This window comes from Roseateles sp., from assembly GCF_052436255.1.
Lineage (GTDB): Bacteria > Pseudomonadota > Gammaproteobacteria > Burkholderiales > Burkholderiaceae_C > Pelomonas.
This window is the reverse complement of record NZ_JBQVNP010000012.1, coordinates 1-57,671: the sequence shown is the minus strand read 5'-3', so window position 1 is coordinate 57,671 and position 57,671 is coordinate 1. Positions and strand designations below refer to the sequence as shown.

The 57,671-nt window shown below is 67.7% G+C and carries 47 protein-coding genes and 1 other RNA gene (1 of these 48 running past the window's edge); 29 read left to right on the top strand and 19 right to left on the bottom strand.

Annotated elements, in window-relative coordinates:
- Positions 1-1,688, bottom strand: the 5' portion of a protein-coding gene (gene ligA / locus ACT6S0_RS05285; RefSeq protein ID WP_444762845.1) for an NAD-dependent DNA ligase LigA. Its footprint begins 355 nt before the window's first position; only the first 1,688 of its 2,043 coding nucleotides appear in the window; its start codon is at positions 1,686-1,688; the stop codon falls past the left edge of the window.
- Between the two features lie 34 nt (positions 1,689-1,722).
- On the opposite strand from ligA, the gene ACT6S0_RS05280 reads away from it, so the two are divergent.
- A complete protein-coding gene (locus ACT6S0_RS05280) occupies positions 1,723-2,244 on the top strand; it encodes a hemerythrin domain-containing protein (protein ID WP_444762844.1) in 522 nt (173 codons plus the stop codon).
- A gap of 25 nt (positions 2,245-2,269) precedes the next feature.
- Here ACT6S0_RS05280 and ACT6S0_RS05275 read toward each other — a convergent pair whose 3' ends face one another.
- The 3 genes from ACT6S0_RS05275 to smc all read right to left on the bottom strand — a co-directional run bounded on the left by ACT6S0_RS05275 (position 2,270) and on the right by smc (position 8,222).
- Positions 2,270-3,571 carry a hemolysin family protein gene (locus ACT6S0_RS05275; RefSeq protein WP_444762843.1) on the bottom strand — a complete coding sequence of 434 codons (1,302 nt, stop codon included), beginning with the start codon at positions 3,569-3,571 and terminating at the stop codon, positions 2,270-2,272.
- A 98-nt stretch (positions 3,572-3,669) separates the two neighbouring features.
- Positions 3,670-4,713, bottom strand: coding sequence for a cell division protein ZipA C-terminal FtsZ-binding domain-containing protein (locus ACT6S0_RS05270; protein ID WP_444762842.1), 1,044 nt, complete (start codon positions 4,711-4,713; stop codon positions 3,670-3,672).
- Entirely contained in the window at positions 4,710-8,222 is a 3,513-nt protein-coding gene (gene smc, locus ACT6S0_RS05265; protein ID WP_444762841.1) for a chromosome segregation protein SMC, read from the bottom strand. Before smc ends, ACT6S0_RS05270 begins: the two co-directional genes overlap by 4 nt.
- Before the next feature lie 159 nt (positions 8,223-8,381).
- On the opposite strand from smc, the gene queF reads away from it, so the two are divergent.
- From queF to ACT6S0_RS05235, 6 genes are read left to right on the top strand one after another with little or no spacing between them, the layout of a single operon-like run.
- A complete protein-coding gene (gene queF / locus ACT6S0_RS05260) occupies positions 8,382-8,822 on the top strand; it encodes a preQ(1) synthase (RefSeq protein WP_444762854.1) in 441 nt (146 codons plus the stop codon).
- Positions 8,822-10,021 carry a succinyldiaminopimelate transaminase gene (gene dapC, locus ACT6S0_RS05255; RefSeq protein ID WP_444762840.1) on the top strand — a complete coding sequence of 400 codons (1,200 nt, stop codon included), beginning with the start codon at positions 8,822-8,824 and terminating at the stop codon, positions 10,019-10,021. Before queF ends, dapC begins: the two co-directional genes overlap by 1 nt.
- A complete protein-coding gene (dapD, locus tag ACT6S0_RS05250) occupies positions 10,018-10,842 on the top strand; it encodes a 2,3,4,5-tetrahydropyridine-2,6-dicarboxylate N-succinyltransferase (RefSeq protein WP_444762839.1) in 825 nt (274 codons plus the stop codon). Before dapC ends, dapD begins: the two co-directional genes overlap by 4 nt.
- 31 nt (positions 10,843-10,873) lie before the next feature.
- The gene (locus ACT6S0_RS05245) at positions 10,874-12,043 is read left to right on the top strand and encodes a PilT/PilU family type 4a pilus ATPase (RefSeq protein WP_444762838.1); all 1,170 of its coding nucleotides are present in this window, start codon (positions 10,874-10,876) and stop codon (positions 12,041-12,043) included.
- Entirely contained in the window at positions 12,040-12,900 is an 861-nt protein-coding gene (gene prmB / locus ACT6S0_RS05240; protein ID WP_444762837.1) for a 50S ribosomal protein L3 N(5)-glutamine methyltransferase, read from the top strand. The genes ACT6S0_RS05245 and prmB overlap by 4 nt, the downstream gene beginning before the upstream one ends.
- Entirely contained in the window at positions 12,897-14,828 is a 1,932-nt protein-coding gene (locus ACT6S0_RS05235) for an ATP-binding cassette domain-containing protein (protein WP_444762836.1), read from the top strand. Before prmB ends, ACT6S0_RS05235 begins: the two co-directional genes overlap by 4 nt.
- Here the strand turns inward: ACT6S0_RS05235 and ACT6S0_RS05230 are convergent.
- Positions 14,821-15,183 (bottom strand): DUF1304 domain-containing protein, encoded by a 363-nt coding sequence (locus ACT6S0_RS05230; protein ID WP_444762835.1) that lies wholly within the window; start codon positions 15,181-15,183, stop codon positions 14,821-14,823. The genes ACT6S0_RS05235 and ACT6S0_RS05230 overlap by 8 nt on opposite strands.
- A 138-nt stretch (positions 15,184-15,321) precedes the next feature.
- Here ACT6S0_RS05230 and ACT6S0_RS05225 point away from each other — a divergent pair, with 138 nt between their 5' ends.
- Both ACT6S0_RS05225 and ACT6S0_RS05220 read left to right on the top strand, forming a co-directional pair.
- Positions 15,322-15,798 carry a MarR family winged helix-turn-helix transcriptional regulator gene (locus tag ACT6S0_RS05225; RefSeq protein ID WP_444762834.1) on the top strand — a complete coding sequence of 159 codons (477 nt, stop codon included), beginning with the start codon at positions 15,322-15,324 and terminating at the stop codon, positions 15,796-15,798.
- 36 nt (positions 15,799-15,834) lie between these two features.
- Positions 15,835-16,269, top strand: a complete 435-nt coding sequence (locus ACT6S0_RS05220) for an organic hydroperoxide resistance protein (protein ID WP_444762833.1) — start codon at positions 15,835-15,837, stop codon at positions 16,267-16,269.
- A 55-nt stretch (positions 16,270-16,324) separates the two neighbouring features.
- On the opposite strand, the gene ACT6S0_RS05215 is transcribed toward ACT6S0_RS05220, so the two are convergent.
- A complete protein-coding gene (locus ACT6S0_RS05215) occupies positions 16,325-17,260 on the bottom strand; it encodes an asparaginase (RefSeq protein WP_444762832.1) in 936 nt (311 codons plus the stop codon).
- Positions 17,261-17,325: 65 nt separating this feature from the next.
- On the opposite strand from ACT6S0_RS05215, the gene lexA reads away from it, so the two are divergent.
- Positions 17,326-17,997 carry a transcriptional repressor LexA gene (gene lexA / locus ACT6S0_RS05210; RefSeq protein WP_444762831.1) on the top strand — a complete coding sequence of 224 codons (672 nt, stop codon included), beginning with the start codon at positions 17,326-17,328 and terminating at the stop codon, positions 17,995-17,997.
- Between the two features lie 260 nt (positions 17,998-18,257).
- Here the strand turns inward: lexA and ssrA are convergent.
- From ssrA to ompA, 4 genes are all read right to left on the bottom strand, one after another.
- Positions 18,258-18,630: a transfer-messenger RNA gene (gene ssrA, locus ACT6S0_RS05205) on the bottom strand.
- A gap of 32 nt (positions 18,631-18,662) precedes the next feature.
- Complete coding sequence (locus ACT6S0_RS05200) at positions 18,663-19,280, bottom strand: HAD family hydrolase (protein ID WP_444762830.1); 618 nt, start codon at positions 19,278-19,280, stop codon at positions 18,663-18,665.
- Between the two features lie 35 nt (positions 19,281-19,315).
- Complete coding sequence (ubiG, locus tag ACT6S0_RS05195; protein ID WP_444762829.1) at positions 19,316-20,017, bottom strand: bifunctional 2-polyprenyl-6-hydroxyphenol methylase/3-demethylubiquinol 3-O-methyltransferase UbiG; 702 nt, start codon at positions 20,015-20,017, stop codon at positions 19,316-19,318.
- A 77-nt stretch (positions 20,018-20,094) separates the two neighbouring features.
- On the bottom strand, positions 20,095-20,754 hold the full coding sequence (ompA, locus tag ACT6S0_RS05190) for an outer membrane protein OmpA (RefSeq protein WP_444762828.1): 660 nt from the start codon (positions 20,752-20,754) through the stop codon (positions 20,095-20,097).
- Positions 20,755-21,019: 265 nt separating this feature from the next.
- On the opposite strand from ompA, the gene gyrA reads away from it, so the two are divergent.
- From gyrA to ACT6S0_RS05125, 13 genes are all read left to right on the top strand, one after another.
- Entirely contained in the window at positions 21,020-23,674 is a 2,655-nt protein-coding gene (gyrA, locus tag ACT6S0_RS05185) for a DNA gyrase subunit A (protein ID WP_444762827.1), read from the top strand.
- Position 23,675: 1 nt separating this feature from the next.
- Complete coding sequence (locus ACT6S0_RS05180; RefSeq protein WP_444762826.1) at positions 23,676-24,254, top strand: DUF2059 domain-containing protein; 579 nt, start codon at positions 23,676-23,678, stop codon at positions 24,252-24,254.
- A 12-nt stretch (positions 24,255-24,266) separates the two neighbouring features.
- On the top strand, positions 24,267-25,361 hold the full coding sequence (gene serC / locus ACT6S0_RS05175; RefSeq protein ID WP_444762825.1) for a 3-phosphoserine/phosphohydroxythreonine transaminase: 1,095 nt from the start codon (positions 24,267-24,269) through the stop codon (positions 25,359-25,361).
- Positions 25,354-26,451, top strand: a complete 1,098-nt coding sequence (gene pheA, locus ACT6S0_RS05170; RefSeq protein ID WP_444762824.1) for a prephenate dehydratase — start codon at positions 25,354-25,356, stop codon at positions 26,449-26,451. The genes serC and pheA overlap by 8 nt, the downstream gene beginning before the upstream one ends.
- Positions 26,452-26,534: 83 nt before the next feature.
- A complete protein-coding gene (locus tag ACT6S0_RS05165; RefSeq protein WP_444762823.1) occupies positions 26,535-27,431 on the top strand; it encodes a prephenate dehydrogenase in 897 nt (298 codons plus the stop codon).
- The gene (locus ACT6S0_RS05160; RefSeq protein WP_444762822.1) at positions 27,431-29,431 is read left to right on the top strand and encodes a bifunctional 3-phosphoshikimate 1-carboxyvinyltransferase/cytidylate kinase; all 2,001 of its coding nucleotides are present in this window, start codon (positions 27,431-27,433) and stop codon (positions 29,429-29,431) included. The genes ACT6S0_RS05165 and ACT6S0_RS05160 overlap by 1 nt, the downstream gene beginning before the upstream one ends.
- A gap of 151 nt (positions 29,432-29,582) precedes the next feature.
- Complete coding sequence (gene rpsA, locus ACT6S0_RS05155) at positions 29,583-31,298, top strand: 30S ribosomal protein S1 (protein ID WP_082536668.1); 1,716 nt, start codon at positions 29,583-29,585, stop codon at positions 31,296-31,298.
- A gap of 116 nt (positions 31,299-31,414) precedes the next feature.
- Positions 31,415-31,714 carry an integration host factor subunit beta gene (locus ACT6S0_RS05150; protein ID WP_056202110.1) on the top strand — a complete coding sequence of 100 codons (300 nt, stop codon included), beginning with the start codon at positions 31,415-31,417 and terminating at the stop codon, positions 31,712-31,714.
- A 26-nt stretch (positions 31,715-31,740) separates the two neighbouring features.
- A complete protein-coding gene (locus ACT6S0_RS05145; protein ID WP_444762821.1) occupies positions 31,741-32,049 on the top strand; it encodes a LapA family protein in 309 nt (102 codons plus the stop codon).
- Entirely contained in the window at positions 32,039-33,181 is a 1,143-nt protein-coding gene (lapB, locus tag ACT6S0_RS05140) for a lipopolysaccharide assembly protein LapB (protein WP_444762853.1), read from the top strand. The genes ACT6S0_RS05145 and lapB overlap by 11 nt, the downstream gene beginning before the upstream one ends.
- A gap of 4 nt (positions 33,182-33,185) precedes the next feature.
- Positions 33,186-33,917 (top strand): glycosyltransferase, encoded by a 732-nt coding sequence (locus ACT6S0_RS05135; RefSeq protein ID WP_444762820.1) that lies wholly within the window; start codon positions 33,186-33,188, stop codon positions 33,915-33,917.
- Positions 33,914-34,864: a glycosyltransferase family 32 protein gene (locus tag ACT6S0_RS05130; protein WP_444762819.1), complete on the top strand. Its 951-nt coding sequence runs from the start codon at positions 33,914-33,916 to the stop codon at positions 34,862-34,864. The genes ACT6S0_RS05135 and ACT6S0_RS05130 overlap by 4 nt, the downstream gene beginning before the upstream one ends.
- Entirely contained in the window at positions 34,861-35,814 is a 954-nt protein-coding gene (locus tag ACT6S0_RS05125) for a glycosyltransferase family 2 protein (protein WP_444762818.1), read from the top strand. The genes ACT6S0_RS05130 and ACT6S0_RS05125 overlap by 4 nt, the downstream gene beginning before the upstream one ends.
- Here ACT6S0_RS05125 and ACT6S0_RS05120 read toward each other — a convergent pair.
- A complete protein-coding gene (locus ACT6S0_RS05120; RefSeq protein ID WP_444762817.1) occupies positions 35,765-36,895 on the bottom strand; it encodes a glycosyltransferase in 1,131 nt (376 codons plus the stop codon). The two genes, ACT6S0_RS05125 and ACT6S0_RS05120, sit on opposite strands and share 50 nt — an antisense overlap.
- A 33-nt stretch (positions 36,896-36,928) precedes the next feature.
- Here ACT6S0_RS05120 and ACT6S0_RS05115 point away from each other — a divergent pair, with 33 nt between their 5' ends.
- The gene (locus tag ACT6S0_RS05115; protein ID WP_444762816.1) at positions 36,929-38,665 is read left to right on the top strand and encodes an ABC transporter ATP-binding protein; all 1,737 of its coding nucleotides are present in this window, start codon (positions 36,929-36,931) and stop codon (positions 38,663-38,665) included.
- The gene (locus tag ACT6S0_RS05110) at positions 38,662-38,943 is read left to right on the top strand and encodes a ComEA family DNA-binding protein (protein WP_444762815.1); all 282 of its coding nucleotides are present in this window, start codon (positions 38,662-38,664) and stop codon (positions 38,941-38,943) included. The genes ACT6S0_RS05115 and ACT6S0_RS05110 overlap by 4 nt, the downstream gene beginning before the upstream one ends.
- Here ACT6S0_RS05110 and ACT6S0_RS05105 read toward each other — a convergent pair.
- From ACT6S0_RS05105 to dnaE, 3 genes are read right to left on the bottom strand one after another with little or no spacing between them, the layout of a single operon-like run.
- Positions 38,924-40,099, bottom strand: a complete 1,176-nt coding sequence (locus ACT6S0_RS05105; RefSeq protein ID WP_444762814.1) for a glycoside hydrolase family 5 protein — start codon at positions 40,097-40,099, stop codon at positions 38,924-38,926. The genes ACT6S0_RS05110 and ACT6S0_RS05105 overlap by 20 nt on opposite strands.
- Positions 40,099-41,385 carry a patatin-like phospholipase family protein gene (locus tag ACT6S0_RS05100; RefSeq protein ID WP_444762813.1) on the bottom strand — a complete coding sequence of 429 codons (1,287 nt, stop codon included), beginning with the start codon at positions 41,383-41,385 and terminating at the stop codon, positions 40,099-40,101. The genes ACT6S0_RS05105 and ACT6S0_RS05100 overlap by 1 nt, the downstream gene beginning before the upstream one ends.
- 28 nt (positions 41,386-41,413) lie before the next feature.
- Positions 41,414-44,992 (bottom strand): DNA polymerase III subunit alpha, encoded by a 3,579-nt coding sequence (dnaE, locus tag ACT6S0_RS05095; RefSeq protein WP_444762812.1) that lies wholly within the window; start codon positions 44,990-44,992, stop codon positions 41,414-41,416.
- A 208-nt stretch (positions 44,993-45,200) separates the two neighbouring features.
- On the opposite strand from dnaE, the gene ACT6S0_RS05090 reads away from it, so the two are divergent.
- From ACT6S0_RS05090 to ACT6S0_RS05080, 3 genes are read left to right on the top strand one after another with little or no spacing between them, the layout of a single operon-like run.
- Complete coding sequence (locus ACT6S0_RS05090) at positions 45,201-46,166, top strand: glycoside hydrolase family 43 protein (protein ID WP_444762811.1); 966 nt, start codon at positions 45,201-45,203, stop codon at positions 46,164-46,166.
- On the top strand, positions 46,163-47,032 hold the full coding sequence (locus ACT6S0_RS05085) for a hypothetical protein (protein ID WP_444762810.1): 870 nt from the start codon (positions 46,163-46,165) through the stop codon (positions 47,030-47,032). Before ACT6S0_RS05090 ends, ACT6S0_RS05085 begins: the two co-directional genes overlap by 4 nt.
- A 36-nt stretch (positions 47,033-47,068) precedes the next feature.
- A complete protein-coding gene (locus ACT6S0_RS05080) occupies positions 47,069-48,016 on the top strand; it encodes a peptidylprolyl isomerase (protein WP_444762809.1) in 948 nt (315 codons plus the stop codon).
- Here the strand turns inward: ACT6S0_RS05080 and feoB are convergent.
- The 5 genes from feoB to ACT6S0_RS05055 form a co-directional block, all read right to left on the bottom strand.
- Positions 48,001-49,872: a ferrous iron transporter B gene (gene feoB / locus ACT6S0_RS05075; protein ID WP_444762808.1), complete on the bottom strand. Its 1,872-nt coding sequence runs from the start codon at positions 49,870-49,872 to the stop codon at positions 48,001-48,003. The genes ACT6S0_RS05080 and feoB overlap by 16 nt on opposite strands.
- Complete coding sequence (locus ACT6S0_RS05070) at positions 49,865-50,125, bottom strand: FeoA family protein (protein ID WP_444762807.1); 261 nt, start codon at positions 50,123-50,125, stop codon at positions 49,865-49,867. Before ACT6S0_RS05070 ends, feoB begins: the two co-directional genes overlap by 8 nt.
- Positions 50,126-50,207: 82 nt before the next feature.
- Entirely contained in the window at positions 50,208-53,984 is a 3,777-nt protein-coding gene (locus tag ACT6S0_RS05065) for a response regulator (protein ID WP_444762806.1), read from the bottom strand.
- Between the two features lie 28 nt (positions 53,985-54,012).
- A complete protein-coding gene (locus ACT6S0_RS05060; RefSeq protein WP_444762805.1) occupies positions 54,013-55,257 on the bottom strand; it encodes an urea ABC transporter substrate-binding protein in 1,245 nt (414 codons plus the stop codon).
- On the bottom strand, positions 55,257-56,423 hold the full coding sequence (locus ACT6S0_RS05055; protein WP_444762804.1) for a response regulator: 1,167 nt from the start codon (positions 56,421-56,423) through the stop codon (positions 55,257-55,259). The genes ACT6S0_RS05060 and ACT6S0_RS05055 overlap by 1 nt, the downstream gene beginning before the upstream one ends.
- 139 nt (positions 56,424-56,562) lie before the next feature.
- On the opposite strand from ACT6S0_RS05055, the gene ACT6S0_RS05050 reads away from it, so the two are divergent.
- On the top strand, positions 56,563-57,671 hold a 1,109-nt coding region (locus tag ACT6S0_RS05050; protein WP_444762803.1), incomplete at its 3' end, for an ATP-binding protein.

The window sequence follows — 57,671 nt, the reverse complement described above, 5'->3', positions numbered from 1 at the left end:
GGGCCGACGTCGGCCACTTCCAGCAGTTGCTCGACGCTGGCGCTCATGAGCTTGTCCAGCGTGCCGAAGTGGCGTGCCAGTTCCTTGGCCGTCGTCTCACCGACCTGGCGGATGCCGAGCGAGAACAGGAAGCGCGCCAGCGTCGGCTGCTTGCTCTTCTCCAGCGCGTCGACGATGTTTTGCGCGCTCTTGACGGCCATGCGGTCCAGCGCGGCCAGCTTGGCCACGCCCAGCTTGTAGAGCCCGGGCAGGCTCTGCACGATGCCGGCGTCCACCAACTGCTCGACCAGCTTGTCGCCCAGGCCCTCGATGTCCATCGCGCGGCGGCCGGCAAAGTGCAGCATGGCCTGCTTGCGCTGGGCCGGGCAGAAGACGCCGCCCGAGCAGCGGTGGTCCATGCCGCCGCGCTCGCGCACGACCTCGCTCTTGCAGACGGGACAGTCGGGCGGCATGCGGAAGTTGGGCACGTAGCGCGGCCGCTCGCCTGGAACCCGGCCAACGACTTCCGGGATCACATCTCCAGCACGGCGGATGATGACCTTGTCGCCCACACGCACGCCCTTGCGGCGCATCTCGAAGACGTTGTGCAGCGTCGCATTGCTGACCGTCGTGCCGCCGACGAACACCGGTTCCAGCCGCGCCACGGGCGTGAGCTTGCCGGTGCGGCCGACCTGCACGTCGATGGCCAGCAGCGTCGTCACCTGCTCCTGCGCCGGGTACTTGTGGGCCACGGCCCAGCGCGGCTCGCGGGTCTTGAAGCCGAGCTTGAGCTGCAGCTCGCGGGAGTCGACCTTGTAGACGACACCGTCGATGTCGAAAGGCAGGCCGTCGCGCGCCTCGGCCACGCGCTGGTGGAAGGCGACGAGGCCGGCCGGGCCTGCGGCCACGGTGCGCAGCTCGTTGACCGGCACGCCCAACGCGGCAAGCGCGTCGAGCAGTCCCGACTGCGTCGCCGGCATGGCCCAGCCCTGCACCTCGCCGAGGCCATAGGCATAGAAGCTCAAGGGCTTGTCGCGGGCCTGGCGCGAGTCGAGCTGGCGGATGGCGCCGGCGGCCGTGTTGCGCGGGTTGACGAAGGCCCGCTCGCCCCTGGCGCGCTGGCGTTCGTTGAGCGCGTCGAAGGCGTCGCGCCGCATATAGACCTCGCCGCGCACCTCCAGCACCGGCGGGGCGTCACCTTTCAACCGCAGCGGGATCTGGCCGATGGTGCGTACGTTGTGGGTGACGTCCTCGCCCGTCTCGCCATCACCGCGCGTGGCGGCCTGCACCAGCACGCCATCCTCGTAGCGCAGGTTGATGGCCAGGCCGTCGAACTTCAGCTCGGCGTTGTAGTCGATGGCCGGGTCGCTCGCCGCAAAGCCGAGCTCGCGGCGCACCCGGGCGTCGAAGGCGATGGCACCGGCCTCGGTCGTGTCGGTCTCCGTCGTGATCGACAGCATGGGCACGGCATGGCGCACCGGCGTGAGCCCCGGCAGCACGGCGCCGATGACGCGCTGTGTCGGCGAGTCCGGCGTCAGCAGCTCGGGGTGGGCGGCCTCGAGGGCCTGCAGCTCCGCAAAAAGCTTGTCGTACTCGGCGTCCGGCAGCTCGGGCGTGTCGAGCACGTAGTAGAGGTGGGCGTGGTGGTTCAGCTGGGCGCGCAAGTCGGCGGCGCGCTGCCCGGCTTTTGAGGCGGATGCGGCGGTCATGGAGCCATTTTGTCGCGGCCGGACAATCGGCCGCATGAGTTCCCGTGTCGACGTCCTGCATGCCGGCCCCGCCGTGGGCTTTGATCAACCTTTCGAGATGCTGGCCGCCTGCCACGACCGGGTGCGGCGCAGCCTGGACCTGTTGCGACGCCTGCATGCTCATGTCGAACAGCAGGGCGTGGATGCGCAGGCCCGCGATGCCGCGGCCGACGTGCTGCGCTATTTCGACCGCGCCGGCCCGGCCCATCACGAAGACGAAGAGCGCCATGTGCTGCCCCGACTGCGCGCTGCGGGCCTCGCGGGGCTGGCTGATCGCCTGCATGCGCAGCACCTGGAAATGGCGCGGCTTTGGGCCTTGCTGCGCGAACCGCTGCAGCAGTGGGCACGCGGAGAACCGGCGGCCATGCCGGCCCAGGCGCTGCTCGACCACATGCAACTCTACGAAGCGCATCTGGCTGCGGAAGACGCACAGGCCTTTCCAGCGGCGCAGATCGGTCTCGATCCAGCCACGCGCGATGCCATGGGTGAAGAGATGGCGGCGCGGCGCCGTTCGTGAAGAAGCAGTGCCTGGCGCGCCGGGCTCAAGTTTTGCCCGTCGGCACCACCCGGGTCACCATCACCTGGTCGACCCGGTAGCTGTCCACGTCGACCACCTCGAAGCGCCAGCCCTCCCACTCGACGACATCGGTGCGCCGTGGGATGCGGCGCAGCATGACCATCAGGAAGCCGGCCAGCGTGTCGTAGGTGCCGGCATGCGGCCAGTTCTCGATGCCGAGCGAACGCTCGACGTCGGGAATCGGCGTGATGCCGTCGGCCAGGTAGGAGCCGTCCTCGCGGCGCACGATCTGCTCCTCGTCATGCGGCGCGACGAGGCTGCCCATCACCGTGTTCATCACGTCGTTGAGCGTGATGACGCCGACGACGCGGCTGTACTCGTTGACGACGACGGCGAAGTCCTCATGCGCCTCGCGGAACTGGGTCAGCATTTCCGACAGCGTCAGCCGGTCCGGCACGATCAGCACCTTCTTGACCAGCTCGTTGCCGTTGGCCCGCAAGGACAGGCGTTCGTCACGCAGCACGCGCTGGAACAGGTCGGTCGCATCCACATAGCCGACGACCTGGTCGACGTCGCCATCGCAGACGAGATAGGTCGAGTGCGGCGTGTCGGCAATGCGTGTGCGGATCAGCGCATCGTCATCGTCGCGCGAGAAGAAGACGATGCGCTCGCGCTCGGTCATCACCGTCTCGACGGTGCGCGTGTCCAGCTCGAAGACATTGGCGATGACTTGCTGCTCCTCGTCGGCCACCACGCCGGCCTGGTAGCCGGCTTCGGTCAGCGCCAGGATGTCGCGGTAGCTGATGGTCTCGTCGCGCTTGGCCGGCAGGCCGAGCAGGCGGATCAGGCCCTCGGTGATGCTGCTGAACAGCCAGGCGAGCGGCTTCAACACGCGGCACAGCGCAAGCATCGGTCCGACCAGCGCCATCGCGACGCGCTCGGGCTCGCTCATCGACAGGCGCTTGGGCACCAGGTCGGCCAGCACGATGAAGAGCGATGTGATGCTGATGAAGGACGCCGCAAAGCCGAGCGTCGCGGCCGCTTCGGCACTGACAACGAGCAGGAACAGGCCCGCGAAATGCGGCGTGAACGCACCCTCGCCGACGATGCCGGCCAGGATGGCGACCGTGTTGACGCCGATCTGGACGACGGTGAAGTAGTCGCCCGGGTGCTCCTGCACCGCCAGCACCTTGGCCGCGCGGCCGTCACCCGAGTCAGCGCGCTGCTGCAGGTTGAGCCGCCGCGACGCCGCGAGCGACAACTCGGCCATCGAGAAGAAGGCACTGGCAGCGATGAGAAGGGCAATCAGCAGCAGGCTGGTGGTCAAGCGCCGGGTCCGGGAGCGGGATGGGCGGTCAGTTTATTCCGCGACCTCGCGCACCGGCTGCGGGCGTGCGTAGCCAAAGCCCGCCCCCTGAACGGCCGTCAGCTGAACAGCCTGCGGGCCGCCTGCGAGCCGGCGGCCAGATCACGTTCGGCCAGCGCTTCGTAGAGCTTCTTCAGCTCCACATCGATGGCCGCGAACGCGTGCAGGCCCAGGACCTGGCCGCGGTCGTCGCAGACGTCAGCTTCCAGGTCGCGTGCCAGCGCGCGGGCGGCCTCCTGCCAGGCAGCGAAGGGCTCGGCCTCGGCGGGTGTCTGCGGCACGTCGAGCGCCAGCGTCAGCTCGCGCAGCGACTGGGCCTCGGGGTCGTCGGCCAAGGCCGCCTGGGCATCGAACTGCAGCGTCAGGATCGGCGGCGCGCCTTCCTCGGGCGAGGGCATCACCAGGCGGCCCGGCAGGGATCCCGCGACAAAGCCGTGGCGGGCGGCGGCTTGCTGCACGAAGCCCGGCGTCCAGGCCGCCGCCTTGGCGCGCAGCAGCAGCGCGAGCTGGGCATCATGGCTGGCCGCGAATTGATCCAGCTCGCGGGCACGGGCGACGACGTCCAGCATGTCGGGGAACTGCACGAAGCCGCCGACGCCATCGGCAAAGGCCTGGATCTTCTGCACGAACTCCGAGTACTCGATCTCGTTGAGGGCGCCGCTGCGGTTGGCCATCTTCAAGCCGGCCTGGAACTCGCTGTAGCGCTGGCCGGGCCCGGGCAGTTCCCACTCGCCGGTCTGGGCATTCAGTCCTTCGATCTGCAACGGTTTGGTGCCGGCACGGCGGCTGCCGGGCTGGTGCTGCAGGGCCAGCTCGCCAGAGACAGGGGCCTCGACGGTGATGGTCGCGATGGCGTCGATCAGCGCGTCGATGCGGGCCGACGGCCGGCGCGGGCGAGCGACGGCCGGCAGCACCACCTCCAGCGGCTCGACATCCTCGCGGTTCTGGGCCGACAGCGGCGGCGCGCCGAAATGCGGTTCCTCTGGCGGCGGCAAGGCACGCTTGGGGCCGGCCTTGCGCGCGGCCCAGGCGCCATGGGCGATGACGCCGGCCAGCAGCAGGCCACCGGCGATGGCGAGGAGTTCGGTCAGGGTCAGGTTCATGCTTCAGCCATCGCAAGGGCCTTGTCCATGTCCACCGCGACGATGCGCGACACGCCCTGCTCCTGCATGGTCACGCCAATGAGTTGTTCAGCCATTTCCATCGCGATCTTGTTGTGCGAGATGAAGAGGAATTGCGTGCCGGCGCTCATTTTTGTGACCAGCCGCGCATAACGCTCGGTGTTGGCGTCATCCAGCGGCGCGTCCACCTCGTCGAGCAGGCAGAAGGGTGCGGGGTTGAGCTGGAAGATCGCGAAGACCAGGGCAATCGCCGTCAGCGCCTTCTCGCCGCCCGACAGCAGGTGAATGGTGCTGTTCTTCTTGCCCGGCGGCTGAGCCAGCACCTGCACGCCGGCATCCAGGATTTCATCGCCCGTCATGACCAGCCGGGCCTCGCCGCCGCCGAACAGCTCGGGGAACATGCGGCCGAAATGGTCGTTGACCTGGTTGAAGGTCGAGCCCAGCAGGTCGCGCGTCTCCAGGTCGATCTTGTGGATCGCGTCTTCCAGCGTCTGGATGGCCGAGTTGAGGTCGGCGCATTGCGAGTCCAGGAAGGTCTTGCGCTCGCGGGCGGTGGTCAGCTCGTCGAGCGCCGCGAGGTTGACGGCGCCCAAGGCGGCGATCTCGCGGTTGATGCGGTCGATCTCGCCCTGCAGGCCGTAGAGCTTGACCCCGCCCTCCTCGACGGACTTGGCCAGCGCCTCCAGGTCGACCGCCGCAGCTTCGAGCTGCTCACGGTATTGCGCGCCACCCAGCTGGGCGGCCTGCTCTTCGAGCTGCAGCTTGGTGATGGCCTCGCGCAGTGGGTCCATGCTGCGTTCGAAGGTCATGCGCTGCTCGTCGGCCTTGCGCAGGCGCAGCGACAGGTCGTCATAGCCGGCGCGCACGGCCGCGAGCTGCCCTTCGCGCTCGAGCTTGACGGCCAGGGCGTCCTGCAGGCCGGCCTGGGCCGCGGCGTCGTTCAGCGTGTCCAGCTCGGCCTGCAGGTTGGCGGCAGAGGTGGCCACGGTGGCGATCTGCGCCTCGGCCGTCTCGATGCCGCGCTGCAGCTCTGCGCGCCGTGCCGCCAGCGTCTGCGTGGCAAATCGCGCCTCCTGGGCGCGGCGCTCCAGCGCGCGCAACTGCTCGCGGGCGTCGGCCAGCTTGCGCTCGGCGGCGCTGGTGCCGTCTTCCAGCTCGGCATGACGCTGCTGGGCGTCGCCGAGCTGGATGTCGAGTTCCTCGAAGCGCGCCTCGCCAACGGCACGGCGCTCCTGCAGCGCCTCTTGCTGCGCGGCGATCTCGGCCAGCTCGGCATCCAGCGCGCTGCGGCGTTGCTGGCTGGCCTCGGCCTGTTGCGACAGGCGCAGCAGCTCGACGTGGATCTGATGCGCGCGGGTCTGCGCTTCGCTGGCCTCGCGGCGCAGCGTCGTGAGCCGCCCGTTGGCGTCGTTGAACTGGTGCTCGATGCGGCTCAGCGATAGGCGCGCCTCGTCGGCGATCAGGTTCTGCGCGCGCTGCGCCGTCGTCAGCTGCTCGATCTCCTGGGCCCGCGCCAGCAGGCCGGCCTGCTCGGAGTCGGGCGCGTAGAAGGTCACGGAGAACTGGCCGACCGCATGGCCGGCGGGCGTCAAGATCAGCTCGCCATGCGTGAGCTTGCCGCGCGCGGCCAACGCTTCGTCGAGCGTCGGCGCGGTGTAGACGCCTTCGAGCCAGTCATTGAGCAGTGCGCTCAGCCCGGCGTCGTTGAGACGCAGCAGCTCGCTGAGCTTGGGCAGCGTCTCATGCGTGTTGGCAATCGCGCCGGGCGGCGTCGAGTAGAAGGCCAGGCGGGCCGGCGGTGCGTCGGCCTCGAAGGCGCGCACCGTATCCAGGCGGCCGACGCTCAGCGCACCCATGCGCTCGCGCAGCGCCGCCTCCAGCGCGTTCTCCCAGCCCTGGGCGATGTGCAGCTGGGTCCACAGGCCCTGCAGGCCGTCCAGCCCGTGCTTGGCCAGCCAGGGCTTGAGCTTGCCCTCGGTCTGCACCTTTTCCTGCAGCGCCTTCAGCGCCTCCAGTCGCGCGGTCAGTTCCGACTGCCGGGCAAGCTGGGCGTTGGCGTCCTGCTGCGCGGCGCGGCGCTGCTCTTCGAGCTGGGGCAGCTGCTCGGCCAGTTCCTGCAGCCGCGCATCCGACAGATCGCGCGCCTCGTCCGCCGCAGCGGCACGCTCGCGCAGCGATTCGAGCGCCTCGTGGTCGGGCGCGCCAAGCGCGCGGGACTCGGCCGTCAGCTTGTCTTCTCGTTGGCGCAGCGACCTCGCCTGCTCGTCCACGCTGCGGCTCTCGGCCGCCAGCACCTGGATCTGCTGCTGGACCTGAGTGACGAGGGTGCGTTGCTCGTTGGCACGGGCCTGCGCAGCACGCAAGGCGTCCTCGGCCACCGGCAACTGGCCCTGCTGCTCCTCGGCCTGGGCCGCGAGGATTTCGCTTTGTTCATCGGCGCCGGCGATCTGCTCGGCAATGCCTTCCAGCTCAGCCTTGGCCTGCTCGACACGCTCGCGCCACTGACCGTCCTGTGCATGCAGCTCGGCCAGGCGCGCCTGCGCACGGTTGCGGCTCTCGACGACGAAGCGGATGCGCTCCTCCAACCGGCTCACTTCCAGCTGGGCTTCGGCATACCGGCCTTGTGAGGCGTGCAGCTCGTCACCGGCGGCGTAGTGCTGCTGGCGCACTTCCTCCAGCTCCGCCTCGACAGCGCGCAGCTCGGCGGTCCGCGACTCCAGCGCGTTCAGCGCCTCGGCATGGGCCGCCTTCACGCGAGTTGCTTCGTTGCCGGCATCGCGCAGCTTCAGGAACCACAGCTGGTGCAGCTTCAGCGTGCCTGCGTCCTGCAGGCTGCGATAGCTGGCCGCGACCTCGGCCTGGCGCTCCAGCTTCTCGAGGTTGGCGTTGAGCTCGCGCAGGATGTCGTCGACGCGGGTCAGGTTCTCGCGCGTGTCCTTCAGCCGGTTTTCGGTCTCGCGGCGGCGTTCCTTGTACTTGGACACGCCGGCCGCTTCTTCCAGGAACAGGCGCAGCTCTTCGGGCTTGCTCTCGATGATGCGCGAGATGGTGCCCTGGCCGATGATGGCGTAGGCGCGCGGCCCGAGGCCCGTGCCGAGGAACACGTCCTGCACATCACGCCGCCGCACCGGCTGGTTGTTGATGAAGTAGCTGCTGGTGCCGTCGCGCGTCAGCACGCGCTTGACGGCGATCTCGCTGAACTGGTTCCAGGGCCCGCCGGCGCGCGCGGACTGGTTGTCGAACACCAGCTCCACGCTGGAGCGCCCCGCCGGCTTGCGGTTGCCGCTGCCGTTGAAGATGACGTCCTGCATGGACTCGCCGCGCAGCTCGCTGGCCTTGCTCTCGCCCAGCACCCAGCGCACCGCATCCATGATGTTGGACTTGCCGCAGCCGTTGGGGCCGACGACGCCGACGAGCTGCCCAGGCAGCTGGAAGGTCGTGGGTTCGGCAAAGGACTTAAAGCCGGCGAGCTTGATCGAGTTCAGCCGCATGGAGGAAGGTTCGTAAGCCCTTGATTTGGCTAAAGAAAAGCGCCTTCAACAGGCGCCTCGTCGGGGCCGGATGATAGCATTCGCCCCCTCTCAGATCGCCCCCGCAACATGGCCACCAAGAAGTCCGCCCCCGCGCCCGCCACCAAGAAGAAACCCAAGATGCGCGAGGTGCCCAAGAATCCGCCGACGAAGCCGAGCAAGGACATCCTGGTCTTTCCGAACCCGAACCCCGGGCGCGACTACGTCATCCAGTTCCAGGTGCCCGAGTTCACCTGCCACTGCCCGTTGACCGGCCAGCCCGACTTCGCGCATTTCACCATCGACATGATTGCCGACGAGCTCTGCGTGGAGCTCAAGAGTCTGAAGATGTATTTCTGGAGCTACCGCAACGAGGGCGCCTTCCACGAGAGGGTCACGAACACCATCCTCGACGACATCGTCAAGGTGACCGACCCGCGCTTCATACGCATCACCGCCAAGTGGTATGTCCGCGGCGGCATCTACACCAATGTGGTGGCCGAGCACCGCAAGCCGGGTTGGACGCCGACACCGCGCGTGGACCTGCCGGCGCATGGTTTCGAGTCGGGGATGCTGGGCTGATGAATCCGCTGCTGGACCGGCTGCAACCCTATCCGTTCGAGCGCTTGAAAGCGCTCACCGCCGGCATTGCGCCGAACCCTGACTTCACACCGATCTCGCTCGGCATCGGCGAGCCGCGCCACGCCGCACCGGCACTGATCGAAGAAGCCATCAAGGGCGCCATGAAGGGCCTGTCGGGCTATCCGGCCACCGCCGGCACGCCGGCCTTGCGCGAAGCGATCGCGGCCTGGATCGCACGTCGCTACGGCCTGACGCTGGACCCGCTCACGCAGGTGTTGCCGGTCAACGGCTCGCGCGAGGCGCTGTTCGCCATCGCCCAGACGGTGGTCGACGCGAGCCGCACAGGCGCCACGGTTGTCTGCCCCAACCCCTTCTATCAAATCTACGAAGGCGCAGCCCTGCTGGCGGGCGCCCAAGCGGCGTTCGCGACCGCCGACCCGGCGCGCAACTTCGCCGTCGACTGGCACCAGATCGACGGGACGACTTGGGCACGCACCCAGCTGCTGTACGTCTGCTCGCCGGGCAACCCCAGCGGTGCGGTGATGCCACTGTCCGAATGGCAGGCGCTGTTCGAGCTGAGCGACCGCCATGGCTTCGTCATCGCCTCGGACGAGTGCTATTCAGAAATCTATTTCCGTGACGAAGCGCCGCTCGGCGGGCTCGAAGCGGCGGCCAGGCTGGGGCGCGGGGATTTCAAGAACCTGATTGCCTTCACCTCGCTGTCCAAACGTTCCAACGTGCCCGGCCTGCGCTCGGGTTTCGTCGCCGGTGACGCCGCGCTGCTGAAGAGGTTTCTGCTCTACCGCACCTATCACGGCAGCGCGATGAGCCCCCTCGTCCAGGCCGCCAGCATCGCCGCATGGGGCGACGAGACCCATGTCATCGACAACCGTGCGCGCTACCGCCGGAAGTTCGCTGAAACCACGCCGCTGCTGGCTGACGTGCTGGACGTCGCCCTGCCCGATGCCGGCTTCTACCTCTGGGCGGCCGTTCCAGGCGCTGACGACGTGGCCTTCGCCCAAGGCCTGCTCGCTCAATACAATCTCGCCGTCCTGCCGGGCAGCCTGCTGGCCCGCGAAGCCCACGGCAGCAATCCCGGCGCCGGGCGCATCCGGCTGGCCCTGGTGGCCGACGAGGCCGAATGCCTTGAAGCCGCCCGCCGCATCGTCTCCTTCACGCAATCTCAAGCCCGCCCATGAATACCGCCGAACTGCAAAGCCTGATCGACCTCGCCTGGGACAACCGCGCCGCGCTGGACCCGACCAACTCGCCCGATCTGCGCCAGGCCGTCGAGCATGTCATCGCCGAGCTGGACGCCGGCCGCCTGCGCGTGGCCACCCGCGAAAGGGTCGGCCAGTGGACGGTGAACCAGTGGGTCAAGAAGGCGGTGCTGCTGTCCTTCCGCCTGAACGACAACCGCATCATGGGCGACAAGGAGCTGACCTTCTTCGACAAGGTGCCGACCAAGTACGCCGGCTGGAGCGATGAGCAACTGCGCGCCAGCGGCGTGCGCATCGTGCCGCCGGCCGTCGCCCGCCGCGGCAGCTTCCAGGCCAAGAACGTCGTGCTGATGCCCTCTTACGTGAACATCGGCGCCTACGTCGACGAAGGCGCGATGGTCGACACCTGGGCCACCGTCGGCTCTTGTGCGCAGATCGGCAAGAACGTGCACCTCAGCGGCGGTGTCGGCATCGGCGGCGTGCTGGAACCGCTGCAGGCCAACCCGACCATCATCGAGGACAACTGCTTCATCGGCGCCCGCTCCGAGGTGGTCGAGGGCGTCATCGTCGAGGAGAACTCGGTCATCTCGATGGGCGTCTACATCGGCCAGAGCACGCCGATCTACGACCGCGCGACCGACACCGTCAGCTACGGCCGCATCCCGGCCGGCTCTGTCGTCATCTCGGGCAGCCTGCCCAAGGATGGCGGGCGCTATTCGCTGTACGCGGCCATCATCGTCAAGCGCGTGGATGCCCAGACGCGCTCCAAGACCAGCATCAACGAACTGCTGCGCGCCTGAGAAGACCAGTATTTGAATTGTGGAGTCGGACATGAGCAGTCCTAGTGCGGGCAACATGGAACGCATCCTGCGGCTGATGGCCGACAAGGGGGCGTCGGACTGCTATCTGTCCGCCAACATGCCGGTGCTGATCCGCATCAACGGCCAGACCGTGCAGCTGTCCGACCAGCTGCTGACCCCGCCGCAGCCCCGCCAATTGATCGCCGAGGTGATCGACCCGACGTCGCTGGCCGAACTGGACAACTCGGGCGAGCTCAACCTGGCGGTGTCAGTGCGCGGCGTCGGCAGCTTCCGGCTGTCGGGCTTTCGCCAGCGCGGCTCGATTGCCGCCGTGTTCCGCCATATCCCGCACGACATCCCGACGCTGGAGAGCCTGCAACTGCCATTGGTGCTCGGCGGCATGATCAAGGAAAAGCGCGGCCTCATCCTGATGGTGGGCGCGACCGGCACGGGCAAGAGCACGACGCTGGCGTCCATGCTGGAGCTGCGTAACCAGACGATGACGGGGCATATCCTCACCATCGAGGACCCGATCGAGTACCTGTTCAGCAACAAGCGCTCGGTCGTCAACCAGCGCGAGATCGGGCGGGATACGGCGTCGCTGCAGGTCGCGCTGAAGAACGCGCTGCGCCAGGCGCCGGACTGCATCCTCATCGGTGAAATCCGCGACCGCGAGACGATGACGGCGGCGATCAGCTATGCGCTGTCGGGCCACCTGGTACTGGCCACGCTGCACGGCAACAACACCTATCACGCGCTGAACCGCATCTTGTCCTTCTACACGCCGGAGTCACGCCCTGCGCTGCTGAACGACCTGGCGGCCGGTCTGAAGGCGGTCATCTCGCAGCGCCTGGTGCGCGCCACCGCCGGCGGCCGCGTGCCCGTCATCGAGATCCTGCTGAACACCAAGCTGGTGGCCGAGCTCATCGAGCAGGGCGACTTCGCCGGTGTGAAGGAGGCGATGGAGAAGTCCATCGCCGAGGGCTCGCAGACCTATGAAGAGCATTTCGCCAAGCTCATCACCGACGGCACCATCACCCGCGAGGAAGGCCTGGCCTTCGCCGACTCGCCGACCAACCTGCTGTGGCGGCTGCAGAACGAGGCGCCGGGCTCGCGCCTGACCAACACGCCGCGCAAGGAAGAGAAGGCGGGCGACGAGCCCAGCTTCACCGAAATCACCCTGGACGTCCGCGGCCCTTGAAACTGATCACCTGCATCGAAACCCAAGCCGCCCGCCTCGACCAGGCGGGCTTGTTTTTTGGCCACGGCACGACCAATGCTTTCGACGAGGCGGCCTGGCTGGTGCTGTGGAGCCTGCAGTTGCCGCTGGACGCCCTGGATGAGCACGCCGAGCGCGAGCTGACCGAGACCGAACAGGCCGCGGCCGAGGCGCTGGTGGAAGAGCGCATCACCAGCCGCAAACCGGCCGCCTACCTGACCGGCGAGGCCTGGCTGCAGGGTGTGCCCTTCAGCATCGACGAGCGCGCCATCGTGCCGCGCAGCTTCATCGCCGAGCTGATTGCCGACGCGAGCATCGACCCATGGCTGCACCCCGGCAGCCGCCGCGTGCTGGACCTATGCACCGGCAACGGCAGCCTGGCCGTGCTGGCAGCGATGGCGTGGCCCGAGGTGGCCGTGGACGCGCTGGACATCGATACCCAGGCGCTGGCAGTTGCGAAGCTGAACGTGGAGCGCCACAACCTGGCCCTGCGCATCCGCCTGCTGCAAGGCGACGGCCTCGCTGGCGCGCAAGGACCTTACGACTTGATTCTCTGCAACCCGCCCTACGTGAACAGCACCAGCATGGCCGCCCTGCCCGCCGAATACCGCGCCGAACCCGAACTGGCGCTGGCCGGCGGGTCGGACGGCATGGACTTCATCCGTGAGCTGCTGCGCGCCGCGCCCGCCGCGTTGACCGACGACGGCGTGCTCGTGCTGGAAATCGGCAACGAGCGCGAGAACTTCGAGGCGGCCTTCCCGACGCTCGAAGTTGTCTGGCTGGAAACCTCCGCCGGCCACGACCAGGTCCTGCTCGTCACGAAGGAGGCCCTGCAATGATCACCTTGCGCGACATCACGCTGCGCCGCGGCGTCAAGGTGGTGCTGGACAACGCCTCCGCCACACTGCAACCCGGCGAGAAGATCGGCCTGGTCGGCCGCAACGGCGCCGGCAAGTCCAGCCTGTTCGCGTTGCTCACGCACCGCCTGGGTAACGACAAGGGCGAGGTCGAGGTGCCCAAGCACTGGCGTCGCTCCGAGGTCGCCCAGAACATGCCCGAGACGGACGACGGCGCGACCGACTATGTGCTCGAAGGCGACCTGCCGCTGATGGCCGCCCGCGCCGCGCTCGACGCCGCCGAGGCCGCCAACGACGGTCACGCGATGGCCGACGCGCACGCACTACTGGCCGACGTCGGCGCCTTCGACGCCCGCTCGCGTGCCCAGGCGCTGCTGATGGGCCTGGGCTTCAAGACCGAGCAACTCGACGCGCCCGTCAACAGCTTTTCCGGCGGTTGGCGCATGCGCCTGCAGCTGGCCCGCGCGCTGATGTGCCCGGCCGAGCTGATGCTGCTGGACGAGCCCACCAACCATCTGGACCTGGACGCCCTGGTCTGGCTGGAGGCCTGGCTGCAGCGCTACGACGGCACGCTGATCATCATCAGCCATGACCGCGAGTTCCTCGACGCGATCACCAAGGTCACGCTGCACCTGGACGAAGGCAAGCTGGTGCGCTACGGCGGCAACTACACCAGCTTCGAGACCCAGCGTGCCGAGCGGATGGTGCTGCAACAGGCCGCCTTCTCCAAGCAGCAGGAGCGCGTGGCCCACCTGCAGAAGTTCATCGACCGCTTCAAGGCCAAGGCCAGCAAGGCCAAGCAGGCACAGAGCCGCGTGAAGGCGCTGGAGCGCATGGAGCGGCTGGCGCCGGTGCTGGCGTCGGCCGACTTCAACTTCGAGTTCCGCGAGCCGCTGAACCTGCCGAACCCGATGCTGATGTTCGACGAGATGTCGTGCGGCTACGGCACGACCACCATCGTGCGTGACATCGACCGCTCGGTGCTGGCCGGCCAGCGCATCGGCATCCTCGGCGCCAACGGCCAGGGCAAGTCCACGCTGGTCAAGACGATTGCCGGCACGCAGCCGGCGCTGGCTGGCAGGCTGACGCAGGGCAAGGGCCTGTCGATCGGCTACTTCGCCCAGCAGGAGCTGGACGTGCTGCGGCTGGACGAAGGCCCGCTGGAGCACATGGTGCGGCTGGCGCGCGAGGTCGGCCCGGCCGGCCGCGAGCAGGAGCTGCGCGACTTCCTCGGCCAGTTCCGCTTTACCGGCGACATGGTCAACCAGGCCGTGGGCAGCCTGTCCGGCGGCGAAAAGGCGCGGCTGGTGCTGGCCATGCTGGTGTGGCAGCGTCCCAACCTGCTGCTGCTGGACGAGCCCACCAACCACCTGGACCTGAACACCCGCGAGGCGCTGTCGATGGCGCTCAACGAGTTCGAGGGCACGGTCATGCTGGTCAGTCACGACCGTGCGCTGCTGCGCGAGGTCTGCGATGAGTTCTGGCTGGTGACCGACGGCGTCGTCAAACCTTTCGACGGCGACCTGGACGACTATCAGCGCTGGCTGCTCGAGCAGAGCAAGGAGGCCGCCCGCGCCGCCAGGAAGCAACCGGCTGCGGCGTCCGCGCCCGCTATGGTGGCGGCACCCGCAGCCGCACCGGCGCCCCGCGAAGACCGCAAGGCCTCAGGCCAGGCGCGCGCCAAGCTGGCCGAGCAGACGCGGCCGCTGCGCAAGGAGATGGAGGCCATCGACAAGCGTATGCACGCCCTGGCCGAAGAGCGCGCAGGCATCGAAGCCCAGCTCTCCGAGGGTGCCGCAGCGTCGGCCATCGCCGAGATGGGCAAGCGGCTAAAGGCGATCAGCGACCAGCTCGAAATCGATGAGACGCGTTGGCTGGCACTGAGCGAGCAGATCGAGGCGCTCAGCTGAGAAGCACCGCTGCCAGGGCCAGTGCGCCCGGCAGCGCCTGCACGTACAGGATCTTCTTCGACGCTGTCGCCGCCCCGAACACGCCGGCCACGACGACGCAGCCGAGGAAGAACACCAGCCAGGGCTTGCCCGCGCCCGCAGCGCCTTGCATCAGGCCCCACAGTAGCCCCGCCGCGAGAAAGCCGTTGTAGAGCCCTTGGTTGGCGGCCAGCGCCTTGGTCTGCTCCGCAAAGTCGGCCTTCAGCCCGAAGGCCTTGCGGCCCAGCGGCTGGGTCCAGAAGAACATTTCCAGCACCAGGAAGTACAGGTGCAGCAGCGCCACCAGCGCTGCCAGCACGATTGCCGCCATCTGCATCGCATCTCTCCTCGTCGTTGTTCGATAGGGGGTGGCGCATCCTCGCAGATCACCCTAGCCTGTCCCTGTCACTCAAACGACCCTGCGCAAAGACCATTTGCATTGTGCGCAATTGAATTGCTTACTACATTAACGGCCATGGCACGCAGCAAGGCATCCACCTCCGTCGACTCCCGCGAGCAATGGCTCAAGCTGGATCGGCAGTTGTGCTTCGCGCTCTACAGCAGCTCGCTGGCCATGACCAAGCTCTACAAGCCCCTGCTCGCACCGCTTGGCCTGACCTATCCGCAGTACCTCGTCATGCTGGTGCTGTGGGAGACCGAGGGGCTGAGCGTCAGCCAGCTCGGCGAGCGCCTGTCACTGGACTCCGGCACCCTGACACCACTGCTCAAGCGACTGCAAGCACTGGGCCACATCGAGCGCCGCCGCGCTACGGAAGACGAACGCCGAGTCGACCTTTTCCTGACACCGGCCGGCCGCAAGCTGCGCGGCAAGGCGCTGGACATCCCCGGCCGGTTGGCCTGCGCCAGCGCCTGTGAGCTGGACGAACTCGTCACGCTGACGCGTCGGCTGCATCTACTTCGACAGCAGCTCGGTCAGCCGGCCGCCAACTGATTTCCCTCACCCCACCGTCAACCCAAGGAGCCCCACATGGCCATCGAAAAAGCCCTCTACACCGCCACCGCCACTGCCACCGGCGGTCGTGCCGGTACCGCCAAGTCGTCTGATGGCGCCATCGACGTGACGCTGTCAACGCCCAAGGAACTGGGCGGCGCTGGTGGCCCGGGCACCAACCCCGAGCAGCTGTTTGCGGCTGGCTATTCCGCCTGCTTCATCGGCGCGATGAAGGCCGTTGCCGGCAAGCAGAAGATCAGCCTGCCTGCCGAGGTCTCGATCACGAGCGACGTCGCCATCGGCCCGCACGCCAACAAGCCGGGCGCCTTCGGCATCCAGGTCGACATGAAGATTTCCGTGCCCGGCATGGAGCGCGCCGCGCTGGAAGCGCTGGTCGCCACAGCCCACGAGGTCTGCCCCTACTCGAACGCCACGCGCGGCAATGTCGACGTGTCGCTGACCATCGTCTAAAGCGACGGCGGTTCGAGCCGCGGTGTCGAGCCTCGGCTCGGCGCCGCCTTTTTGTTCATGCAGCCAGCAACGACAGGATCAGTTCGATCCTGGCCTTGAGAGGGCTCAGAGCACCGGCGCTCGGCAGGAGTCCGGGCAGCGCCATGACCGGACCGGCGTCACAGCGCGTGCTGCGCAGGACGCGAACACTGCGGGCCTCGGCTTCGCGCAAGGCCGCGTCCAGTGCAACGCTCAGCGTGCCGTTGCCGGTGCCAGCGGCCACGATGCCATCCACGCCTGCAGACAGCAGCGCATGCACGATGCGGCCGTCCTGGCCCGCATGGTTCATCACGATGTCCACACGCGGCCAGTCCTGCACCGGCCGGGCAATGCGGGCCAAGCCCAGTGCGTCGCCCTGCGGCCAGCGTCCGAGCAGCCTGACCGATCCCTCTTCGACGCGCGCCACCAGCGCGCCGTCCGTCGATTCGAAGGCGTCGACGCGATAGCTGTGCGTCTTGCGCACCTGGGTTGCGTCATGCACACGCCCCGCAAACGCCACCACGACGCCCGCCGCGCCCGGTGCGGAGGCCACTTGAACCGCATCCAGAAGGTTTTGGGGTCCGTCGGCGGCCAGCGCGGTGGCCGGACGCATCGCCGCCGTCAGCACGACGGGCTTGATCGGCGCCAACACGCGGTGCAGGAAGTACGCCGTCTCCTCGAGCGTGTCCGTGCCATGGGTGATGACGACACCGCCAACCGCGGGCCTGTCCAGCTGCGCTTGCACCGCAGTGGCCAAGCGCTGCCAGGTCGCAAAGTCCATGTCCTTGCTGTCCAGCTGGGCGAGTTGATGCGCCTCCAAACGGCGGTGTGCCAAGCCTGGTATCGCAGCCAGTAGGTCTTCCACCCGCAACTGCGCGGCCGTATAGCCGACACCGTCGGTCGCGCTCCGAGAGGTGCCGGCAATCGTCCCGCCGGTGGCCAGAATGACAATTAAATCTGCAGGGGTTTGCAATTGATGGATTCCTGGACAAAAATACAGTTGCTGGACAAATCACCAGCCCATTGAAAAGGCCGCCCGTGCAAGACCGACCCAAGCTTACCGCCCGCCAGCAGCAGATCTTCGACCTGGTGCGCAATGCGATTGAAAGCACCGGCTCACCGCCCACACGGGCTGAAATCGCTGCCGAGCTGGGCTTCAAATCCGCCAACGCGGCCGAGGAGCATTTGCAGGCACTGGCGCGCAAGGGCATGCTGGAACTGATCGGCGGCACATCGCGCGGCATCCGGCTCAAGTCGGACGCGCTCACCGCCGTCAACCGCGCGCGTCAATTCAGCCTGCCCATTCCCAGCTTGGCCCAGTTGACCCTGCCACTGATCGGCCGGGTCGCTGCCGGCGCACCCATCCTGGCACAGGAGCATGTCGAACAGACCTACACCATCGAGCCCAGCCTGTTCGCCAAGAAGCCCGACTACCTGCTGAAGGTCAAGGGCATGAGCATGAAGGACATCGGCATCCTTGATGGCGACCTGCTTGCCGTGCAGTCGACGAATGAGGCCCGCAATGGCCAAATCGTCGTGGCCCGAGTCGGCGACGACGTCACCGTCAAGCGTTTCAAGCGCGGTGCGGAAGGCATCGAATTGCTCCCCGAGAACGCCGATTTCGAGCCCATCCGCGTCGGTGAAGGCACTGAAAACTTCAGCATCGAAGGCTTGGCGGTTGGCCTGATCCGGGGCCAGGGTTTCAGTTGACGCTGGCCTGGTGTCGGCACACAAGGCAGGCATTGATGCACCCCCGGCAAACGCGTAGGCCTGTCAGCCAGATGGCCTGCGGGCTGAACGGGGCGCTGTCGATGGCAATGACCCGGGCGTTACCCAGTTACCCAGGACACTTACCCCTTCATGCGGGAAGGTGCCGGGCTTCCCGGACGCTAGCGGACAAAGAAGAAAGGCCTAAGTCGTTGATTGACTTAGGCCTTTAGGACTTCAGCGAACCCCGCTGAACTCTAAGATGGTGGAGCCGGGGGGAATTGAACCCCCGTCCGCAAGCCATCACCGGGCAGATCTACATGCTTAGCCGGCTGATTTGAATCTCACGGTCAACTCGCGCAGTGGCACGCTAGCTTTCCCGCCAGTCACTTGATCTCGCAACACACTGAGTGACCCAGCGCATTGCCAGCCGATGTGAGTGACTTCTCAGCCTCGCCCCTTACGGAACTCAGCCCGGCCCATCGGCCTGCCGTTGAGAAGCTCAACCGCAATTAAGCGGCGAGTGCGAACGTAGAGTCGTTTGCAGTTACTTTGTTTCCAGTGGTTTTACGAGCGGACTGGTGCTCGGCATGCCCTACTCCGGATCCGCACCCACGTCGAAACCAGGTCGGCCCCAGAAGCCGTAGTTTAGGTCAGCCCAAGCGTTTTCAAGAGCCGCCAGGCGCGACAAGGCCGATATCGGCACCCCAACGACCGTGTTCGGCGTGGGGACCGAGATATCCCCAGGCCGCCACCGCCGTCGACATGCCGGCTGCGCGCCCAGCAACGACATCTCGTTCATCGTCACCGACGTAGAGACAGGCCGCAGGGGGTACGGTCAGGCGCCGCGCCGCTTCGAGCAGCGGTGCAGGATGCGGTTTAGCGTGGCCGGTCGTATCACCTCCCACGACAACGAGCGCAGCGAGACGCAACGCCTTGGTCAAGGGCAGCGCAAAACGCTCGGCCTTGTTCGTGACAATGCCCCACGGTAATCCGGCTGCGGTGAGCCCGGCAAGTTCTGCTTCGACGCCTTCAAATGGTCGCGTGCAGTCGTACATCAAGGCCTCATAGCGATCGAGGAATTCCCGCTTCAGTTCGTCATAGCCGGATTGTCCAGGCGCCACATCAAGGGCCTGGTTGAGCATCCCGCGCGCACCCGATCCGCCGTACGGTCGATACCGGGCCAAAGGCAGCGGGCCCAGCCCACGATCAGCGCGCATGTCGTTGGCAGCGCGCGCCAGATCTTCGACGCTGTCGATCAAGGTGCCGTCGAGGTCGAACAGCACCGCCCGCAAGTGGGACCAGCGCGGCGCAAGAGGCATTACGTGTACCGACGGCAGGCCAGCATGTAATTGACGTCGGCGTCCGCACCCAGGCTGTATCGCTGCGTTAGCGGGTTGTATATCACGCCACGGCTGGCCTGCACTTCCAGCCCGGCGTCCCGGCAGAACCGGGCCAGTTCGGATGGCCGAAGGAAGCGCGCGTATTCATGGGTGCCTTTTGGCAGCATGCTGAGCACGTATTCGGCACCGACGATGGCCAACAGGAACGACTTGGCGTTGCGGTTGAGCGTCGACAAGAACACCCAGCCGCCCGGCTTCACGAGCGCCGCACAGGCGCGCACCACCGAGGCGGGGTCCGGCACATGCTCCAGCATTTCCATGCAGGTCACGACATCGAAGCCGGCCGGCTTCTCTGCAGCCAACGCTTCGACGGCAATCTCGCGGTATTCGACACCTTGGGTACCCGCCTCCATCGCATGCAGCTCCGCGACGCGCAGTGGTTTGATCGACAGGTCGATCCCCAGCACCTGAGCACCCGCCCGAGCCATTGAGTCACTCAGGATGCCACCGCCACAACCGACGTCGAGCACGCGTTTGCCGCTCAACGGACAGAACTGCTGGATCCAGCCCAGGCGCAACGGATTGATTTGATGCAGCGGCTTGAAGTCACTTTCAGGATCCCACCAGCGGTGGGCAAGGTCGCCGAACTTGGCGAGCTCTTGCGGGTCGGCATTGATCATGGCGGTTGTAGAAAATGGAAAAGCCCCGACGGCGGGCCGTTCGGGGCTCTGCGCAAAGCGCCCGAAGGCGCCCGGGCTTACTTGTTGCGCGTACCGACGACTTCGATCTCGGTGCGGCGGTTCTTGGCGCGGCCTTCGGCGGTCTTGTTGTCGGCGACGGGCTGCTTCTCGCCCTTGCCTTCGGTGTAGACACGGTTCGGCTCGACGCCCTTGTTCACCAGGTAGGCCTTGACGGCTTCCGAACGGCGGATCGACAGCTTCTGGTTGTATTCATCACTGCCCACCGAGTCGGTGTGGCCCACGGCGATGATGACTTCCAGGTTGATGCCCTTGGTCTTGCCGACCAAGTCATCCAGCTTGGCCATGGCTTCGGGCTTCAGCGTCGACTTGTCAAAGTCGAAGAAGGCGTCGGCGGCGAAGGTGACCTTTTCGCTGACCGGGGCGGGCGGTGGCGGGGGCGGCGGGGGCGGCGGGGGCGGAGCAACGGGAGTCGGCGGAGCGACCGGGACAGGCGCCTCAACCTTCGGTGCCGGCTTGATTTCGCCATCGCAACCCTTGGCAGCCGTCGCCGGCGTCCAGAAGTTGTTGCGCCAGCAGTATTCGTTGGTGCCGTTCTTCCAAACGGTGCCGTCAGTTGCGCGCCAGTTGTCGATGGTTTGCGCGGACGCGCCAGACGCTGCCGCAGCGGCGACCGCAGCCACCGCAAACAGCGACGCCACGCGATTCAATTTCTTCATGATTCTCCTCTCAAGGAATGCCGCAGTTGCCCTGCGAGAGTCGGTACTCAAACCTCTAACCACAGGAGAGACTTTAGGGTTTCTCCTAGGGACTCGACGATTGTGCCATGTGGGCACCGAGACGAACGCATTGTGGCGGCCTACGTTCATAGGCACTGTGACGCTGTTGCGCTGCTGCTACATGGGGGCGAGCCGCTTAGAATTCGCGCCTTTCACCTACCTCTGAGGACGCCGCGTACGTGTAACGCGTGCGTAGACCCGCCGCATGACCCAGTTCGCCAAGGAAACCCTGCCGATCAGCCTAGAGGAGGAGATGCGCCGCTCCTACCTTGATTACGCGATGAGCGTGATCGTTGGTCGTGCACTGCCTGACGCCCGCGACGGCCTCAAACCGGTGCATCGTCGCGTTCTGTTTGCGATGCACGAACTCAACAACGACTGGAACCGGCCATATAAGAAGTCGGCCCGTATCGTCGGCGACGTCATCGGCAAATACCACCCGCACGGCGATACCGCCGTCTACGACACCATTGTCCGAATGGCGCAGAATTTCTCCCTGCGTCACATGTTGGTCGACGGACAGGGCAATTTCGGCTCAGTCGATGGCGACAACGCCGCAGCCATGCGATACACCGAAATTCGCTTGGACAAGATCGCCCATGAAATGCTGGCCGATATCGACAAGGAAACTGTCGATTTCGGGCCGAATTACGACGGCAGCGAAAAAGAGCCCCTGGTTTTGCCGACGCGGCTGCCGAATCTGCTGGTCAACGGTGCCTCCGGCATCGCCGTCGGCATGGCGACGAATATCCCTCCGCACAACCTCAACGAAGTCGTCGACGCCTGCCTGTTTGCGCTGAAGAACCCGGAATGCACGGTCGATGAGCTCATGGAGATCATCCCGGCGCCCGACTTCCCGACGGCCGGCATTATCTACGGCTTGGCTGGTGTACGCGACGGCTACCGCACCGGGCGCGGCCGCGTGGTGATGCGCGCCAAGGTGCACTTCGAGGACATCGACAAGGGCTCGCGCCAGTCGATCATCGTTGACGAGATCCCCTACCAGGTCAACAAGAAGACGCTGCTGGAGCGCATCGCCGAGCTGGTCCATGAGAAGAAGATCGAAGGGATCAGTCACATCCAGGACGAGTCCGACAAGTCGGGCATGCGCGTCGTCATCGAGCTCAAGCGCGGCGAAGTCCCCGAGGTGGTGCTGAACAACCTCTACAAGCAGACGCAGTTGCAGGACAGCTTCGGCATGAACATGGTGGCCCTCATCGACGGCCAGCCCAAGCTCTGCAATCTGCGCGACATGGTGGTGGTGTTCCTGGAACACCGTCGAGAGGTCGTGACGCGCCGGACCATCTTCGAGTTGCGCAAGGCCCGCGAGCGCGGTCATGTGCTCGAAGGCCTGGCCGTGGCGCTGGCCAACATCGATGAGTTCATCGAGACCATCAAGACCTCACCGACGCCGCCGGTCGCCAAGGCGGCGCTGATGGCCAAGAGCTGGGATTCGTCGTTGGTGCGCGAGATGCTGACTCGCGCGGAAGGCCAGACGCCGGGTGGGCGCGCTGCCTTCCGCCCTGAAGGCCTGGAGCCCGAGTACGGCATGCAGACGGACGGCCTCTACCGCCTGTCCGACTCTCAGGCGGGCGAAATCCTGCAGATGCGCCTGCAGCGCCTGACCGGCCTGGAGCAGGACAAGATCGTCGGTGAGTACAAGGACGTCATGTCCCAGATCGCCGATCTGCTCGATATCCTCGCCACGCCCTCCCGTGTGACGACCATCATCAGCGACGAGCTGATCCAGTTGAAGACCGAGTTCGGCCAGACCAAGCTCGGTGCGCGCCGCAGCGTCATCGAGCACAACGCGCAGGAACTCGGCACCGAGGACCTGATCACGCCGACCGACATGGTCGTGACGCTCTCGCACACCGGCTACATCAAGAGCCAGGCCTTGAGCGAGTACCGCGCCCAGCGCCGCGGCGGCCGCGGCAAGCAGGCCACGGCGACCAAGGACGACGACTGGATCGACCAGCTCTTCATTGCCAACACGCACGACTGGATCCTGTGCTTCTCAGACCGTGGCCGCGTCTACTGGCTCAAGGTCTGGGAAGTGCCGCAGGGCTCGCGCAACTCGCGTGGCAAACCTATCGTCAATATGTTCCCGCTGCAGGCCGGCGAGAAGATCACCGTCGTGCTGGCGCTGACTGGCGAGTTCCGCAGCTTCCCTGAGGATCATTTCATCTTCATGGCCACGGCCATGGGCACAGTCAAGAAAACTTCGCTGAAGGACTTCAGCAATCCGCGCAAGGCCGGCATCATCTCCGTCGACCTGGACGAGGGCGATCACCTGATCGGCGCCGCGCTGACCGACGGTCATCACGATGTCATGCTGTTCAGCGATGGCGGCAAGGCCGTGCGCTTTGATGAGGATGACGTGCGCCCCATGGGCCGCACCGCCCGCGGCGTGCGCGGCATGATGCTAGAGCCCGACCAGCGCCTTATCGCCATGCTCGTTGCCGAGGATGAAACGCAGTCGGTGCTGACCGCCACCGAGAACGGCTTTGGCAAGCGCACCAGCATCCTGGAGTACACCCGCCACGGCCGTGGCACCAAGGGCATGATCGCCATCCAGCAGAGCGAGCGAAACGGCCGCGTCGTCGCTGCGACACTGGTGCGCCCCGAGGACGAGATCATGCTGATCACCGACAAGGGCGTGCTCGTGCGTACCCGCGTGAGTGAGATCCGCGAACTCGGTCGCGCAACCCAAGGTGTCACACTGATTGCGCTGGACGACGGCAGCAAGCTGTCGGGCCTGCAACGCATCGTCGAAAACGACGCCAACGAAACCTCCGACTCCGACAGCGCCAGCGAGCTTGGCGAGGCCGGTGACACCCCTGAAGCCCCCAAGGACTGACATGAATTCTCGCAAGCTGGGCCTGGCCCTGGCCGTCGCGCTGGCCACCGGCACCGCGCTGGCGCAACCCTCGGCGTCAAAAAAGGCGCTGATCGACAAGATCGTGCAGCTCCAGCAGCAAGGCATGGCCGAAAGCATGGCCGCCAGCATCGTGCAGCAGCCCCTGCCCCAGCTGATGCAGGGCGGCCGCGCCGCGCTGCAGCAAGTACCGGCGGACAAGCGAGAGGCAACGGCCAAGTTGATGGACGCCGAACTGAAGAAGTTCGTCGAGGAAAACATTCCCTATCTGAAGGACAAGATCGCCAAAGCCGTACCAACCACGGCTTCGGCGCTGCTGGACGAACGCTTCAACGAGGACGAACTGAAGCAGATCGTGGCCTGGGCAGAATCGCCGGTCAGCCAGAAATTTGGCCTCGCCAGCATTGAGCTGCAAAAGGCCGTCGCGCAAAAGGTGATGGCCGAAGCCGGCCCCACGCTGGAGGGCCGGCTGAAAACGCTGCAGAACACCCTGGCCAAGCAGCTCGGTATCCAACCTCCCGCTGCAGCCCCCAAAGCTGCGGCATCTGCACCCAAGAAATAGCCTCCGACCTTGATGACCGCTGTCCGCCGCCCGTTCAATTTCTCCGCCGGACCGGCGACCCTGCCGGAACCTGTTTTGCGCCAAGTGGCGGCGGAGATGCTGGACTGGGGCGGCAGCGGCATGAGCGTCATGGAGATGAGCCACCGCGGCAAGGAGTTTGGCAGCATCCTCGAACGCGCCGAGGCCGATCTGCGCGAGCTGCTGGCCGTGCCGGCCAACTTCCGCATCCTGTTCATGCAGGGTGGCGGGCTCGGCGAGAACTCCATCGTGCCGCTGAACCTCAGCCGCGGCGGCAGGGTCGATGTCGTCGTCACTGGTTCCTGGTCGCGCAAAAGTGCCGCCGAAGCGCGCCGTTATGCCGACGTCCAGATCGCCGCCGACATCGGCAGCGGGCACTCAATCCCGAACGACTGGCAGCTCCGCCCCGACGCGAGCTATGTGCATGTCTGCACCAACGAGACCATCGACGGCATCGAGTTCCATGACCTGCCCCGCCTGACCAACGGCGTGCCGCTGGTCATCGACTGCTCGTCGCACCTGCTGTCGCGCGCCATCGACTGGAGCCGCGTCGGCCTGGCTTTCGGGGGAGCGCAAAAGAACATCGGCCCGGCCGGCCTGACTCTGGTGTTCGTGCGCGACGATCTCCTCGGCCACGCGCTTGACATCTGCCCCACCGCGTTCAACTACGAAACGGTGGCCGCCAACCACTCCATGTACAACACGCCGCCGACGTTCGCCATCTATGTCGCCGGCCTCGTGTTCGAGTGGGTCAAGAACCTCGACTACGCCGGCAAGCGTGGTTTGGCCGCCATCGAGCAGCGCAACATCGACAAGGCCCGGCTGCTCTATTCCACGCTGGACGCGTCCGGCTTCTACGAGAACCGCGTCGACCCGAGCTGCCGCTCGCGCATGAACGTGCCCTTTTTCCTGCAAGACGAGAAGCTCAACGAGAGCTTCCTCGCCCAGGCCGACACTGCGGGGTTGTTGCAACTCAAGGGCCACAAGTCGGTCGGCGGCATGCGCGCGTCCCTCTACAACGCCATGTCGCTGGAAGGTGTGCAGGCGCTGGCGTCGTTCATGCAGGACTTCGAGGCTCGCCATGGCTGAACCGGTCGCATCCCAGGCCCTGCTCGCGCTGCGCGACCAGATCGACGGCCTCGACAAACAGTTGCTGGAACTGCTGAACCAACGCGCTCGCGTCGCCGAGCAGGTCGGTGAGATCAAGCGCGCCGAAGGCACGCCCTTCTTCCGCCCCGACCGTGTCGCCCAGGTCATCGACAAGATTCGCGCCGCCAACCCCGGCCCGCTCAAGGGCGAGCATGTCGCAGCCATCTGGCGCGAGATCATGTCGGCCTGCCTGGCGCTGGAATCGCCGCAACGCGTTGCGGTGCTCGGCCCCGTTGGCACCTTTTGCGAACAAGCCGCCATCGAATACTTCGGCGGCGCGGCCGACATCATCTTCTGCGCCAACTTCGACGAAGTCTTCCACGCGACGGCCAGCGGCAGCGCGCAGTTCGGGGTGGTGGGCGTCGAGAACATGACCGAGGGCGTCGTCACACGCTCGCTGGACCTCTTCCTGCATACGCCCTGCCATGTAGTGGGCGAAGTCAGCCTGCTGATCCGCCACAACCTGATGCGCAAGGAACCGTCGATGCATGGCGTCGAGGCCGTGCTCGCGCATCCCCAGGCGTTGGCTCAATGCCAGAACTGGCTGAACAAGCACCTGCCCGACGTCGAACGCCGCGCCGTCTCCAGCAATGCCGAAGGCGCACGCCTGGCCGCCACCAATCCGGCGTGGGCGGCCCTGGGCAGTGAGCGCGCGTCCACCGTCTTCGGCTTGCACATCACGGCACACGCCATCCAGGACGAGGCCTACAACCGCACCCGCTTTGCCGTCATCTGCCTGCCGCAGACCATGGCCACGCCGCCGGCCACAGGCCGCGACTGCACCAGCCTCGTCGTCTCGGTGCCCAACCGCCCAGGCGCGATGCACGACCTGCTCGTGCCACTGAAACGGCATGGCGTGTCCATGACCCGCCTGGAGTCCCGGCCGGCCCGCACCGGGCAGTGGGACTATTACTTCTACATTGACCTCGACGGCCACCCGACGCATCCCAACGTCGCCGACGCGCTGGCCGAGTTGCGCGAGCTTTGCGCCTTCTTCAAGATTCTGGGCGCCTACCCAGTCAAGAACTGAGGATCTATGAGCCCCCACGCTTGCTTCGTTCACTGCCCCCCGAGGGGGAGCTCAGCGCCCTTCGGGCGGCCGGGCAGGCGCTGATGTTCCAACAGCTCGGCGTGATCGGATGCGGCCTGATGGGCGGCAGCTTTGCGCTGGCGATGAAGAAGGCCGGCCTGGTCAAGCGCGTCGTCGGCTACAGCAAGTCGCCGTCGACGACGGAGCAGGCGAAGAAGCTCGGTGTCATCGACGTGGCCGCAGAATCGGCATTGCTGGCCGTGTCGGGTTCGGACATCGTGCTGATTGCCGTGCCGGTGTCGGCTACCGAAAGCACGCTGAAGGCGATCCGCCACCTGGTCAACCCGGGCGTGCTTTTCATGGATGTGGGCTCGACCAAGTGCGACGTCATCGAAGCCGCGCGACGCGCCCTGGGGGACCGCTCCTCCAGCTTCGTTCCCTGCCACCCGATCGCGGGCAAGGAGTCGGGCGGCGTCCAGCATGCCGAGGCCAACCTCTACGAAGGTCGCCAGGTCATCCTGACGCCCCAGCCCTTCACCAACCCGCAGCTCGTGCAGCGGGCGACGGACGTCTGGTCGGCCCTGGGTGCCACGGTGCTGAAGATGCGGCCGCACAACCATGATGCGGCCTTTGCCGCCGTCAGCCACCTTCCCCATCTGCTTGCCTTCGCCTACTTCCAGGCCATCGCCGAGCAGCCGGCGGCGCGCGACTACCTGAGCCTGGCCGGCCCGGGCTTTCGCGACTTCACGCGCATCGCCGCCGGCGAGCCGGCCGTCTGGCGCGACATCCTGCTGGCCAACAAGCATGAAGTCCTCGCTCAATCCAAGCGCTTTCGCACCATGCTCGACCAGCTCGAAGCCCTGATCGAATCGGGTGACGCACATGCCCTGGAAGCCGCCTTGCGTCCCATCTCCGAAGGTCGCGCGGCCTGGGGCATTCCTCCCACCGCTGCCCCGCCCGGCCGCCCTACGGCTAAGTGATGTTCAAGATCCCCTTCCTCGACCTGCCGCCGCTGCGCGGCGCTGCAGGCACCGTGCGCCTGCCCGGCTCCAAGAGCATTTCCAACCGCGTGTTGCTGCTGGCAGCCCTGAGCGAGGGCAAGACGTACGTGCGCGACCTGCTCGACTCCGACGACACCGCCGTCATGCTCGACGCCTTGCGAGCCCTCGGCTGCGGCGTCTGGCGAGAGGGCGAGGCGGTCGTCATCGACGGGCTCGGTGGTCAGCTCCGGGCCAAGGAAGCCAAGCTCTTTCTCGGCAATGCCGGCACGGCGATGCGCCCCCTCACCGCTGCCCTCGCGCTGCTCGCCGCGACACAGGGCGGCAGTTTCGAGGTCTCGGGCGTGGCGCGCATGCATGAGCGGCCCATCGGCGACCTCGTCGATGCGCTGCGCGGCCTGGGCTGCGAGATCGACGACCTCGGTAACGCCGGTTTTCCACCGCTGCGCCTGCGCGGCCCGGCCACACTTGCGTTGGATACCCCCGTCCGCGTGCGCGGCGACGTATCCAGCCAGTTCCTGACGGCACTGCTGCTGGCGCTCCCGCTGGTGGCCGAGCGGGACATACGCATCGAAGTCATCGGCGAGCTGATCTCCAAGCCCTACATAGAGATCACGCTGGCCCTGCTGGCGCGCTTCGGCATCGCGGTAAAGCGTGAGGGCTGGGCTGCGTTCGTCATCCCCTCCGGCAGTCGCTACCGCTCGCCGGGCGAGGTGTTCGTGGAAGGTGATGCATCGTCCGCGTCCTACTTCGTCGGCCTGGGCGCGATTGCGGCGACCGATGCGCCCATCCGCATCGAGGGCGTCGGCAGCGAATCCCTGCAAGGCGACGTACGCTTCATCGAGGCCGCCACAGCCATGGGCGCCGAGGTGAAGACCGGCCCCAACTGGCTGGAAGTCCGTCGCCGCGCGTGGCCGCTCAGGGGCATCACGCTGGACTGCAATCACATCCCCGATGCGGCCATGACCCTGACAGTGATGGCCCTCTATGCCGACGGCCCGACGACGCTGACGAATATCGCCAGTTGGCGCGTCAAGGAGACCGACCGCATTGCCGCGATGGCCGCCGAGCTGCGAAAGCTGGGCGCAGAAGTCGATGATGGACCCGACTGGATCAAGGTGCAGCCGCTGCGCGACTGGAAGGCGGCGGCCATCCACACCTACGACGACCACCGCGTCGCCATGTGCTTTTCGCTGGCGGCGTTCAACGGTCTGGTCACCGACCAGGCCGTGCCGGTGCGCGTCCTGGAGCCGCATTGCGTCGCCAAGACTTTCCCCGACTATTTCGAGACCTTGTTCGGCGTTGTCAGCGTCAATGCCGCGGATGTGCCCGTGATTACCATCGACGGCCCGACCGCTTCGGGCAAGGGCACGCTCGCCGACGAGGTCGGCAAGGCGCTGGGCTTCGGCGTGCTCGACTCCGGCGCGCTCTACCGCGTCACTGGCCTGGCCGCGCGTCGTGCCGGGCTGGATCTGGACGACGGCGCAGCCGTTGCCGCCATCGTGCCGACCTTGCAACTCGCCTTCCGCAATGGGCAGGTATTCCTTGGTCAGGAAGACGTCAGCGCGCGACTGCGCGCCGAGGCCACGGGCTTGCTGGCGTCGCAGGTGGCCGCCCACGCCCAGGTACGTCAGGCCCTGCACCAGTTGCAACTCGATTTCCGTCGTCTGCCCGGCCTGGTCGCTGACGGCCGGGACATGGGCACGGTGGTTTTCCCGGATGCTGGCCTGAAGGTCTTCCTCACGGCAACTGCTGGCACGCGTGCCGAGCGCAGGCATAAGCAATTGATTTCCAAAGGTATTTCGGCTAATATCACGGGCTTGCGCGAAGATCTGGAGGCGCGGGACGAGCGGGATAAGAACCGTTCGGCCTCGCCCCTGAAGCCCGCGCAGGACGCGCAGTTGCTAGACAACTCGGCGCTGACCATCGAAGCCTCGGTGGATCAGGTGCTGGATTGGTGGCAGCAGCGCCGGCCCTTCTGACGCCCTGTCAGCCGAGCCCAGGCCTGAGAAGCCACGGCCCGCGGCCCTTCCCTCCGAACGTCAGTTCACTGAGGGTCGCGATGTCAACAACTTAACCCGCAGCCTGTCTGCACGCCGCGTCGGGGTTCCCCGCCGCATCAAGGTCCAACACATGTCCCAAACCCAAACCGCCCAAGCTTCCGGCATGGAATCCTTTGCCGCCATGTTCGAGGAGTCGCTGCAGCGCTCCGACATGCGCGCCGGCGAAGTGATCTCGGCCGAAGTCGTTCGTGTCGAACACAACTTCGTCGTCGTCAACGCAGGCCTGAAGTCCGAAGCCTACGTGCCCATCGAAGAGTTCAAGAACGACCAGGGCGAACTGGAAGTCCAGGTCGGCGACTTCGTGTCCGTCGCCATCGACGCCATCGAAAACGGCTACGGCGACACCATCCTGTCGCGCGACAAGGCCAAGCGCCTGGCCTCGTGGCTGAGCCTGGAAACGGCCCTGGAGTCCGGCGACTTCGTGACCGGCACGGTCTCCGGCAAGGTCAAGGGCGGCCTGACCGTCCTGGTCAACGGCATCCGCGCCTTCCTGCCCGGCTCGCTGCTGGACACGCGCCCGGTGAAGGACATGAGCCCCTACGAGGGCAAGACCATGGAGTTCAAGGTCATCAAGCTCGACCGCAAGCGCAACAACGTTGTGCTGTCGCGTCGCGCTGTGGTCGAGGCTTCGATGGGTGAAGAGCGCGCCAAGCTGCTCGAGACCCTGTCCGAAGGCGCCATCGTCAACGGCGTGGTCAAGAACATCACCGAATACGGTGCCTTCGTTGACCTCGGCGGCATCGACGGCCTGCTGCACATCACCGACATGGCCTGGCGCCGTGTCCGTCATCCGTCGGAAGTCGTGACGGTTGGCCAGGAACTGACCGCCAAGGTCCTGAAGTTCGACGCCGAGAAGAATCGTGTCTCGCTGGGCATCAAGCAGCTGGGCGACGACCCGTGGTTCGGCGTGGCCCGCCGCTACCCGACCGGCACCCGCCTGTTCGGCAAGGTCACGAACATCGCCGACTACGGCGCCTTCGTCGAGATTGAGCCGGGCATCGAAGGCCTGGTGCACGTCTCCGAGATGGACTGGACCAACAAGAACATCGCCCCCAGCAAGCTGGTTTCGCTGGGCGACGAAGTCGAAGTCATGGTCCTGGAAATCGACGAAGACAAGCGTCGTATCAGCCTGGGCATGAAGCAGTGCAAGGCCAACCCGTGGGAAGAGTTCGCCGAGAACGTCAAGCGCGGCGACAAGGTCAAGGGCCCGGTCAAGTCGATCACCGACTTCGGCGTGTTCGTGGGCCTGGCCCAGGGCATCGACGGCCTGGTGCACCTGTCCGACCTGTCCTGGGACGAGACTGGCGAAACCGCCGTTCGCAACTTCAAGAAGGGCCAGGAAGTCGAAGCCGTCGTGCTGGCCGTGGATGTCGAGCGCGAGCGCATTTCGCTGGGTATCAAGCAGCTGGACAGCGACCCCTTCACCGCCTACACCACGATCAATGACCGTGGTGCCTCGGTGACCGGCAAGGTCAAGACCGTCGACCCGCGCGGCGCCGAGATCGAGCTGGCTGAAGGCGTGATGGCCTATCTGCGCGCTTCGGAAATCTCCCGCGACCGCGTGGAAGACGCCCGCAACGTGTTGAAGGAAGGCGACGAAGTCACCGCCGTCGTCGTCAACATCGACCGCAAGACCCGCAACATCCAGCTGTCCATCAAGGCCAAGGACAACGCCGACAACCAGGAAGCCATGACGCGCCTGAGCCAGTCGAGCGAGCGTGAGAACGCCGGCACCACCAGCCTGGGCGCCCTGCTGCGCGCCAAGCTCGACAACCAGGGCAACTAAGCGCTCGGTTGACGGCCCGGCCCCCGGCAATTTGCTCGGGGCCGGGTATGCTCCCCACAGGCTCGCCGGCCTCGCCAGCGGGCCTGTTTCAATTCAGAACGACAAAGCCGCCTGCCATGACCCGCTCCGACCTCGTTGCCGTGCTCGCCGAACGATTCGGTCAGTTGACCCAGCGCGACACCGAGTTCGCCGTCAAGACCATCCTCGACGCGATGAGCGACGCGCTCGCGCGCGGCCATCGCATCGAGATCCGCGGCTTCGGCAGCTTCTCCATCAGCCGCCGCCCGCCCCGCGTGGGGCGCAACCCGCGCAGCGGCGAACAGGTCATGATCCCCGAGAAGCTGGCACCGCACTTCAAGCCCGGCAAGGCGCTGCGCGAGGCGGTCGACAAGCATCTTCCGGTGACGGACGCCTGAGGTCGCCTGAGTCAGAATCCCAGGCCATGCGCACCCTCGTCTGGCTCTTGCGAGCCCTGCTCTTCTTCACGCTGTTCGCCTTCGCGCTGAACAACAGTCACGACGCCGTCGTGCGCTGGTTCTTCGGCCATGAATGGCGCGCCCCCCAGGTCATCATCGTGCTGCTCGCCTTCGGTCTGGGTGCGGCGTTTGGCGTGCTCGCCATGGTGCCTGCCTGGTGGCGCCACCGCCGCGCGGCGCAGCGCATCGAGCCCCTGCCCACCGCCCCAACGCCGGCGGCGGATGCGCCCCCTCCTCTGTCTGCGCCCTTTGCCGCCCACCAAGATGGAGTTTGATCCACGCTGGCTGCTCTTCGTCCTGCCCGTCGTCTTTGTCCTCGGCTGGCTCGCCTCCAAGCTCGACTCCAAGCAATGGAAGCTCGAACAGCGTGATTCACCGAAAGCCTATTTCAAGGGATTGAATCTGCTGCTCAACGAGCAGCAGGACAAGGCCATCGACGCCTTCATCGAAGCCGTCCAGAACGACCCCGACACGTCGGAGCTGCACTTCGCCCTGGGCAGCCTGTTCCGCCGCCGCGGCGAGACCGAGCGCGCGGTGCGCGTGCATGAACACCTGCTGCGCCGCGGCGACCTCCCCAAGACCGACCGGGACCGCGCCCAGCATGAGCTGGCGCAGGACTTCTTCAAGGCCGGCCTGTTCGACCGCGCCGAAGCCGCCTATGCCGAACTGCGCGGCAGCGCCTTCGAGCGCGAAGCGCGCCTGGCGTTGCTGTCGCTGTACGAGCGCTCACGCGACTGGTCCAAGGCGGCCGAAGTCGCTGCCGAACTTGAAGCCGCCGGAACCGGCTCCTTCGCGGGCCGCATCGCCCACTACCTTTGCGAGCAGGCCCTTGTCGCCCAATCGCAGGGTCATGCCGACCTGGCGCAAGAGCTGCTGAACCAGGCTCAGCGCCGCGAACCCGAGGCGGCACGCGCCTATGTGCTGCAGGGGCAGTTGCTGCTGAAGGCGGGTAAGCCTGAGGCCGCATTCGCGGCCTTCACCAAGCTGCTGGCCGCCAACCCGGCCGCTTTCAACCTCGTCGCTGCCGACTGCGCCACCGCCGCGCAGCAACTTGGCCAGCCCGAGCGCGCCATCGCCATGCTGCTGGAGCAGTACCAGCGCGCGCCCAGCATGCATCTGCTGCGGGCGCTGTCCGCATTGCAGCCGGCACCGCAGCGCGAACGCCTGGCTGCCCATCTGCGCGAGCAGCCGGCCCTGTCTGCCGCCACCGAGTTGCTCAAGCTCAACGCCGCCGCGCTGCCGACCGGGGAAGCCGCTGCCATGGTGCAGGCACTGGAGAAGGCCGCCAAGCCGCTGCTGCGCTATCGCTGCGCCGCCTGCGGCTTCGAGGCCGCACACTATTTCTGGCAGTGCCCCGGCTGCCTGGGTTGGGACACCTACCCGCCCCGCCACGTGGAAGAGCTCTAACCCGATGCGCCACATCATCTGCATGAAGTGGGGCACCAAGTACGGCCCCGAGTACGTCAACCGCCTCTATGCGATGGTCCGGCGCCATCTGAAGGGCGACTTCAACTTCGTCTGCCTGACCGACCGCGGTGAAGGCATCCGGGCCGAGGTGCGCTGCCTGCCCATCCCCGAGCTGACGCTGCCCAACGGCGAGCCTGAGCGCGGCTGGAAGAAGCTGACCACGTTCAGCCCGGTGCTTGTCGAGCAATACGGCCTTCGCGGCACCGCACTCTTCCTCGATCTCGACGTCGTCATCGTCGACGACATCACACCCTTCTTCGAGGTGCCGGGCGAATTCCTCGTCATCCACGACTGGAAGCGTCCCTGGCGCATCACCGGCAATTCATCGGTCTACCGCTGGGAGCTCGGCGCCCACCAGGACGTACTGGCGGAGTTCGTCGCCGACCAGTCCAAGGCCAAGACGGACTACCGCAACGAGCAGGCCTTCCTGAGTGCCGTGCTGCACCGGCAAGGCAAGCTCAAGTACTGGGACGACGCCTGGTGCGCCAGCTACAAGTACCACTGCATCCCGGCCTGGCCGACCAGCTACTGGCGTGACCCCTTCATCCCCGATGGTGCGCGCATCCTGATCTTCCACGGCGTCATGAACCCGCCCGACGCGCTGGCCGGGCGCAGCAACGGCAACTGGCGGCATGCACGCCCGGCGCGCTGGATTGCAGATCACTGGCACGAATGACCACTGTCGTTTTCATTCTCAAGGCCTTGCTCGTTCTCTTCACGGTGCTGTTCCTGCGCGAGGTGTGGACGGTGTTGCGCGCCAGGGTGCCGGCTCGCACACGCGAGACCGTCATCGGCGAAGGGCGCTGCGAGGTCGACATCCCCAAGGTGATCTGGACCTACTGGCACACCGAGCCCCCCCCGGACTTCATCGCGGCCTGTGTCGAGAACTGGCGCCGTTTTGCGCCCGATCATGAGATCCGGCTGTTGCATCGCGACAGCGTGCCTGGCTGGCTGCCCGAGCTGCGCGCGGACTTCGATGCCTTGCCTGCCTACCGCCAGGCCGACTGGCTGCGTATCCAGCTGCTCGCCCGCCATGGCGGCATCTGGCTCGATGCCTCGATGCTGCTTGCGCGCGACCTCGACTGGCTGCACCAGCAGCGCGCCCGCCGTGCCGCCAGCTATGTGGGCTTCTACATCGATCGCTTCACCACGCGGCCGGACCAGCCCATCGTCGAGAACTGGATGATGGCCGCCGCGCCCGGCTGCCCGTTCACGCGCGACCTGGCCCAAGCCTTCGACAAGGCGCTGGACGATGGCGCCGAGGCCGTGCTCGCCCGCCTCGCCGAGCAAGGCCGCGCCACCCAGGTGCTGCAGGGACTGGACCACGACTCGCAGCGCTACCTGCTGATGCATGTCGTGGCCGCTGACCTGCTAGACCGCCATGGCGCGGGCTACCGCCTGGCCCTGCTGCGCGCCGAGGACGGCCCGTTCGCCTGGCTGTGCGGCGTGGGTTGGCGCAAGACCCATCTCTACGTGCGTGTTGCGCTCACGCCCTGCCCGCGCCGCTTGCCGGCCGTGCTCAAACTGCGCGGCAACGACCGCCGCGTCATCGAGCGCCACTGGCAGCGCGGTCGCGTGTTGCCCGGCAGCGCCCTGGATGAGCTGATCCGCCGTCCATCGTGACCTGGCTCAGCCTGCTGCTGCCGATATACCGGGTCGAGGCATGGCTGCCGGCCTGCCTTGAATCGCTGCGCGACCAACTCGACGACGGCGTCGAAGTCATCTTCGTGGACGACGCTTCCCCCGACCGCTCCGCGGCGCTCGCCGCAGCTCTGCTGCCTCAGGGCCGCGTGATTTGCGAACCGGTCAACCGCGGCGTCAGCGCGGCGCGCAACCGGCTGCTCGACACGGCGCGCGGTGACTACCTCTGGTTCATCGACCCGGACGACCTGCTGGAGCCCGGCGCCATCGCCCGGCTCAGGGCCGTGATTGACCAGCACCGGCCGGACCTCGTCACCTGTGATTTCCGCGTCTTCGACGACGGCCCGTCAACCGCCTCCACCCAAGCTCGTCACCGCCACATCGCCAGTTTTGAAGGCCCGACCGGCGTGCTGATGGCCGATGTGAACCAGCGCCTGCGCGGCCTGTTCACCCAGGGCCAGTTCCACCCGTGGAGCAAGATCGTGCGTCGCGCCTGCTGGCCGGCCGGGCTGCGCTTTCCCGAAGGACGCGTCTTCGAAGACATGGCCGTCTACCCGCGCCTGGCCTTGCACACGCCTCGGCATGTGCATGTGGCCGAAGTCTGGGTCGCCTACCGCCAGCGCTCCGGCAGCCTGCTCAGCAAGCTGGATGCGAAGCGGCTGGACGACTGGACGGCTGCACTCGACGGCCTGGCCGCCGATCTGCCGCCGCTCGATGACGACGCCCGCTTCGAGATCGCCCACTTCTGCGCCCGCACGCTGCTGCGCGCCCGGCGCCGGCGCCGGCAGCTGGGCGGCGAGGCGCTGCAAGGGCTGAGGACCGATGCCGAGCGCTTCGACCGCAGCTCGCCGCTGAACCGCCGCGAGCTGCTGGCCGCCTACCTCAGGCGGGGCCGCTGGCTGCGCGGACTGCAGTGGTGGCGCAGCGCGTGATCAGCGCCTCGTAGCGCTCGCGCATCAGCGCCAGGCCGTGTTCGGCCCAGGCCCGCTCACGCGCCGCGGCGCCCAGGCGGGCCGCCAGCGCGGGGTCATGCAGCAGCCGCGCGATGGCATCGGCCAAGGCGGCCGCATCGCCCTCGGGCACGAGCAGCCCGGTCGCGCCGTCCGCGATGACGCCCCTCACACCGATGACGTCCGAAGCGATGCAGGCGCAGCCGGCGGCCATCGCCTCCACCAGCGCCAGCGGCATGCCTTCATAGTGGGTGGACAGCACATAGATCGCCTGTGACCGCAGCAGCCCGGGCATGTCGCCGTGATGACCGAGAAAACGTACTTGGCCAAGCAGGCCCATCCGCTCAGCCTGGGCTTGGATGCGCGCCAGGTGCGGGCCGGTGCCGGCCAGCTGCAGTGGCGGCTTCAGGCCGTGGCGCGAAGCCAGCAATGCAATCGCATCGATCAGCGTGGCGTGGTCCTTCTGGCGCGCGAACCGCGCGGACATCACGACGCCCGCTTCCCGCTCGCCACCGGCATGCGCAAAGCGCGCAAGGTCGATGCCGTTCGCTATCGTGATCGTCTTGTCTGCCGGCAGGCCCTGAGCCAGCAGGCTCTGCCGCACGCCCTCGCTCACACCAACCAGGGCCGCCGAGCGCCGCGCCAGCCGGCGTGACTGCCAGCGGCTCCACGCGGTATAGCGCTCGCGCGAGTTGTGCTCGACCTGGATCAGTACCGGCACGCCGGCACCCACACCGGCGTGCCGGCCCAGCAGATGCTCGGGAAAGCCGTGGGCCAGCAGCGCCGCGGGCCGCAAGCCTCTCAGCAGCGATGCCAGCTCGGCAATGCTCACCAGATGCGACCAACCCGACACCAGATGCACCGACAGCCCTTGCGCCTTCAGCGCCTCGACGCGCGCCATGGGTGTGTGCCGCTTTTGCCTGAGCACGAGGACCGGCTCGAACGGCCCGCTGCGCATGGCCGACAGGCAGAGATCGACGGCGACCTGGGTCGCGCCCGAGAAGCCGCCGGTCACGAAATGAACGACTTTCGGGCGCGCTCCGGGGGCGGTGGCGTTCGGCATGGGCGCGCAGTGTAGGAGAGACAATCGCGCCCCATGTCTTCCGACGCCAACGCCACCATCGCCAGCCGCCTGCGCCGCTTCGTCTATCCCCACCGCTGGGGTGCTGTGCTGACGGTGCTGGCTTTCGTCGGTGTCGCCGCGACCGAGACCATGATCCCCAGGCTGGTCGGTTATGCCTTCGGGGAAGGCTTCGCTAAGGACGCCTTCCCGCTGTGGATGGTTCCCGCCGTGCTGATCAGCCTGTATCTCGTGCGCGGGGTGTTCGGATTTGCCGGCCAGTACCTCTTCAACTGGACGCTCACGCGCAGCGTGACGGACTTCCGCGCCGACCTCGTCAACGCGCTGTTGCGCCTGGACGCCCAGGTCTACACCCGCATGCAGGCGGGAACGGCGGTCAGCAAGGTGGTCAACGACCCGCAGCAGATCCTGCAACTGGTCGGCAATGTCGGCCTGAGCGTGCTGCGCGATGGCCTGCCGGCCCTCGCCATGGTGGGTTATCTCTTCTTCCTGAACTGGCAGCTGACCCTGCTCAGCCTGATCGTCACGCCGCTGATGGCGGTGGTCATGAAGAAGGTCAACCAGCGCATGCGCATCATGTCCACGCGCGCCTACGACTCGCAGCTGCTGCTGGTCAACAAGGTCGACGACATGACGCGGGCCTGGCGCGTGGTGCGGCAGTTCGGCGCTGCGGCGCATGAGCGCGAGCGCTTTGCCGAGGTGTCCCAGGTCGTGCGCCGCAACGACCTCAAGACGGCCGCCGCGGCCGCGCTGGCCCAGCCGCTGTCCCAGCTCGTCGCCAGCGTCGGGCTGTCCTTCATCATCTGCGTGGCCCTGTGGCAGGCGCGGGCCGATGCCACGGGCGTGCAGGCCTTCGCCCAGTTCGTGACCGCGCTGATACTGCTCACCTCGCGGCTGCGCCACCTGTCCGACCTGGCCGCGCCGCTGACCCGCGCGACCGTGATCGCCAAGGGCTGCTTCGAGCTGATGGACGCGCCCAAGGAGGCCGACAGCGGCACGCAGGAGCTCCACATGCCGGCCCAGGGCGACATCGACATGGAGGCCGTGCGCCTGACCTACCCCGGCGCGTCCCAGCCGGCCCTCGACGGGCTGAGCCTGCGCTTTGCGGCCGGACGCACGACCGCGCTGGTGGGCGCCTCCGGCGCGGGCAAGAGTTCCATCATCCATCTGCTGCTCGGCTTCGGCCGGCCCGACGCCGGCCGCATCCTGCTCGACGGCACCGACATCGAGACGCTGACGCGTCTGAGCTTGCGCCGCCAGTTCGCCGTCGTGTCGCAGGACATCGTGCTGTTCGACGACTCGGTGGCCAACAACATCGCCTATGCCCAGCCGCGCGACGAGGCGAAGCTTGAAGCTGCGCTGCGCGCTGCCCACCTCTGGGACTTCGTGCAGACGCTGCCCGAGGGCGTGGAGACCCATGTCGGCGCCAACGGCAGCAAGCTCTCCGGCGGCCAGCGCCAGCGCCTGGCGATTGCGCGCGCCCTCTACAAGGACGCGCCGATCTGGATCTTCGACGAGGCCACCTCGGCGCTTGACACCGAGAGCGAACGCGCGGTGCAGCAGGCCCTGAGCGCCTGGTCGGGCCGCAAGACCTTGATCGTCATCGCACACCGGCTGTCGACCATCCGCGACGCCGACGCCATCCACGTGCTGGGCGCCGGCAAGCTGGTCGAGACCGGCACGCACGCCGAGCTGCTGGCCCTGGATGGCGCCTATGCCGCGATGGTGCGCGCCCAGGCGGGCGAATCATGAGGCGCCGCGGCCTGCTGCTGTGGGCCGTAACGCCTGCGCTGGCTCAGCAGGCCGAGGTCGAGGTGAACACGGCCACCCGCGCCGAGCTCGAATCTCTGCCCGGTCTCGGGCCTGCCCTGGTGCAGCGCCTGCTGGCTGCGCGGCCGTTTGCGGACTGGGCGGATCTGATGAGGCGTGTGGCGGGCATTCGCACGGCGACGGCGATCAAGCTGTCGGGTGCGGGCTTGCGCGTGGCCGGCCAAGCCTACCCGGGCGCAGTCAACGCATCCGGCTCCTGATGACGCCCATCAACGGGCTGTCCAGCGGCAGGCCGTCGCCCTTGCCCTGCTCGCGCAGGTCGTACACCTGGCCGGCGGGGAAGGCGGGCGGGATCTCGTAGTCCATGCCTTCCCAGACGTCTTCACGGAAGCTGTAGAACGCCCAGTGGGCGCCGTGGGCGTTCAGCGTGTCGAGCACGTCGCCCAGGTAGGCCCCGCAGTCCGTCCACACCCGCACGCATCCCAGCTCGCCGGCCATCACGCGGTTGGCCGGCACGCCGTGGGCCTTGGCCCAGGCGAACGGCACGCCGAGAAAACGCTGCATCGCCGCCTTGTCGAATGTCAGCGTCCTGCCGCCCCACGTGACCTTCGAGCCCGGATAGGCCAGCTGCGGCTGGCGCTTGATCTGCGGCGCGCTGGTGAGGTTCCACGGTTCGTACATGTGGAAGGCGTAGAGCAGCTTCGCGTCCTTCAGCGGCGTCCAGTAGTTGAAGCTCCAGGCATACGCGTACCAGCCACCATCGAGCATCAGCGGCGTGTCCGAATCGACTTCACGAATGGCAGTGATGAGCTGTGCGTAGAACGCCGGCAGGTCGTGCGTCGTGCCCCGGTGCCTGGCGTACCAGGCCTGGCGCACCTCGGGCGCTGCATGCTCATCCAGCCCCCTGCCCATCTCGGGCGTCGGTTCGTTGAGCAGGTTGTAGCCCGCCAGGGCCGGGTGGTCCTTGACAGCCATGGCCAGGTCGCGCCAGAAAGCGGCGGACTGTGCCCAGAACTTGCGGTCCTTCCAGAGCCGGTCGTCCTGCTTGTCCTGGTTGTGCTGCACCCAGCGGTTGCCGGGCAAGGACAGCGGCACCAGCACCACCTTGACGCCGGCGGCCCCGGCTGCATCCATCACCTGGCGCAACAGCGTCAGGTCCGGCACGGGGATGCCGCGATAGTCGTCGGCATCGCCGATCAGGAAGTCGCGCCCCTGCCCCTTCCATTTCGAGAACGTCAACCTCGCCCAGCTGGCGCCGGTGGCCTTGAGCGCCCGGAAATAGGCCTCGTCGGGCGGCTTGCCATTGAAGCTGTTGCCGCCATGGCGCGGCGTGTCCCAGAAGGCGATGTCGGCTGCCCTGACCTGCGCGGTCGTCAGCGCGGCTACGGCGCACAGGCCGCTGAGCACGGCCTTCATCAGACGCTCGCCGCGAAACCCGCCGAACGGCTGCGTCGCAGCAGCGCCGGGTCGATCTGCGGCGCGCGCGCCGGCCAGCTGAAAAAGCGCTGCACCTCGGCGCGCTTGGCCAACGTGTCGCTCATGCCCAGGTTGATCAGCTCGTTGACGAAGCTGGGTTCGAACAGCAGGTAGCTGACCAGCGCCGAGCCGCTCATCGCGTTGCCCTTGCCGCTGACGCCGAAGGCCCGCAGCATCGCCCGCACGGAATGCGGCAGGCTGGCCTGGTGCTCGGCCGCCAGGTCGTCCAGGCGGCGGCTGGGCGCGATGACGAGCAGCTCGATGGGCCGCAGTGCCGTCGAGGCACGCGTTTCGCGCGACAGCAGCGCCAAGGTGCGGTTGATGCGGCGCAGGCGCTCGACGTCGACCGACAACGCATCCAGGAAGATGTTGGACAGGGCATGGCCGGCGATCTGGGCCATGCTGGGGTGCTCGTCGGTGGCGCGGATGCGGCGGCCCTCGGGCTCCTTCATGCGCCCCGCGCCGATCACGAGCACGCGCTCGGCGCCCAGGTGCACGGCGGGCGAGATGGGTGCGCTCTGGCGCATCGAGCCGTCGCCAAACCATTCGGGCATGCCCTCCAGGTCCAGCAGCTCGGCCGGGAAGATGAACGGAATGGCCGACGAGGCCATGAGGTGACTCAGCGTCAGCCGCGCCTGTACGGCCATGCGCTGCTCGCGCAGCCAGGGCACGACGTGGTGATGGGTCTGGAAGAAGGTGACGTGCTGGCCCGAGGTGTAGCTGGAGCCTGTCAGCGCCAGCGCGCGCAGGTGGCCGGCGTCCAGCATGGTCTCGACGCGGTCCATGCTCAGGTAGCGGCCCAGCAGCTCGCGCAGCGGCGAGTTGTCGAGCAGGCTCTTGGGCCGGCTGCGACGCCAGCGCGCCAGCGCCCAGCCCAGGCTGAGCATGCTCAACCAGCGTGCACCGCTCTTGACGGCCTCGAAGGCATCGGCGCGGTAGATATTCTCGACATGCAAGCCCTGCCAGAGATGCAGCAGACCGTCGACGGCGCCGTCGAAGTCGTCGGCATGACAGGCCAGCGCCGACGCATTGATGGCACCGGCCGAGGTGCCGCTGATGATGGGAAAAGGGTTGGTCGTCACGCCGGCATCGCGCCGCAGTTGGGCGATGGCAGCCAGCACGCCCACCTGGTAGGCCGCGCGGGCGCCGCCGCCGGTCAGGATCAGGCCAGTGACCGGATGCGGGCGGATGAGACCCGCCAGGGGCCTGGGCACGCTATGTTGCATCTGGCGAAATCATCGCCGATAGCAAGCGTCATCCCGCTTCGTAAATGACCTCGGCCGCCGTGCCCAATTTGGCGATTGCCTCGTCTGCGGGCCAGAAGCGGCTGGCCTCGCCCAGCTCCACCAGCCAGCGCGCGCCCACCTTGTCGCCGTCGGGCTCGGCCTTGACGGCCACGCGCACCGGCAGGCCGAGCTTGCGCGTGCCGCCCTCTTCCGTCTCGACATCGCGCGGCGGGAAACGCTCGACGAGCTCGCTGACCAAGCCCGCCGCCCCGGCCGAACCTTTGACTTCAGCGAGCAGGAGATGCCGTCCGAACTTGGCGCGCGCCGCGGCCAGGCCCCACACGGCCTGCACATTCATGCGCAGGCCGCCCGAGAAGCGGTCGTTCTGCACCTTGCCCTGGGCAATGATGAGTTCGTCCTCGGCCAGCAGTTCCTTGTTGGCGTTCAGCAGCTCCTCATTGGCCACGGCCTCGACGGCGTCGCTCTTGTCGTCGAGCTTGAAGATGGCCACACGGCCGCGCTGGCCGTTGATGACGCGCAGGTCGCTGACGATGCCGGCCACCAGCGTCGGCTCGCGGCTGTCCACCAGGTCGGCGATCTGGCGCTTGACGATGCGTCGCACCTCGGCGCCGCCATGGTCGAACAGATGGCCCGACAGGTAGAAGCCAATGGCCGTCTTCTCCAGCGACAGGCGCTCCTTGATGCTCCAGGGCGGCGCGTCGACGAGGTCGGGCTCGACATGCGAGGCGGCATGGGAATCGCCGAAATCGAACAGACCGCCCTGGTCGGCATTGGCCTCCTGGGTTTCGGCATGCGTGTAGCCACGGCCCACGCTGGCCAGCAGCTTGTGGCGATCGGGGTTGATGCTGTCGAAGGCGCCGGCCTTGATGAGCGCCTCCACCGCGCGCTTGTTGACGGCCTTGCGGTCCACCCGCAGGCAGAAGTCGTAGAAGCTCAGGAAGGGTCCGCCGGATTCACGCGCCGCGATGATGGCTTCGATGGCGCCGCGCCCGGTGCCCTTGACGGCGCCCAGGCCGTAGTTCACCAGCCGGTTCGTCATGGGCTCGAACCGGTACACGCCCTTGTTCACGCAGGGCGACTGGAACTCGATGCCGAAGATCTTTGCGTCGTTGAGCAACACCTTGAGCTTGTCGGTGTCGTCCATTTCGATGGTCATGTTCGCCGCATAGAACTCGGCCGTGTAGTGCGTCTTCAGCCAGGCCGTGTGATAGCTCAGCAGCGCATACGCAGCGGCATGCGACTTGTTGAAGCCGTAGCCCGCGAACTTCTCCATCAGGTCGAAGACTTCGTCAGCCTTCTTCTCATCAATGCCCTTCTCCGCCGCGCCCTTGCGGAACATCGCGCGGTGGGCGGCCATCTCCTCGGCCTTCTTCTTGCCCATGGCCCGACGCAGCATGTCGGCGCCGCCGAGCGAGTAGCCGCCCAGCACCTGGGCCGCCTGCATCACCTGCTCTTGGTAGACGAAGACGCCGTAGGTCTCCTCCAGCACCTGGCCCAGCAGCGGGTGCGGGTACTCGATGACCTCCTTGCCATGCTTGCGCGCCACGAAGGACGGGATCAGGTCCATCGGGCCCGGGCGGTACAGCGACACCAGCGCGATCAGGTCCTCGAAGCGCGAGGGCTTGGCGTCCTTGAGCAGGCGCTGCATGCCGGGCGATTCGAACTGGAACACGCTCTCCGAATAGCCATCGCCGAAGAGCTTGAACACCTTGCGGTCGTCCAGCGGCACATTGGCCCAGTCGAAGTCCTTGCGCTCGGGGTAGCGGGCGACGATGAAGTCCTTGGCCAGCTCCAGGATCGTCAGCGTGGCCAGGCCCAGGAAGTCGAACTTCACCAGGCCGATGGCCTCGACATCGTCCTTGTCGAACTGGCTGACCGCCGAGGTCGAGCCCGGCTGCTGGTACTGTGGGCAGAAGTCGGTGATCTTGCCCGGTGCGATCAGCACGCCGCCGGCATGCATGCCGATGTTGCGCACCATGCCTTCCACGCGAGCGGCCAGCTTGAGCAACTCGGCCACCTCTTCGTCGGCGGCCTCGCGCTCTTCCAGCTCCGGTGCCTCGTGGCGGGCGTAGATGACCTTGGACTTCTCCGGGTCGAAGTCGGGCGGCAGCTTGGCCAGCGTCACCGCTTTGCCGGGCGGCGCCGGGATCAGCTTGGCGATGCTGTCGACATGGCCATAGCCCATGCCCAGCACCCGACCGATGTCGCGCAGCGCCGCCTTCGCGGCCATGGTGCCAAACGTCGCGATCTGGCTGACCGCCGGGCGGCCGTACTTGTCCTTGACGTAGTCGATGACGCGGTCGCGGTTGCCTTGGCAGAAGTCGATGTCGAAGTCGGGCATCGAGACGCGTTCGGGGTTCAGGAAGCGCTCGAACAGCAGGTTGTACCTGAGCGGGTCGAGGTCGGTGATGAGCAGCGCATAGGCCACCAGCGAGCCCGCGCCCGAGCCCCGGCCGGGGCCGACCGGGCAGCCATTGGCTTTGGCCCAGCGGATGAAGTCCGACACGATGAGGAAGTAGCCGGGGAAGCCCATCTTGATGATGGTGTTCAGCTCGAACTCCAGCCGCTCGACATAGCGCGGGCGCTCTTTCTCGCGCTCGGCCTCGTTGGGGAACAGGTGCTTGAGCCGCCCCGCCAACCCCTCATGGCTCAGCTCGCGGAAATACTGCTCCATCGGCATGGGCTTGCCGTCGTCCATCAGCGGCGTCGGGAAGTTGGGCAGCTGCGGCTTGCCAAGCACCAGCGTCAGCGAGCAGCGGCGCGCGATCTCCGTCGTGTTGCGGATGGCGCTCGGGATGTCCTTGAACAACGCGCGCATCTGCGCCTGCGTCTTGAAATACTGGCTGGGCAAGAAGCGCTTGATGCGCTTGGGGTTGGCCAGCGTCTCACCTTCGGCCACGCACACGCGCGCCTCGTGCGCCTCGAAATCGTCTTCGGCCAGGAACTGGATGGGATGCGTGGCAACCACCGGCAACCCCAGCTCAGCGGCCAGCGGCACGCTCGCCTGCACCAGGGCTTCCTGACCAGGCAGGCCGGCGCGCTGCAGCTCGATGTAGAAGCGGTCGGGGAAGACCGCCGAGAGGCGTTGCGCCCATTCGCGCGCGCGCACCTTGTCGCCCTGCATCAGCGCCTGGCCAAGTCCGCCGTGCTGTGCGCCGGACAGGCAGATCAGCCCGCCGCCCAGCTCCGTCAGCCATTCCCACTTCAGGCAGGCCTGGTTGCGCTGGACGTTGTCGATCCAGGCGCGCGACAGCAGCTCGCTGAGGTTGAGATACCCCTGGCTGTCCTGCACCAGCAGCAAAAGCCGCGTCGGCGGCTTGTCGGTCGCATCGGTTTCCAGCCAGCAATCCGCCCCGAGGATGGGCTGCACGCCCTTCTTGCGCATCGCGCTATAGAACTTGATGCCGCCGAAGAGGTTGGCCAGGTCGGTGATGGCAGCCGCCACCTGGCCGTCCGCCGCCGCCGCGTCTGCCGCGTCGTCGGTGCGGAGGGTGCCGTCCACGACCGAAAACTCGGTGTGCATGCGCAGGTGGACGAAGGGCAGGTCTTGCAATGCTTGCGGGTTCAGAGCGGCGGTCTCGGGCATCGCGGCATTGTAGGAAGCCGCCCGGCCCGGCTCGTCGCCACTGCCAGCACGCGCCGTAAACGCTTCCGGCCAAGAATATTAAGTATTACTTTTAATCGATATCAAGTCTCGAATCGGCGTTACCGCGAGGTTACGAGGCCGAAGTAGTCATGTTTAATCTATTCAGGCTGCACGACGAGGCGGCCGGCAACTCGAACGGAGACAACCCATGTTCCTGACCCTGAAGCGCTTGGTGCGCTTTGCCACCGGCTGCGCTCTCGCCGCCGGCCTGGCCTCCAGCCATGCCGCGCCATGGGCGCTGACCGGCTCCCTCGGCACCCACGACCCGCACATCTACAAGACCAGCTCGACCTGGTGGGTGTTCGAGACCACCGACAACGGCGGCATCGCCGTCAAGTACTCCAGCAACGGTACCGCCTGGACGCAGGGCGGCCCCATCTTCAGCAACGGCCTGGCATGGTGGAAGACCTATCTGCCCGCTGACAAGACCGCCATGGTCTGGGCGCCCGGCTGCGGCGAGTACAACGGCCTGGGCTATTGCTACTACGCCGTCTCCAGCTTCGGCTCGCAGAAGTCGGCCATCGGCCTGACGACGTCGGCCGGCGGCATCGCGGCAGGCCAGTGGGTGGACCAGGGCGCCATCCTGACCTCCAAGTCCGGCGACGGCTTCAACGCCATCGACCCGGCCTTCGTGGTGGCCGCCAATGGCGACCCCTACCTGGTGTTTGGCTCGTTCTGGAACGGCATCTACATCACCCGCGTCAGCAAGGTGAACCTCAAGCCGCCCACCGGCGGCCTGGTCAACATCGCCCGCGACACGGTCAACGGCATCGAGAACGGCTTCGTCGTGCGCCGCGGCAGCTGGTACTACCTGTTCGCGTCCAAGGGTGCCTGCTGCAAGGGTGCGAACAGCACCTACTACATCACCGTCGGACGTTCGACCTCCATCACCGGCCCTTATGCCGACAAGGCCGGCAAGTCCATGATGTCCGGAGGGGGCACCGTGCTGGCCACCAGCGGCAGCCGCTTCAAGGGCCCGGGCGGTCAATCCTTGCTGGCCGACGGCTCGGTGATGGCCTGGCATGCCTACGATGCGCAGAACAACGGCGCGCCGGTGCTCTTCATCGGCAACGTGACCTGGGGTTCGGACGGATGGCCGCAAGCGGTCTGGTGAGCGCGCCGCCCGCCGCACTGGCCCTCGGCCTGGCGCTGCTGGCCTGGGCGTGGTGGGGGCAGCCGACGACACGGGTCGAGCCCGCCGGTCCGGCTGCCGTCGCCACGCCAGCCCCTGCGTTGACGACGGTTGAAACGCCACGCCCAGCCATGCCTGCCATGGCGGCGGCAGCCCAGCCGGCCCCCGTGGACCTGACCGGCTTGCTGGCTGCACCGGAGGCCGCGCTGCGGGCCAGCGTGCATGCCGCGCTGGCGGCTCGCCTCGACGGTGGGCGCCTGTATGCCCGTGCGCTTGCGCGGCGCTGTGCACTGCTGGCCGGCCTGCCCGCGCCCGAGCGGCCGCCCGACGCCAACGATGCCCGCCACCAGCGTGCCGTCGCCCGCCAGGCTGCGCTGGCCGCCGGCTGCGGCCAGTTCGCGAATGCGGAGTGGCTGGCCCTGGTCAACATCGCGCCCGACGAGGCGCCGGCCGTCGACCCGCTGCTGGCCGTGCAGCAGTCCGACCACGACGACGCCGCGTTGCTGCAGGCCGTGTTCGCGCGGCCCGACGCCTTGTTGCTCGACGAACTCGGCGAGCGCCTGCTGCGGCGCCGCATGGCCGGTGAGCCGACGCTGTACTTCGACGGCCAGCGCTTCGACAGCGAGGCCGACCGCGCCACGGCATCCGCCGCGCTGCGCCTGCTGCCCTGCCACTTCGGCCTGGCCTGCGATGAGCGCGACCCCGAGGTCTGGCTGGCCTGCCTGCGCGGCGACGGCTGCACGGGCTCGCGCTTCGACCAGGAGGCCGCCGCCGCGCACGCGCTGGCAGTCCGCGTGGCCGCGGCGTTACGGGCGCGCGAGCTGGGCCGCTTCGTGCCGCCATCCTGAGCCTGCGGCGCACGGGCGCCGTTAAGCTCGGCGCCCATGAGAAACCTTGCCCTGATGCTGGCGCTGGCCGGCCTGTTGTCCACCGCCACCGCCGCGCCGCCCAAGAAGCAGCCGGCGGCGCCCAAGAAGACGGCGCAGCAGATCCTCGCCGCCTCGCCCGCCAGCGACTGGCGCGCGCTGGACCCGCAGAACACGCTGCTGATGGAACTTGCCTCAGGCCAGGTCATCATCGAGCTGGCCCCCCGCTTCGCACCCGCCCACGCCGCCAACATCCGCGCGCTGGCCCGTGGCGGCTACTGGGACGGCCTGGCCGTCGTGCGGGTGCAGGACAACTTCGTCACCCAATGGGGCGACCCCGACGGCGAGGACGCGACCAAGGCCAAGGCACTGCCGGCCGGCGCCAGCGCCAAGCTGCCGGCCGAGTTCTCGGTGCCGCTGGACCGCATCGGCAAGGGCGCCGGCTTTGCCAGGCTGCCCGACCCGGACGGCTGGGCGCCGCGCACCGGCTTCGTGCAGGGCTTTCCGGTGGCCGCCGACCCCAAGACCGGCAAGGCCTGGCTGGCGCATTGCTACGGCATGGTCGGGGCCGGCCGCGGCGATGCGGTGGATTCGAGCAACGGCGCCGAGCTTTATGTGGTCATCGGCCAGGCGCCGCGCGGGCTGGACCTGAACATCACCCTCGTCGGTCGCGTGCTCAAAGGCATGGAGCTGCTGTCCGCCCTGCCCCGTGGCACGGCCGCCATGGGCTTCTACGACAAGCCCGAACAGCGCACCGGCATCCAGCGCGTGCGCCTGCTGGCCGAAGTGCCGGTGCCCGAGCGGCCGGCCCTGCAGGTGCTGAAGACCGAGTCCAAGACCTGGACGCAGTTGCTGGACGCGCGCCGCTACCGCAGCGGCTGGTTCGTGCACAGCCCGGGCCACATCGAGATTTGCAGCGCCTCCGTACCGACGCGCGCCGCGACGGCCGCTCAGCCGCCGAGGTAGAGCGCCGTCCGGTAGGTGATGAACGACGCCAGATAGGCCAGCCCGAACAAATAGCCCGCCACGATCAGCGGCATTTTGTAGCCGCCGGTCTCGCGCTTGATGGCCGCCAGCGTCGCGATGCATTGCGGCGCAAATACATACCAGGCCAGCAGCGACAGGGCCGTCGCCAGGCTCCAGCTCTGGGCGATCAGCGGCATCAGGGCCACCGCCGTGTCGTCGCCCGTGGCCGACAGCGCATACACCGTGCCCAGCGCGCTGACGGCGACTTCGCGCGCGGCAAGACCCGGCACCAGGGCCAGGCTGATCTGCCAGTTGAAGCCGATGGGCTCGAAGATCGTGGCCAGCCCGGCGCCGAGGTAGCCGGCGATGCTGTACTGGATCGGTGCGCCCGTGGCGCCTTCCGGCGCGCCGGGAAAGCTCGACAGCAGCCACAGCGCCAGCGTCAGCACGAGGATGATGCCGCCCACGCGCTGGATGAAAATGACGGCGCGCTGCCACAGGCCGATGGCGATGGAGCGCGGGTGCGGCCAGTGGTAGCTCGGCAGCTCCATCATCAACGGACGCACCAGCCGGCCGCTGCGGGTGAAGCGCTTGAGCGCCCAGGCGACGGTCATGGCGCCGACGATGCCGGCCAGGTAGAGCCCGAACAACACCAGCCCTTGCAGCTCGAAGCCGCCGACCTCGCGACTGGGGATGAAGGCGCCGATCAGCAGTGCATAGACCGGCAGGCGTGCCGAGCAGGTCATCAGCGGCGCGATCATGATGGTGACCAGGCGGTCGCGCGGGTTCGCGATGGAGCGCGTAGCCATCACGCCGGGAATGGCGCAGGCGAAGCTGGACAGCAACGGGATGAAGCTGCGCCCCGACAGGCCGACGCTGCCCATCAGGCGGTCGAGCAGCAGCGCCGCACGCGGCAGATAGCCCGACTCCTCCAACACCAGGATGAAGAAGAACAGGATCAGGATCTGCGGCAGGAAGACCAGCACACCGCCGGCGCCGGCAATGATGCCGTCGACGATGAGGCTGCGAAACCAGCCTGCGGGGATGAAGTGGCCGACCTGCTCGCCCAGCCAGGCCATGCCGCCCTCGATGAGGCCCATGGGCGCCTCGGCCCAGGAGAACACCGCCTGGAAGAGCAGGAACAGCAGCACGGCCAGGATGCCCGAGCCCGCCACCGGGTGCATCAGCAGGCGGTCAACACGGTCACCGGGCAGCGTGGGCAACTCTTCATCCAGGTCCAGCGTGCGCAGCAAGGTCTTGACGGTGGCATGGTCATCCACCGGCGGCTCCGCGCTCGCGGCCAGGGGCGGGGCTTGCCAGACCTCGGGCCGGTCCAGCACGGCGCGCAGTTCGTCCAAGCCTTCCCTGTGGATGGCCACGGTGCGCACGACCGGCAGGCCCAGCTGGGCACCCAGCGCGGCGGGCTCGATCTTGAGCCCGCGTCGGGCGGCAAGGTCGGCCATGTTGAGTGCGACGACCACCGGCAGGCCCAGGCGGCGCACCGCCAGCAGCAGGCGCAGGTTGCGGCGCAGGTTGGTCGCGTCGAGCACGCAGACCACCAGGTCGGGGCGCTTCTCGCCGTGGGCGCGGCCGGCCAGCACGTCGCAGGTGACACGCTCGTCGGGCGAGCGCGGGTGCAGGCTGTAGGTGCCGGGCAGGTCCAGCAGCCGCAGCGTCTTGCCGGCGGCAGTGACCAGCCGGCCTTCCTTGCGCTCGACGGTCACGCCGGCGTAATTGGCGACCTTCTGGTGGCTGCCGGTCAGCCCGTTGAACAGGGCCGTCTTGCCGCAGTTGGGGTTGCCGACAAGGGCGACGAGCTTGCCACCGCGGTGCACATGAACGACCGCCTCAACCATTGCGCGGTGTCACGGTGATGCATTCAGCCTCGGCATGCCTCAACGCGAACGTCGACTGACCGACGCGCACGACCAGGTTGGCCGTCGGCCGGGCGCCGTTGCGCAGCACGCGCACGGCTTCGCCTGGCAAGAAACCCAGGTCAGCCAGCCAGCCAGCCCATTCCGGCGAATGCGCGGGCGCGCGGACCTGGTTGACCGTCAGCGCCTGCCCGGCGGGGGCGGCGGCGAGGCTGGATTGCAGCGGCTCGGACATGGATTGGGATCGACGGGCACGCCGCTTTGATGAGAATGATTCTCATTGTACGCAGCCAAGCCGTGGGAACGGTACTTGCCGGTCAGCGGGGGTTGAGCCGGTCCAGCAGTTGGTCGCAAGCCTTCAGGGCCTTGGCGAAATCCAGACGCGCGACCGCAGCCGACAGCAGCGCCAGGTCAGCGCCGAGCAGGTGGGCGTGCTGGGTGGTCAGTTCTTCACAGAGGGCCACCGAACGCATATTGCGTTCCACCAGCAGCAGGCGCAGGCCGCGCAGCGCCTCCAACGGGGCCACCGCCTCGGCCTTGGGCGGCGCAGGCGTGGCAGCTGGCATCGCACCGGCCAGCGCGGCGAGGCTGTCGTCCAGCAAGCCCTGCAATGCGCTCACGTCGACCGGGCCAAGTTCAGCGCTCTCTCGCAACGACCGTTCCTGTTGGCCGGCCAGCTCGGCCAGCGCGGTCGCGCCGACGGCGCCGGCCAGGCCGCGCAGCGTGTGCAGCACGCGCATCGCGTCGGCAATCCTTTGCGCTTGCAGATGCCGCTGCAGCGCTTCGATCTCGACCGGCGCATCCTGGGAAAAAGACTTCACCAGCCGCTCGTACAGCGCCTGACGGCCACCCAGACGCTGCAGCGCGGCCTCGCGGTCGAGCCGTGCTGGCTGTGACCGCGGCGCGCCGGCCGGTGCGGGCGGCCGCGCAGCCAACGGGTCGACATGGCGCCGCAGGCAGGCGACCAGCTGCTCCAGATCCACCGGCTTGGCGACGTGGTCGCGCATGCCCGCGGCCAGGCAGGCCTGGCGGTCAGCGTCCATCGCGTTGGCCGTCATCGCGATGACCAGGCTGCGTGGTCGGCGCGCCAGGATGCGCTGCGTGGCCTCGAAACCGTCAATGTCGGGCATCTGCAGGTCCATCAGCACGGCGTCATAGGCAGGCTCGGTGACCAGGGCCAGGTGGGCGCCTTCCACGCCGCCGCCGGCCAGCGTGACGACGGCGCCCTCGCCCTCGAGCAGTTCCTGGGCCACCTGCTGGTTGAAGCCGTTGTCCTCGACGACCAGCAGGCGCATGCCGGCCAGGCGCGGTTCGGCCGGCGCCGCGGGCCGCGTTGCCGTCGGTACGGCGCGCATGGCCTCCGCCACGGCGTCGTGCAGCATCGACGCGGTCACCGGCTTGACGAGATAGCCGCCCAGGCTCTGGATGTCCTGCTCGCTGCGTTCGGCCAGCAGCTCCCGGCCATGGGCCGTGACCATGATGATGACCGGCGCATCGGACTCGTGGCTGTCGCGGATGCGGCGCGAGGTTTCCCAGCCGTCCAGCCCGGGCATGCGCCAGTCCATCAGGATGAGCTGGTAGTGCGGCTCGCCACGCTCGGCCGCGAGGTGCACCATGGACAGGGCCTGCTCGCCGCTGGCCGCCATGTCGCAATCCCAGCCCAGACTGGTGCCGATGCCCTGCAGCACCTCGCGCGCCATCGGGTTGTCGTCGACGATGAGGACCTTGAGCCCGCGTTGCGCGGTGTCGGGTTCGCCGGTGGGTTCTTCCGCAGCCTCCATCTGCAGCTCGAAATGAAAGCGGCTGCCCTCGCCGACACGGCTGTCCACGCGCAGTTCGCCGCCCATCAATGCCACCAGCCGGCGGCTGATGGCCAGGCCCAGGCCGGTGCCCCCATACCGCCGCGAGGTCGACTGCTCGGCCTGGCTGAAGCCGACGAAGATGTGCTGCAGCTTGTCGGCCGGGATGCCGATGCCGGTGTCGCTCACTTCGAACCGCAACCTGACCCGGCCGCCGGCCTCAGCCAGCAGCGCCAGGCCGATGACGACCTCGCCGCGCTCGGTGAACTTCAACGCATTGCCGGCCAGGTTGAGCAGCCCCTGCCGCAGCCGCGTCGAATCGCCAATCAGCGCGCCGGGCAGGCGCGGGTCCAGGCGGAACAGCACCTCGACATCCTTGGTGCCGATACTGGCCGACAGGATGACGGCCAGCTCGCGCATGAAGTCGCTCAGCTCGAAGCGGTGCGGGTCCAGCTCCATCTTGCCGGCCTCGACCTTGGAGAAGTCCAGCACGTCGTTGATGACCGCCAGCAGGGCCTGCGCCGCCGTGCGGGCCTTGCTGGCGTAGTCGAGCTGGCGCGGCGACAGCTCGGTGCGCAGCAGCAGGTTGAGCATCCCCAGGGCGCCGCTCATCGGCGTGCGGATCTCGTGGCTCATGTTGGCCAGGAAATCGCTCTTGGCCTGGCTGGCCGCCTCGGCCGCCACGCGCGCCCGCACCAGCTCCACCTCGGCGCGATGACGCTCGGTCACGTCGACCAGCATCTGCACCATGTTGACCAAGCGGCCGCGCCGGTCGCGGATGGCGCTGGCACTGCCGTCGACAAACAACTCGCCGCCGCCTGGCAGGGCAAAGCCGCGTTCGAAGCGGACATGCTCCACCCGCGCACCGGACAGGCGGGCCAGCTCGCCACCCAGCACGCGGCCAGGCCGGAAGTCCGGCAGGTCGGCCAGCCTGGCGCCACGCAGCTCGCCGGCCTCGCGGCAGAGCATGGCGGTCAGCGCCTGATTGACGTCGAGGACGACGCCCTGCGCATCGCAAAGCGCGATGCCGACCTGGGCACGCTCGAACACGCCGCGGAAACGTTGCTCGCTGTCGTTGAGCGCGCGCGTGCGCTGCTCGACGCGTGCCTCCAGCAACTGCCGCTCGACGACGAGCTGGTCGGTCATGCGGTTGAAGCCACGCGCCAGCTCACGGAACTCGGCAAAGCCGCAGACCGGCGCGCGCTCGTCGAGCTTGCCGCCGGCGATGCGCGCCACCGCGCCGCCCAGCATCTCGACCGGCTCGACGATGCGGCGCCCGAGCAGCAGGCCCAGGCCCAGGGCCAGCAGCAGCGCCAGCCCGAGCGCCAGCGCCAGGCGGTCGCGCAGCGCATGCGCCGGCGCGAACGCCTCGGCGGTACCGATGTTGACCGAGATGCCCCAGTCCAGCGCCGGCAGGTGGCGCCACGATGCGATGACGTCGACGCCGGCATAGTCGCGCGCCGGGCCGCTGCCGCTTTCGCCGCGCAGGCCCCGCAAGGCCGGTGGCACCACCGGCGCGGACAGGTCCAATGCGCCGCTCAGCGTCTGGCTCGGCGCCCGCTTGAGGTCGTTGATGAAGACCGCGCGGTCGCCATCGCGCCGCACCAGCACCGTTTCGCCGGTCAGCGCCAGGCCCGAGCGTTCGGTGGCCACGCGCAGCAGCCGGTCCAGGTCCAGCTGCAGCACGACACTGCCGAGCACTCGGTGACCGTCGACCACGGGATGGGCCAGGAACAACGTCACCGGGCCGTGCCCACGCAGGCGCTGTGCTGGCGACAGCTGCGGTTGCAGATGGCCGATGGCGCGGCGGTGCGCGGCCAGCAGTTCGCTGCCCTCGAAGTCGCCGCCGTCAAGCCGGGCCAGTTCGGGTGTCGAGCCGCCCGGGGGCTTTATCGCGAAGCTGATGCGGCCATCGGGCTGTACCAGCATCAGGTTGAGGTATTTGCCCGTGTCGTAGACCCGCTCGAAGAAGGCGAGGCTGCCGGCCGGGGCCCGGGTGCTGACCGCATCGCCGCGCTGCACGAGCAGGTCGCGTGTGTTGACGGACTGGCCAACGAGGCGGCCGTCGACCTGGACCTCGTTGAGGTACTCGTTGATCTCGTGCACCTTCTTGCGCGAGATGGCGACGAGGCCCTCGGTCACCGTCTCGTGCAGGCTGCGCTCGAAGCTGCCGAGCTGCCACAGCCCCACCAGCCCAAGCGGCAGCATGGACAGCAGGATGAAACCCAGCAGCAGCGCCGGGCCCACGCGCCAGGCGCGGCGCGACGACTCGGCGGTTGGCGCGGCGGGGTTCACGGCGCGGCCCCCATCGTCCTCATGCTCCTCACGGCCTCGCATCGGCGCGCGCCAGCGCGGCCTTCCAATGCGCCTGGGACCGGAACGCCGGCCACGGCTCAGGCCGTATGTGGCCCGGCAGCAAGAAGACCTCGCTGAGCTGGCCGCCGGGCTGGGCCTGGGCGATGCGCAGCTGGCGCCACAGGTGGCGCGTGCGGCTGTCCACCGCAGCAAAGCCCTGCGGCGCCGAGACGGTCTGCTGCAGCACGTTGGCATTGACCGTTTCGGTCTGCGCGCTGCCCACCTCGCGCACCGCGGCCGCCCAGAGCAGCACGCTCACATAGGCCGACACCGCCGGGTCGCTGGCTTGCGCGGCTTGGCCCTGGCTGCGCTGCAGGCGTGCCAGGAAAGCCTGGTTGGCCGGCCCGGGCTGGCTCTGCAGATAGCCCCAGGCCGTGAAGTGCCGGTCCAGCCGCCCGCCGCCAAAGGCCTGCATCTCGGGCTCGGCGGCGCGGAAGGACAGCAGCGGCAGGTCGGTCAACGCCGCGGCGACCAGCGCGTCGAAGAAGGCCCCGTTGCTCAGGCCACTGACCGTGCTGAGGACGACATCGGGCTGCAGCCTCTGCAGGTCATCGATGACGGCCGACATGTCCGTGCCAGCCTGCGGCACGAAGCGCTCACCGAGCACCTCGCCGCCGCCGAGGGCGATGAAGTCGCGCAACACGGCGTGCACGCGCCTAGGGTAGAGGCCGTCGGTGCCGACCAGATAGACACGCCGGCCAAATCCCTGCAGCGCCCAGGCGGCCGCGGGCAACACTTGCTGGTTGGGCGTCGGGCCGGTGTAGATGATGTGCCGAGACTGCTCCATGCCTTCATGCGCCAGCGGGTAGAAGAGCAGGTGCCGGTGCGTCTCGACGACGGGCTTGACGGCCAGGCGGCAGGCCGAAGACCAGCAGCCGAACAAGGCGACGGCGCGGTCGGTCGAGATGAGTCGCTCCGCCGCGGCTGCGGCGACGCGCGGGTCGCCGCGCGTGTCCTCGATCTTCAGCTCGACGCGGCGGCCCAGCAGCCCCCCGCTGGCGTTGATCTCGTCGGTGGCCATTTTGACCACAGCGACCAGCGGCGCCTCGGTCCGCGCCATCGGGCCGCTGAGCGCCTGCAACAGGCCGATGACGATGGGACCGCGGGCGGCTTCGGCCGAGGGCCTTTGTGCCAGATAAATCGCCAGCCCCGCGGCCAGTGCCAGCAGCAGGCCACCCAGCAGCGCCAGTCGGGTGCGCAGCGGCACCCGCATCAGCCCACCGCGCGCCGCGCCTCGGGCGAAATGAGTGGCAAGGTCAGCCTGACGGTCGTGCCCAGCCCGGGCGTGGATTCGACCTGGATCTGGCCGCCCAGGGCAAAGGTGACCAGGTTGCGCACGATGTAGAGCCCCGGCTCGCTGCGGCTGCTGCTGAAGCGCGTCGAGAAGAAGGGGTCGAACACGCGACCCAGCATGCCGGGCGGGATGCCAACGCCGTGGTCCTGCACGGTGACGACGAGCTGGTCGGTGCCCAGCGGGCGCACGCGCAGGCGGACTTCGCCGCCGGCCTCGCGATAGGCGTGCTTGATGGCGTTCTGGATCAGCGTGGTCAGCACCTTGGCCAGTGCGCCGCGGAAGCTCAACAGATGCAGGTCATCCATGACGTCGAGCTCGCATGTGACCTTGTGGGTGTCGAGGGCGGGCGCCAGGCTGGCCACGACCTCGTGCACCAGCTCCAGCAGCGAGAAGCTGCGGCGCTGGTCGCCGAAGTTGTCGGCCGTGGACTGCAGGAAGGAGTCGACGATGGACAGCGTGCGCTGCAGGTTGGACAGCACCAGGCCGACGCTCTCCTCGCTGACGCGCAGATGCTTGTCCAGGTCGCTGCGCCTGATGTTGCTGGTGCCCGCCAGGCCGCGCAGGTGGGCCAGGTCGTCCTGCAGCGTGCAGGCCGAGATCAGGGCATTGCCCAGCGGCGAGCTGAGCTCCTGGGCAATGCCGGCGATGGTGCGGCCCACCGAGGCGAGTTTGTCGCGTTGGAAGAGTTCTATCTGCGAGCGCGCGAAGCTTTCCGAGGCGAGCTTGAGCGCTAGCTGCGTGCGCACCCGTGCCTTCACGACGACGTCGACGAAGGGCTTGGGGATGTAGTCGACCGCGCCATGCGCAAAACCCTGGGCCTCGTCGGTGGCGCTGCCCTGCACGGTGACGAAGATGACGGGAACACCGCGCGTGCGCGGATCGGCCTTGAGGCGGTCGCAGACTTCGTAGCCGCTCATCGCGGGCATCAGCACGTCGAGCAGGATCAGGTCGGGCAGTTGCTGGGCGCAGTAAGCCAGCGCCTCGGCGCCGCTGGTGGCCATGGAGACCTCGCATTCGTCCACCAGCAATTGATACAGCGCGTGGATGTTGCTCGGCTGGTCGTCGACGACAAGGATGAGAGGCATGGCGGATCAGGATACCCGCTGGCCCATGCGGCATGGCAGAGGTCGTCCCGGGGCTTTCCCCAGGGCGTGGGAGGGCAATCCGGCGCACATTCGCCCTTTGGCGCGCAACCATAATTGGCCAGCTCTCACACCACCGCCCATGCACCAGCGCACGCTCACGCTCGGCCTTCTCTGGGTTGCCATGGCGGCGCTGCTCGCGCTGCTGGCCCTGCTCTGGAGCCTGCGCAGCGCAGGCGGCCCGTCCGTCGACGCGGCCCTCGTCCTCACCGTCCTGTTGTTGCCGCTGCCGCTGCTGTGCGTCTTCATGCTGCGCCGGCATGTCGATGACAGCCGGGCGCTGATCGCCAGCACCCAGGCCGCCACCGACGCCAGGACCCGCTTCCTCGCCCAGATCAGCCACGAGATCCGCACGCCGATGAACACCGTCATGGGCATGACACAGCTGGCGTTGCAGACCCCGCTGACGGCCGAGCAGCGCGACCTGCTCACCAAGGCCGACGCGGCCTCGCGCATGTTGCTCAGCCTCATCAACGACGCGCTGGACGTGTCCAAGATCGAAGCCGGCCAGATGGAGATCGAATCCCAGCCGTTGCGGCTGGAGGACGTCGTCGCCCAGGCGATCGAGCTGGTGCGCCCGGTGCACGCGAACCCCGACGTCGCGCTGATCTGTGACTGGGCCGACGCCAGCCTGCTGGGCGCGCGCGGCCAGCTGCGCGGCGACGCGCTGCGGCTGCAGCAGGTGCTGGTCAACCTGTTGTCCAACGCACTCAAGTTCACGCCGGCCGGCGAGGTGCGGCTGCGCCTGGCCACCCACCCCGGCGACACCCAGGGCCGCGTGCCGCTGAGCATCACCGTGCAGGACAGCGGCGTCGGCATGAGCGCAGAACAGCTTGATGCGCTGTTCAGCGAGCTCCGGCAGGGTGACGCCTCCATCCCGCGGCGCTACGGCGGCCCGGGCCTGGGGCTGGCCATCACGCGCCGCCTCGTCGAGCTGATGGGCGGCAGCCTGGATGTGCAGAGCCAGCCCGGCCGCGGCAGCAGTTTCGAGATCCGCCTGGCCCTGCCGCTGGACCCGGGCGGTACGCCGCCGCCGGCTCTGGAGCCCGTGCGCCTGCTGCTGGCCAAGGCGCGCGCCGACAGCCGCGAGGCCACGCTGGCCCTGCTGCGCCATCTCGGCCTGGGGCCGGGTCTTGGCGCCAGCACCGACGTCGCCGGCACCCTCGCCGCGCTGGCCGAGGCGCGCCAGGC

Coding starts and splice junctions, on each gene's coding strand:
- ACT6S0_RS05280 (WP_444762844.1), top strand. CDS start 1,723: ATGAGTTCCCGTGTCGACGTCCTGCATGCCGGCCCCGCCGTGGGCTTT.
- ACT6S0_RS05270 (WP_444762842.1), bottom strand. CDS start 4,713: ATGAACCTGACCCTGACCGAACTCCTCGCCATCGCCGGTGGCCTGCTG.
- smc (WP_444762841.1), bottom strand. CDS start 8,222: ATGCGGCTGAACTCGATCAAGCTCGCCGGCTTTAAGTCCTTTGCCGAA.
- queF (WP_444762854.1), top strand. CDS start 8,382: ATGCGCGAGGTGCCCAAGAATCCGCCGACGAAGCCGAGCAAGGACATC.
- dapC (WP_444762840.1), top strand. CDS start 8,822: ATGAATCCGCTGCTGGACCGGCTGCAACCCTATCCGTTCGAGCGCTTG.
- dapD (WP_444762839.1), top strand. CDS start 10,018: ATGAATACCGCCGAACTGCAAAGCCTGATCGACCTCGCCTGGGACAAC.
- ACT6S0_RS05245 (WP_444762838.1), top strand. CDS start 10,874: ATGAGCAGTCCTAGTGCGGGCAACATGGAACGCATCCTGCGGCTGATG.
- ACT6S0_RS05235 (WP_444762836.1), top strand. CDS start 12,897: ATGATCACCTTGCGCGACATCACGCTGCGCCGCGGCGTCAAGGTGGTG.
- ACT6S0_RS05230 (WP_444762835.1), bottom strand. CDS start 15,183: ATGCAGATGGCGGCAATCGTGCTGGCAGCGCTGGTGGCGCTGCTGCAC.
- ACT6S0_RS05225 (WP_444762834.1), top strand. CDS start 15,322: ATGGCACGCAGCAAGGCATCCACCTCCGTCGACTCCCGCGAGCAATGG.
- ACT6S0_RS05220 (WP_444762833.1), top strand. CDS start 15,835: ATGGCCATCGAAAAAGCCCTCTACACCGCCACCGCCACTGCCACCGGC.
- ubiG (WP_444762829.1), bottom strand. CDS start 20,017: ATGATCAATGCCGACCCGCAAGAGCTCGCCAAGTTCGGCGACCTTGCC.
- ompA (WP_444762828.1), bottom strand. CDS start 20,754: ATGAAGAAATTGAATCGCGTGGCGTCGCTGTTTGCGGTGGCTGCGGTC.
- gyrA (WP_444762827.1), top strand. CDS start 21,020: ATGACCCAGTTCGCCAAGGAAACCCTGCCGATCAGCCTAGAGGAGGAG.
- ACT6S0_RS05180 (WP_444762826.1), top strand. CDS start 23,676: ATGAATTCTCGCAAGCTGGGCCTGGCCCTGGCCGTCGCGCTGGCCACC.
- serC (WP_444762825.1), top strand. CDS start 24,267: ATGACCGCTGTCCGCCGCCCGTTCAATTTCTCCGCCGGACCGGCGACC.
- pheA (WP_444762824.1), top strand. CDS start 25,354: ATGGCTGAACCGGTCGCATCCCAGGCCCTGCTCGCGCTGCGCGACCAG.
- ACT6S0_RS05165 (WP_444762823.1), top strand. CDS start 26,535: ATGTTCCAACAGCTCGGCGTGATCGGATGCGGCCTGATGGGCGGCAGC.
- ACT6S0_RS05160 (WP_444762822.1), top strand. CDS start 27,431: ATGTTCAAGATCCCCTTCCTCGACCTGCCGCCGCTGCGCGGCGCTGCA.
- rpsA (WP_082536668.1), top strand. CDS start 29,583: ATGTCCCAAACCCAAACCGCCCAAGCTTCCGGCATGGAATCCTTTGCC.
- ACT6S0_RS05150 (WP_056202110.1), top strand. CDS start 31,415: ATGACCCGCTCCGACCTCGTTGCCGTGCTCGCCGAACGATTCGGTCAG.
- ACT6S0_RS05145 (WP_444762821.1), top strand. CDS start 31,741: ATGCGCACCCTCGTCTGGCTCTTGCGAGCCCTGCTCTTCTTCACGCTG.
- lapB (WP_444762853.1), top strand. CDS start 32,039: ATGGAGTTTGATCCACGCTGGCTGCTCTTCGTCCTGCCCGTCGTCTTT.
- ACT6S0_RS05135 (WP_444762820.1), top strand. CDS start 33,186: ATGCGCCACATCATCTGCATGAAGTGGGGCACCAAGTACGGCCCCGAG.
- ACT6S0_RS05130 (WP_444762819.1), top strand. CDS start 33,914: ATGACCACTGTCGTTTTCATTCTCAAGGCCTTGCTCGTTCTCTTCACG.
- ACT6S0_RS05120 (WP_444762817.1), bottom strand. CDS start 36,895: ATGCCGAACGCCACCGCCCCCGGAGCGCGCCCGAAAGTCGTTCATTTC.
- ACT6S0_RS05115 (WP_444762816.1), top strand. CDS start 36,929: ATGTCTTCCGACGCCAACGCCACCATCGCCAGCCGCCTGCGCCGCTTC.
- ACT6S0_RS05110 (WP_444762815.1), top strand. CDS start 38,662: ATGAGGCGCCGCGGCCTGCTGCTGTGGGCCGTAACGCCTGCGCTGGCT.
- ACT6S0_RS05105 (WP_444762814.1), bottom strand. CDS start 40,099: ATGAAGGCCGTGCTCAGCGGCCTGTGCGCCGTAGCCGCGCTGACGACC.
- ACT6S0_RS05100 (WP_444762813.1), bottom strand. CDS start 41,385: ATGCAACATAGCGTGCCCAGGCCCCTGGCGGGTCTCATCCGCCCGCAT.
- dnaE (WP_444762812.1), bottom strand. CDS start 44,992: ATGCCCGAGACCGCCGCTCTGAACCCGCAAGCATTGCAAGACCTGCCC.
- ACT6S0_RS05090 (WP_444762811.1), top strand. CDS start 45,201: ATGTTCCTGACCCTGAAGCGCTTGGTGCGCTTTGCCACCGGCTGCGCT.
- ACT6S0_RS05080 (WP_444762809.1), top strand. CDS start 47,069: ATGAGAAACCTTGCCCTGATGCTGGCGCTGGCCGGCCTGTTGTCCACC.
- feoB (WP_444762808.1), bottom strand. CDS start 49,872: ATGGTTGAGGCGGTCGTTCATGTGCACCGCGGTGGCAAGCTCGTCGCC.
- ACT6S0_RS05070 (WP_444762807.1), bottom strand. CDS start 50,125: ATGTCCGAGCCGCTGCAATCCAGCCTCGCCGCCGCCCCCGCCGGGCAG.
- ACT6S0_RS05060 (WP_444762805.1), bottom strand. CDS start 55,257: ATGCGGGTGCCGCTGCGCACCCGACTGGCGCTGCTGGGTGGCCTGCTG.
- ACT6S0_RS05055 (WP_444762804.1), bottom strand. CDS start 56,423: ATGCCTCTCATCCTTGTCGTCGACGACCAGCCGAGCAACATCCACGCG.